Origin of the sequence: Nitrospira moscoviensis (assembly GCF_001273775.1) — a bacterium.
Lineage (GTDB): Bacteria > Nitrospirota > Nitrospiria > Nitrospirales > Nitrospiraceae > Nitrospira_D > Nitrospira_D moscoviensis.
On sequence record NZ_CP011801.1, the window covers coordinates 2,451,022 to 2,508,692 of the forward strand.

45 protein-coding genes and 1 pseudogene (2 of these 46 only partly in view) are annotated in these 57,671 nt (G+C 65.8%); 9 read left to right on the forward strand and 37 right to left on the reverse strand.

Features of this window, described 5'->3' with window-relative positions:
* Positions 1–248, forward strand: partial view of an efflux RND transporter permease subunit gene (locus NITMOv2_RS12105; protein ID WP_053380113.1) — the end only. It extends 2,920 nt beyond the left edge of the window; 248 of the gene's 3,168 nt are visible here — the last part of the coding sequence; its start codon lies off the left edge, out of view; the stop codon is at positions 246–248.
* A gap of 280 nt (positions 249–528) precedes the next feature.
* On the opposite strand, the gene NITMOv2_RS12110 is transcribed toward NITMOv2_RS12105, so the two are convergent.
* The gene (locus NITMOv2_RS12110) at positions 529–771 is read right to left on the reverse strand and encodes a hypothetical protein (RefSeq protein ID WP_053380114.1); all 243 of its coding nucleotides are present in this window, start codon (positions 769–771) and stop codon (positions 529–531) included.
* Between the two features lie 178 nt (positions 772–949).
* On the opposite strand from NITMOv2_RS12110, the gene NITMOv2_RS12115 reads away from it, so the two are divergent.
* The 4 genes from NITMOv2_RS12115 (at position 950) to NITMOv2_RS12130 (ending at position 5,874) form a co-directional block, all read left to right on the forward strand.
* A complete protein-coding gene (locus NITMOv2_RS12115; protein WP_053380115.1) occupies positions 950–1,699 on the forward strand; it encodes a response regulator in 750 nt (249 codons plus the stop codon).
* A gap of 255 nt (positions 1,700–1,954) precedes the next feature.
* Positions 1,955–2,653: a response regulator transcription factor gene (locus tag NITMOv2_RS12120; protein WP_053380116.1), complete on the forward strand. Its 699-nt coding sequence runs from the start codon at positions 1,955–1,957 to the stop codon at positions 2,651–2,653.
* Positions 2,654–2,937: 284 nt separating this feature from the next.
* Positions 2,938–4,263: a hypothetical protein gene (locus NITMOv2_RS12125; protein ID WP_145976306.1), complete on the forward strand. Its 1,326-nt coding sequence runs from the start codon at positions 2,938–2,940 to the stop codon at positions 4,261–4,263.
* Positions 4,264–4,473: 210 nt separating this feature from the next.
* Complete coding sequence (locus NITMOv2_RS12130; RefSeq protein WP_053380118.1) at positions 4,474–5,874, forward strand: hypothetical protein; 1,401 nt, start codon at positions 4,474–4,476, stop codon at positions 5,872–5,874.
* A gap of 105 nt (positions 5,875–5,979) precedes the next feature.
* Here the strand turns inward: NITMOv2_RS12130 and NITMOv2_RS12135 are convergent, their stop codons facing one another.
* From NITMOv2_RS12135 to nusG, 31 genes and pseudogenes are all read right to left on the reverse strand, one after another.
* On the reverse strand, positions 5,980–7,215 hold the full coding sequence (locus NITMOv2_RS12135) for a glycosyltransferase family 2 protein (protein WP_053380119.1): 1,236 nt from the start codon (positions 7,213–7,215) through the stop codon (positions 5,980–5,982).
* 40 nt (positions 7,216–7,255) lie between these two features.
* Positions 7,256–8,506, reverse strand: coding sequence for an SGNH/GDSL hydrolase family protein (locus NITMOv2_RS12140; RefSeq protein WP_053380120.1), 1,251 nt, complete (start codon positions 8,504–8,506; stop codon positions 7,256–7,258).
* Between the two features lie 24 nt (positions 8,507–8,530).
* Positions 8,531–8,683, reverse strand: coding sequence for a DUF5989 family protein (locus tag NITMOv2_RS23935; RefSeq protein WP_187299192.1), 153 nt, complete (start codon positions 8,681–8,683; stop codon positions 8,531–8,533).
* A gap of 20 nt (positions 8,684–8,703) precedes the next feature.
* A complete protein-coding gene (locus tag NITMOv2_RS12145) occupies positions 8,704–9,102 on the reverse strand; it encodes an SxtJ family membrane protein (RefSeq protein ID WP_053380121.1) in 399 nt (132 codons plus the stop codon).
* 18 nt (positions 9,103–9,120) lie between these two features.
* Entirely contained in the window at positions 9,121–10,962 is a 1,842-nt protein-coding gene (locus tag NITMOv2_RS12150) for a carbamoyltransferase family protein (RefSeq protein ID WP_053380122.1), read from the reverse strand.
* 81 nt (positions 10,963–11,043) lie between these two features.
* Entirely contained in the window at positions 11,044–12,720 is a 1,677-nt protein-coding gene (locus NITMOv2_RS12155) for a right-handed parallel beta-helix repeat-containing protein (protein ID WP_053380123.1), read from the reverse strand.
* 116 nt (positions 12,721–12,836) lie between these two features.
* On the reverse strand, positions 12,837–13,649 hold the full coding sequence (locus NITMOv2_RS12160) for a class I SAM-dependent methyltransferase (protein WP_053380124.1): 813 nt from the start codon (positions 13,647–13,649) through the stop codon (positions 12,837–12,839).
* Between the two features lie 10 nt (positions 13,650–13,659).
* Positions 13,660–14,973, reverse strand: a complete 1,314-nt coding sequence (locus NITMOv2_RS12165; RefSeq protein ID WP_053382074.1) for a nucleotide sugar dehydrogenase — start codon at positions 14,971–14,973, stop codon at positions 13,660–13,662.
* A gap of 159 nt (positions 14,974–15,132) precedes the next feature.
* Positions 15,133–16,398: a glycosyltransferase gene (locus NITMOv2_RS12170; protein WP_053380125.1), complete on the reverse strand. Its 1,266-nt coding sequence runs from the start codon at positions 16,396–16,398 to the stop codon at positions 15,133–15,135.
* A 37-nt stretch (positions 16,399–16,435) separates the two neighbouring features.
* Positions 16,436–18,580, reverse strand: a complete 2,145-nt coding sequence (locus tag NITMOv2_RS12175) for an alginate lyase family protein (RefSeq protein ID WP_053380126.1) — start codon at positions 18,578–18,580, stop codon at positions 16,436–16,438.
* 16 nt (positions 18,581–18,596) lie between these two features.
* Positions 18,597–19,229: a hypothetical protein gene (locus tag NITMOv2_RS12180; RefSeq protein WP_053380127.1), complete on the reverse strand. Its 633-nt coding sequence runs from the start codon at positions 19,227–19,229 to the stop codon at positions 18,597–18,599.
* Positions 19,226–21,133 carry an asparagine synthase (glutamine-hydrolyzing) gene (gene asnB / locus NITMOv2_RS12185; RefSeq protein WP_053380128.1) on the reverse strand — a complete coding sequence of 636 codons (1,908 nt, stop codon included), beginning with the start codon at positions 21,131–21,133 and terminating at the stop codon, positions 19,226–19,228. The genes NITMOv2_RS12180 and asnB (NITMOv2_RS12185) overlap by 4 nt, the downstream gene beginning before the upstream one ends.
* Before the next feature lies 1 nt (position 21,134).
* Positions 21,135–23,309 carry a heparinase II/III family protein gene (locus tag NITMOv2_RS12190; RefSeq protein WP_083447971.1) on the reverse strand — a complete coding sequence of 725 codons (2,175 nt, stop codon included), beginning with the start codon at positions 23,307–23,309 and terminating at the stop codon, positions 21,135–21,137.
* Positions 23,310–23,338: 29 nt separating this feature from the next.
* Positions 23,339–24,439 carry a glycosyltransferase family 4 protein gene (locus NITMOv2_RS12195; protein ID WP_053380130.1) on the reverse strand — a complete coding sequence of 367 codons (1,101 nt, stop codon included), beginning with the start codon at positions 24,437–24,439 and terminating at the stop codon, positions 23,339–23,341.
* Positions 24,436–26,427, reverse strand: coding sequence for an asparagine synthase (glutamine-hydrolyzing) (asnB, locus tag NITMOv2_RS12200; protein WP_053380131.1), 1,992 nt, complete (start codon positions 26,425–26,427; stop codon positions 24,436–24,438). Before asnB (NITMOv2_RS12200) ends, NITMOv2_RS12195 begins: the two co-directional genes overlap by 4 nt.
* Before the next feature lie 36 nt (positions 26,428–26,463).
* Positions 26,464–27,927: a lipopolysaccharide biosynthesis protein gene (locus tag NITMOv2_RS12205; RefSeq protein WP_187299193.1), complete on the reverse strand. Its 1,464-nt coding sequence runs from the start codon at positions 27,925–27,927 to the stop codon at positions 26,464–26,466.
* Positions 27,920–28,900 (reverse strand): polysaccharide deacetylase family protein, encoded by a 981-nt coding sequence (locus tag NITMOv2_RS12210; protein ID WP_420799898.1) that lies wholly within the window; start codon positions 28,898–28,900, stop codon positions 27,920–27,922. The genes NITMOv2_RS12205 and NITMOv2_RS12210 overlap by 8 nt, the downstream gene beginning before the upstream one ends.
* Before the next feature lie 37 nt (positions 28,901–28,937).
* A pseudogene (locus NITMOv2_RS25035) lies at positions 28,938–29,159 on the reverse strand (hypothetical protein); the annotation flags it as partial.
* A 69-nt stretch (positions 29,160–29,228) separates the two neighbouring features.
* Positions 29,229–30,869 carry a GNAT family N-acetyltransferase gene (locus NITMOv2_RS22765; RefSeq protein WP_083447972.1) on the reverse strand — a complete coding sequence of 547 codons (1,641 nt, stop codon included), beginning with the start codon at positions 30,867–30,869 and terminating at the stop codon, positions 29,229–29,231.
* A 63-nt stretch (positions 30,870–30,932) separates the two neighbouring features.
* Positions 30,933–32,318 carry an MBL fold metallo-hydrolase gene (locus NITMOv2_RS12220; RefSeq protein ID WP_053380134.1) on the reverse strand — a complete coding sequence of 462 codons (1,386 nt, stop codon included), beginning with the start codon at positions 32,316–32,318 and terminating at the stop codon, positions 30,933–30,935.
* A gap of 191 nt (positions 32,319–32,509) precedes the next feature.
* Positions 32,510–33,283, reverse strand: coding sequence for an FkbM family methyltransferase (locus NITMOv2_RS12225; RefSeq protein WP_053380135.1), 774 nt, complete (start codon positions 33,281–33,283; stop codon positions 32,510–32,512).
* Between the two features lie 9 nt (positions 33,284–33,292).
* On the reverse strand, positions 33,293–34,507 hold the full coding sequence (locus NITMOv2_RS12230) for a GNAT family N-acetyltransferase (protein ID WP_053380136.1): 1,215 nt from the start codon (positions 34,505–34,507) through the stop codon (positions 33,293–33,295).
* A 118-nt stretch (positions 34,508–34,625) separates the two neighbouring features.
* Positions 34,626–35,768, reverse strand: a complete 1,143-nt coding sequence (locus NITMOv2_RS12235) for a GNAT family N-acetyltransferase (protein ID WP_053380137.1) — start codon at positions 35,766–35,768, stop codon at positions 34,626–34,628.
* Positions 35,769–35,835: 67 nt separating this feature from the next.
* Positions 35,836–37,077: a glycosyltransferase gene (locus NITMOv2_RS12240; RefSeq protein WP_053380138.1), complete on the reverse strand. Its 1,242-nt coding sequence runs from the start codon at positions 37,075–37,077 to the stop codon at positions 35,836–35,838.
* Positions 37,074–38,450 carry an O-antigen ligase family protein gene (locus NITMOv2_RS12245; protein WP_053380139.1) on the reverse strand — a complete coding sequence of 459 codons (1,377 nt, stop codon included), beginning with the start codon at positions 38,448–38,450 and terminating at the stop codon, positions 37,074–37,076. The genes NITMOv2_RS12240 and NITMOv2_RS12245 overlap by 4 nt, the downstream gene beginning before the upstream one ends.
* Positions 38,440–39,819 carry an exopolysaccharide biosynthesis polyprenyl glycosylphosphotransferase gene (locus tag NITMOv2_RS12250; RefSeq protein ID WP_053380140.1) on the reverse strand — a complete coding sequence of 460 codons (1,380 nt, stop codon included), beginning with the start codon at positions 39,817–39,819 and terminating at the stop codon, positions 38,440–38,442. Before NITMOv2_RS12250 ends, NITMOv2_RS12245 begins: the two co-directional genes overlap by 11 nt.
* Positions 39,820–40,301: 482 nt before the next feature.
* Positions 40,302–41,111: a CpsD/CapB family tyrosine-protein kinase gene (locus NITMOv2_RS12255; protein WP_053380141.1), complete on the reverse strand. Its 810-nt coding sequence runs from the start codon at positions 41,109–41,111 to the stop codon at positions 40,302–40,304.
* Positions 41,112–41,155: 44 nt separating this feature from the next.
* The gene (locus tag NITMOv2_RS12260) at positions 41,156–42,760 is read right to left on the reverse strand and encodes a GumC family protein (RefSeq protein WP_053380142.1); all 1,605 of its coding nucleotides are present in this window, start codon (positions 42,758–42,760) and stop codon (positions 41,156–41,158) included.
* 158 nt (positions 42,761–42,918) lie between these two features.
* The gene (locus NITMOv2_RS12265; RefSeq protein WP_053380143.1) at positions 42,919–43,563 is read right to left on the reverse strand and encodes a polysaccharide biosynthesis/export family protein; all 645 of its coding nucleotides are present in this window, start codon (positions 43,561–43,563) and stop codon (positions 42,919–42,921) included.
* A 23-nt stretch (positions 43,564–43,586) separates the two neighbouring features.
* Positions 43,587–44,822: a porin family protein gene (locus NITMOv2_RS12270; protein ID WP_053380144.1), complete on the reverse strand. Its 1,236-nt coding sequence runs from the start codon at positions 44,820–44,822 to the stop codon at positions 43,587–43,589.
* Positions 44,823–44,877: 55 nt separating this feature from the next.
* On the reverse strand, positions 44,878–45,453 hold the full coding sequence (nusG, locus tag NITMOv2_RS12275; protein ID WP_053380145.1) for a transcription termination/antitermination protein NusG: 576 nt from the start codon (positions 45,451–45,453) through the stop codon (positions 44,878–44,880).
* Between the two features lie 345 nt (positions 45,454–45,798).
* Between nusG and NITMOv2_RS12280 the strand changes: the two genes are divergently transcribed.
* Entirely contained in the window at positions 45,799–46,917 is a 1,119-nt protein-coding gene (locus tag NITMOv2_RS12280; protein ID WP_083447974.1) for a glycosyltransferase family 4 protein, read from the forward strand.
* A 101-nt stretch (positions 46,918–47,018) separates the two neighbouring features.
* On the opposite strand, the gene gap is transcribed toward NITMOv2_RS12280, so the two are convergent.
* From gap to NITMOv2_RS12305, 5 genes are all read right to left on the reverse strand, one after another.
* A complete protein-coding gene (gene gap / locus NITMOv2_RS12285) occupies positions 47,019–48,044 on the reverse strand; it encodes a type I glyceraldehyde-3-phosphate dehydrogenase (protein ID WP_053380146.1) in 1,026 nt (341 codons plus the stop codon).
* Between the two features lie 122 nt (positions 48,045–48,166).
* Complete coding sequence (gene tal / locus NITMOv2_RS12290; RefSeq protein ID WP_053380147.1) at positions 48,167–49,294, reverse strand: transaldolase; 1,128 nt, start codon at positions 49,292–49,294, stop codon at positions 48,167–48,169.
* A 175-nt stretch (positions 49,295–49,469) separates the two neighbouring features.
* Positions 49,470–52,157, reverse strand: coding sequence for a DNA ligase D (gene ligD / locus NITMOv2_RS12295; RefSeq protein ID WP_053380148.1), 2,688 nt, complete (start codon positions 52,155–52,157; stop codon positions 49,470–49,472).
* Positions 52,158–52,254: 97 nt separating this feature from the next.
* Positions 52,255–52,959, reverse strand: coding sequence for a Slp family lipoprotein (locus tag NITMOv2_RS12300; protein ID WP_053380149.1), 705 nt, complete (start codon positions 52,957–52,959; stop codon positions 52,255–52,257).
* A gap of 139 nt (positions 52,960–53,098) precedes the next feature.
* Positions 53,099–54,031 carry a glucosamine inositolphosphorylceramide transferase family protein gene (locus NITMOv2_RS12305; RefSeq protein WP_053380150.1) on the reverse strand — a complete coding sequence of 311 codons (933 nt, stop codon included), beginning with the start codon at positions 54,029–54,031 and terminating at the stop codon, positions 53,099–53,101.
* A 232-nt stretch (positions 54,032–54,263) separates the two neighbouring features.
* Here NITMOv2_RS12305 and NITMOv2_RS12310 point away from each other — a divergent pair, with 232 nt between their 5' ends.
* The 3 genes from NITMOv2_RS12310 to NITMOv2_RS12320 all read left to right on the forward strand — a co-directional run.
* The gene (locus NITMOv2_RS12310) at positions 54,264–55,730 is read left to right on the forward strand and encodes a UbiA family prenyltransferase (protein WP_053380151.1); all 1,467 of its coding nucleotides are present in this window, start codon (positions 54,264–54,266) and stop codon (positions 55,728–55,730) included.
* A gap of 157 nt (positions 55,731–55,887) precedes the next feature.
* Positions 55,888–57,351 carry a DUF2723 domain-containing protein gene (locus tag NITMOv2_RS12315; protein WP_145976309.1) on the forward strand — a complete coding sequence of 488 codons (1,464 nt, stop codon included), beginning with the start codon at positions 55,888–55,890 and terminating at the stop codon, positions 57,349–57,351.
* Between the two features lie 32 nt (positions 57,352–57,383).
* A protein-coding gene (locus NITMOv2_RS12320) for a hypothetical protein (RefSeq protein WP_053380153.1) crosses the window boundary here: on the forward strand, positions 57,384–57,671 show its 5' end (the start). It continues 1,035 nt past the right edge of the window; 288 of the gene's 1,323 nt are visible here — the first part of the coding sequence; it begins with the start codon at positions 57,384–57,386; the stop codon falls past the right edge of the window.

Sequence of the window (57,671 nt, forward strand, 5' to 3'; positions counted from 1 at the left end):
TCATGACGGCGCTCGTCGGCATGCTCGGCCTGTTTCCTCTGGCGCTGTCGCACGGCATCGGCTCGGAAGTGCAGCGTCCGCTGGCCGTGGTCGTGATCGGCGGGCTCGTGAGCTCCACGCTGCTCACCCTGGTCGTCCTGCCTACGCTGTACGGCTGGTTCGCCGGCGCCCGCCCGTCCGCGGCAGCCCACCCCGCCTCGGTACCCGAACTCCGCCCGGCCGAAGCCGGCGCTCAGCCCGTTCATTGATCGTCGTCATCCCCCAACACATCGCGGAGATCAACCCGGCGGAGGACCGCACGCGCTTCGCACGCGCGCGGAAGCTGTCAATTAAATCAATTAACAATGACACGGCGGATGGAAGAAGCGATCAGTCTCGGCAAGTCATGTGAAAATACCCGCAGGCTGTTCAAAAAGACCGTCCGGCAAGGCCGCATCGAGCGAAAGGCCGAGGCGTACGCGGTTGGTACGTTGAGGCTTGAGCGACGCGAGAACGCCGCTGGCGGCTTTTATCAACAGCCTGAGCCTGTTAGGCCGCCGAGCGGGCTGGGGCAACTTGCGGCAGGTGCCAGGCCTGCGCCTGTTCGACGTAACACGACGGGCAGTAGGTATGGCTCAGGCTGAGGGCGCCTTCCGACAGATGATGCCGGTCGAGGTAGTCCTGGAGCGGAGTCCAGGCGCCCGGCGAGCCGGCATCCTCGTCCGGCACTTGGTGACACAGACAACACACCGGAAGAATGGACGGCGGGGCCATGGCGTCGGACTTCTGCATAGCGCCACTCTAGCCCCGTCCCCCGCCCGATCGTACTGGGCGATCCCCTAGTTTTTCGCGCACAGGGAAATCGCGCGCCGCGGCCAGGGGTTCTCCTAGTAACTCCCGCCGCGCCTTCCGCTTACGGTGGACCCTGAAGCGCCTCCGTCATCATGTCGACCAAGTAAGGAGTTACATCGTGACCCATGACACCCTGACACGCGCGGCAACGGGAGTTGGAGCGGCGGTGGCCCGCAGGCCGGAGCGGCCCGCCCGGCCTGACATCACATCGGACCTCAAGAACGACCCGCCCCCCCTCTCCTACCGGATCCTCCTGGCCGATGATCACAACCTGCTGCGGCAGGGCGTGAAGGCGCTGTTGGAGGCGAGCGGCCTCACCATCGCCGGGGAAGCGGCCGACGGCCGGGAGGCGATCCGCCTCGCGCAGCAGACGCAGCCGGACTTCGCGCTGCTCGACGTGATGATGCCGCTGCTCAACGGATTGGACGTCGTCCGGGAAATCCGCCGGGTCTCGCCGCAGACCAAATCGCTGCTGCTCACGATGCACACGGACGACGCCTTCGTGATGGAGTCGCTGCGCGCCGGCGTCAAGGGGTATCTGCTGAAAACGCAGCTGGTGGAAGACGTGATCCGCGCGATCCGCGAAGTGGCCAAAGGCTCCTTCTATTTGAGCCCGGGCATTTCGCAGACCGTCATTCAGGCCTATCTGGCGAAGACGGATCTGCCTCCGGATCCGCTCACGACGCGCGAGCGGGAAGTCCTCCAGCTCGTGGCCGAAGGGATGACGACGAAGAAAGTCGCCGGCCTCCTCGGCGTGAGCGTGAAGACCGCCGAGTCCCACCGCAACCGCATTATGGACAAGCTGAACTTGCACGACACCGCCAGCCTCGTGCGGTATTCCATCCGCCGCCGCCTCATCGAGCCGTGACGAAGAGTTGAGACGCGAAGAAAATCACAATAGCCGCAGGCTGTTCACAATGGCCGGTCAGCAAGGCCGCAGGCGATGCGCGAACCGCAGGCGTACCATTCTCACCCTCCCGCCCCAAGCTGCAGAGCAGCTTCTTCCCCGGAGGGGTACGTTGAGGATTCGGGCGAGCCGAGAACGCAGTCGGTGAAAGGCGCGTCCCGGCGCGCCGGGGTGGGCGGGTGAGATGAGAGCCATTTTCAACAGCCTGGTGAAGATATGGCGAAGATTTTGATCGTCGAGGACATGGAAAGCGTCGTCACGCTGCTGCGGACGATCCTGGAGCGGGAAGGGTTCGACGTGGTGAGCGTGCAGGACGGGCTGGAAGCGCTGGAGGCCGTCCGGCGGGAGAAGCCGGACTTGATGTTGCTGGATCTGATTCTGCCGGGGCTGGACGGGCTGGAGGTGTTACGCCGCGTGCGGAACGATCCGCCGACGGCGGATCTCCCGGTCATCATTCTCAGCGGCAAGGAAGAAGAGCGCGACAAGGTCATCGGGCTCGAGATCGGCGCCGACGATTACATCACCAAGCCGTTCCAGGCCAACGAGCTGATCGCGCGCGTCAAGAGCCGTTTGCGGCGGTCGGCGACGGCCGAGCCGGCCCGCGTGCTCCGGGTCGGCAATCTCGAAATGCAACTGGACCGCTACACCGTCACCTTGGCGGGCAAGCCGATTCACCTGACGTCGAAAGAATTCAATCTACTGCGGGCGCTCATCATGACGAACGGCCGCGTGCTCAGCCGGGACGCGCTGTTCGAATCGGTGTGGGGCCACCACAAGGACGCGGATCTGCAATCCCGCACGATCGACGTGCACATCCGCAGCCTGCGCAACAAGCTGGGGCCCGAAGGGCGCCGCATCTACACCGTGCGCAACGTCGGCTACCGCCTCGATCCCGGCTCTCCTCAGCCGACGTAACACCCCCCGGCCTCTCATCCCCACTCCCCTGTCTGCTCCTGATTCTCTTGCCGCAGTGATTTACGTCTCTTGCCGATTCTCTTGTTCCGAAAGATGAACGGAACACCGTCTGGTTTTACATACTTTTTACACATCTTTTCCCGGTCCGCGACATGCCGCTTACGGCCGGTTCTCTCTCCGTGAGAATCGGCATGCTAGGGTCCTCCCTGGACAACGGTTGAACAGGCCCCGGAGGGGCACCGGTGATCCCCTGTTCAGCGCGACATCACCACGGGAGGATCACAATGCCAGTACGTGCTCTCTTGTTTTTTACGTTGCTGTGGATCTTGGGGCAAGCCGCCGGCGCCTCGGCCGACGCGCCGGGCGGATGGGTCGAGAAAGACGGCTCGGGAGTCCGGACAAAACTGTCGGCGGACCAGATTCAGACCTTCGTGCCGCCCACGCGCGGGCGGTTCACCTTTCCGGCGCCCTACGGCACGCAGGCCGTCCGCATCACCGACACGACCGATTGCGTCGGCGGAGACGACTGCCTGTTCCCGGTCGGCTATTCCTACTGGCGCAACAGCAACAACCACGTCGGCAGCAACGACATGTATCTCTTCTTCAGCTTCGACCGGCGCAAAGGCGGCGCCGGCCCCACGCTGTTCCGCTATGACAAATCGCAGGACACCGTCGTGAAAGTCGGCCCGCTTTTCGAGCCGACCAGCCCCTTCAGCTGGAGTACGGGCGAGGGGTGGTACTTCGCCGCCACCCATCCGCATAAACTGTACGTCAACGACGGCCCGCGCATGCTGCGTTACGACATCCAGACCCGGCAGTTCGAAACCGTCTTCGACGTCACGTCCGTCTGGGGCAACGACAAGTACATCTGGCAGATGCACTCCAGCAACAACGACCTGGTGCACTCCGCCACGCTCCGCGTGCAGAGCACGGGCGAGATGCTGGGCTGCGTCGTCTACCATGAAGCGCAGCAGCGGCTCTCGTTCTACCCCAAGGTCGGCGAGTTCGACGAATGTTCGGTGGACAAAAGCGGGGCCTGGTTGGTCAGCCTCGAAAACATCGACGGCCAGTACGATCTCGATATGCGCGTGTTCGATCTGGCCCGCGAATGGGAGATCGGCCGCGTCCTGGACCAGGACGGAGCGGTCGGTCATTACGATCTCGGGTACGGCTATATCGTGGGAAGCGACAACTGGAGCGCGCTGCCCAACGCCTCATTGGTCTGGCTGCTCGGACAGACCGTGACCAAAGGGCCGGTCGTGCACTACAACATCAATTGGAACATCGACGCGATGAATCACCGTTCGCACGCGAATGCTCGGGCGGATCTTCCGATGGAACGGCAGTTCGCCTGCGGCAGCAACGTCGAAAACGTTTCGGGGGTCCAAAACGAGATCACCTGCGTCAAACTCGACGGCTCCGACCGACAGTTGATCGTGGCGCCGGTCATGGGCAGCCTCGACACACCCGGCGGCCAGACGGAGTTCAACAAACGGCCGAAGGGCAATCTGGACATTGCCGGCGAATATTTCATCTGGACGACGAATCTGTCGGGCCATCGCCTGGAAGCCTTTCTCGTGAAAGTCCCCTCCCATCTCCTGTTCCAGTAAGCCTCGGCACCCTGCCGGGCGGCCGGAGAAGCCCTTCTCCGGCCGTCTGGCCCCTCACTTTTTACCGGTTTTTAACACAGGTTTTGCCGGGTCGTCACACACCGATGAACCGGCCTTCACCCATTCATCCGAAGCCGATGCTACGGTCTGTCCGTCACCTCGATGCGGGCCCCGCCCGCCGAGAACCAGGGTTTCAACCGGAGGACCGTTATGCCATTGGCGAAGAACTGCTCGCCGTTCCTGCGTGCCGGCTTGCTCGTGTCGCTGATCCTCTTATCGACGGCCGCATCCGTCGTCGCGCAGAGCACCGGTCAATTCCCCGGCGGCTGGGTGGAAAAGGCCGGCACGGCCGTCCGCAGCCGCTACTCCGCGGCGCAGATTCAATCCTTCGTGCCGCCGGCGCGCGGCGCCTTCACCTTCCCCGCTCCGTACAACACGAGAGCCGTCCGGATCACCGATGCGTCCGACTGCGGGGGCGCCGATTGCGTCTCCTACGTCGGCTATTCCTATTACCGCAACAGCAACGCGCATGAAGGCAGCAACGAGATGCTGATCTTCCTCGGCCTGAAGATCAATTACGGCGGGTCCGGCCCGACCTTGTTCAAGTACAACAAGACGACCGACGCCGTCACGAAGGTCGGCCCGCTCTTCCCGCCCGGCAGCAAGTTCAACAACTATTACGGCGGCGGATGGTACTTCAGCGGCAGCAAGCCGACGAAGCTGTACATCGACGACGGCCCCCGCATGCTGCGCTACGACGTGCTCACCAAACAATTCGAGACGGTGTACGACATCTCGCAGCAGTTCGGCCCCAACCGCAACATCTGGCAGATGCATTCGAGCAACGACGACACGGTGCACAGCGCGACGCTGCAGGTGACCGACACCGGCGAGTACCTGGGCTGCCTCATCTATTTTGAAACGACCAAGCAGTTCCGCTTCTATCAGAAGGTCGGCAATTTCGACGAGTGCAACCTCGACCGCAGCGGGCGCTGGGTGATCAATCTGGAAGAGCTGAACACGCCGGGCGACTTGGCCATGCGCATCTTCGACAACCAGACGGGGAAGGAAACGCGGATCAACGGGCCGGCCGGCACGCTCGGCCATCTGGACATGGGCTACGGCTACGCCATCGGTGCCGACGGCTATCACCCGATGCCGAACGCCACGATCCTCTGGAACTTCGACCCCTCGGTCGCACAGGGCCCCGTGCTGCACTACAACTATAATTGGAACGTGGTCGCGGCCAACCATCCCTCGCACACCAACGCCAGGCCGAACGTGCCCCTGTCCCAGCAGTTTGCCTGCGGCAGCAACGTCGACACCAATTACGCGGTGCAGAACGAGATCACCTGCTTCCGCATCGACGCCTCGCATGACGCCCTGGTCGTCGCGCCGGTCATGACGGATCTCAACGCTCCCGGCGGCGGCGGCTCCTATGACAAGTACCCCAAAGGCAACCTCGACATCACCGGCAGGTATTTCATCTGGACCACCAACCTCGGCGGCAATCGGTTGGACGCGTTTCTCGTGAAAGTGCCGTCCCACCACTTGGTCCAGCAGAGCGACCGCAGTCCTCCCGCCGCGCCGGCCAATCTGCGGATCAGCTAACAGGCTGTTGAAAAAGGCGCCTGTTTCACCCACCCGCCCCAGCGCGCCGGGACGCGCTTGTCACCGGGCGGCGTTCTCGCGGCACGCTGCGCCGGCGGATCCGTCTCACGCCGCCCGATCCGCCTGTTGATCGGCGATCGCATCTTCGCGCACGCGCCGTTCGGCCGCCCAGGCGAGCTCCGCCGTGCGCGGCGTGGTTTGCCAGGCGGGGCCGGCCTGCCCGCGGAGACATCGCAGAAACCCCCAGGCCAGCGCCGCATTCAACACGACGAAGTAGCGGGCGGCGGCCGCCAGGCGCCCGATGCCGGGAAGCCGCCGCAGGCGGGGCGCGAGGGCGGCCAGTCCGTACCCGGCGAGCTGCGCCGCGAACAGGCCGCGGCCCCAGAGACGATCCAGCAGAAAGAGATTCGACGTCGCAGCCGCCGCGAGCAGGCCCGGCCCCATCCAGCGCAAGACTTTGTGCGACCAATAGCTCACGGCGAGCATGCCGTGGCGGGGCAGCAGCAGGCGCCATGTATGGCGGACGGCCAGCAGATCGCCGGCGCCGATGCGCACCCGCCGCCGAAACTCGTCGTGCACCGTTTCGGGCACGAGCTCCCAGGCGTGGGCCGAAGGCCGGAAGACGACCGCGCCGCCGCCGTGCAGGCGCATCAGCATCGGAATCAGAAAATCGTCGACGATCGTGCCGGGCGGCAGCGGACGGTAGCGCGCCCGGCGGATCGCGTAAATCGGCCCGTTGGCGCCCAACAACGTCCCGAACCGCGATTCCAGCTCTTTCAGCCGGCTTTCGTAGCGCCAATACGCTCTGTCGGGGTTCACCGTCCCGGTTGTCTTTCGCAGCTCCAAGCGGCCGACGACGGCGCAGGCGGTCGGATCCCGGTGGAGGCCGCGCACCAACTCTTTGACCGCGCTCGGGTGAAAAAACGTATTGGCGTCGGTGAAGACCGCGATCTCGCCGCCGGCGCGGCTGACCAGATCGTTCAGGACCATGGCTTTTCCCCGCCGGCCGGTGAACTCGTACAACGTGATCCGCGGCGTGCGGAACCGCCGGACGATGGCGCAGGTGCGGTCCGACGAGCCGTCCGAACCGATGACAATGGACAGCCGCTCGGGCGGATACTCCAGCTCCAAGAGATTCACGAGCCGCCGGCCGATCACCGCTTCTTCATTGTAGGCGGAGAGGATGATGCTCACCGTCGGCCACGGCGCGGGATCTCCGGCCGCTTCGGGCCGTGCGCCGCGGACACGGGCGAGCAGGGCCAGGAGGACCGGATAGCCGAGATAGGTATACAGCAGAAGGGCCAGCGAGAGGACCAACACGAGGGCCGCAAACGTGTCCACAAGACCACCTTTCCCTTGAACGAATGAACGGAGTGGAATTTCAACGGCGCAGCCGAATCCGGCGGGCCGCAGGCGGGTGCGCAAATCTTGATGCAGCCAGCATATCGGAGCGGAAGGAGTGGTGGGACTTATCGTTGGAAGCCAGTTGTTGGGCCTTCTGTACGGCCGGCACCAGCCGCTGATCGACGAGATAGCGCTGCAACGCCTCGGCCACGACCCGATGCCCGCGCGGTGTGAAATGCTCGTAGTCCCAGGCGATGTACAAGTCCCGATGCTGCGCGTAGGCGCGCCGCAACGCCGGCAGGAGATCCAGCACCCGCAGGCCTGCGCGGGCGGCGATCGTTTCGATCCGTTCCTGCATGTGCCGGGCCGGCTCCTCCGCTTGCTGGACCTGCAACGGCATCGGCAACAACAGGAGCACCGGCACGAACCCCTCGCGGCCGAGCGCGGCGAATTCTTCAAGGCTCGCCCGCACATCCTCGTAGGCCCGCTCCAAATAGGGGTTGCTCTCTCCTTTATAGATGACGTTCCGATGGGCCCAGTCGAATGTCGGCCATAGACTGTTGGAGAGGCTGGCCCAGCGCTCGCGGAGAAACGACAGGGCGCGGCTGCGCTTGAACAGGCGCATATATTGTTGGGCGGCATCCTGCGCCACGACGGTATGGACGTCCGCGAGCGGGGCGATGACCTCGGGCTTCGGATACAAATCGTTCCAATAGAAGGCCAGCGTGACCACGTCCGGTCGCACCGCGGACGCCGTCTCTTTCAGGACGTCGACTTCCTGCCACGTGCTGTAGCAGGTCACGGCGGCGTTGATGACGCGCAACGGAGCGATGGACCGGCCCAACAGCGCTTCGAGCTGCCGGGCATAGGTCTCCTCCGCCGCCACACCCAGTCCCACCGTCACGGAATCGCCCAGCGCCAGGATGCGGAACTCCGCTCCCTTCTCGGCCGGCACCTCCCGCTCGTCGCGAAATCCCAGCGCATTGGTGACGAACGGTTTGTCGATGGTGAAGGCCTGTTGGTTGGGCCGATGGTAGTAGGTGCGCCGCGCGTTGGGCTCGATCAACATTTGCGGATACCGATAATGATGGCCGGGCGGGAGGAACCAGGCGGCCACCAACTCGGCCACGGCGAACAGCACCAGCAGTTCCACGACGACGATCAGGCCCAACCACCACCCCGAAAACGACCGTGTCCGCCCCGTCTTCCGCGGCACGGCCTCGTTCGCATCGGATCGCTCCGGAACGAGCGCATGCGGCTGCAGGGCTTTATGATGAGCCTCGCTCATGGGCCTCCTCCCCTTTCCAGTGCATCAGAACAGGGTATAGATGAACGGCGCCACCGCCGACCCCTGCGTCAGCACGATGAGCCCGCCGAGCATCAACAGCACGGTCAAGATCGGCAACAGCCAGAATTTCTTCCGCTCCCGCATAAACGCCCACAGTTCGCCCACAAACTCATTCATGGCGGTCCTCCCCCTTTCGTCTAGAACTGATGCCACAGATGCGTCGCCGGCCGTCGTTCCCGGATCACCCGATAACTTTCGGCGTCGGACGCGATCCTCACGCGCATGAAATCCTTTCCGAAGAGCCGCGCCGCAAGTCCCATCGGAGTGAGAATGCCGTAAAAGAACAGCGTGAGAATGATGCGCGTGTTGATCCAGCCCAACGCATGCCCCAGCGCCATCCAACCCCGGTGAACCGGCGCAAGCGCCCGCGGCGCTATCCCGGCGGCCAGGATGAGGACGCCGGCGGCGGCCAGCGCCCACAGCCGCGGCGCCGCTCCGTGCCAGAGCATCGGCCACAGTCCGATTCCGGCGAGCACCGCGCCGACGGTCATGCCGAAGCGGCGGAATTCCCGAACGTTCGCTGCTTCTCTTGTCATCGGACACCTCCCCGTCAATCAATCCAGCTCGAATTCCCGCTGCCAATCCGTGTCCTGCTCCAACGGCTTCTGGTCCCGCTTGTCGAGCACACAATTTTCCAGCACGAGCATGTCCATCTCGGTCCGCATGAAACAGCGGTAGGCGTCCTCCGGCGAGCCCACGATCGGCTCGCCGCGCACGTTGAAGGAGGTGTTGACCAGCACGGCGCATCCCGTCAGCGCCTCGAATGTCTCAAGCAGACGGTAATATCGTTCATTGGTCTCCCGATGGACCGTTTGCACCCGCGCCGAATAGTCCAGGTGCGTGACCGCCGGAATGTCGGAGCGGGGCACGTTCAGCAGGTCGATGCCCCACAACCCTTTCTGCTGGTCGGTCATCGGGTGGCGCCGGCTTTCTTTCACCGGGGCGACGATCAGCATGTAGGGGCTGTCGCTGTCGAGGTTGAAATAGTCGGAGACCCGCTCCCGGAGCACCGACGGCGCGAAGGGGCGGAACGATTCGCGGTATTTGATCTTCAGGTTCATCACCGACTGCATCTTCGGGCTTCTCGGATCGCCGAGGATACTGCGCCCGCCGAGCGCGCGGGGGCCGAATTCCATGCGCCCCTGGAACCAGCCGACGACTTTTTCCGCCGCCAAGGCGCCCGCCACTTCCTCGAACAGACGTTCGTCCGGTACGCGCCGGTAGCGGGCGCCCGCCGCCTGCAGCCGCCGCTCGATCTCGTCGTTGCTGAACGACGGTCCCAGAAAACTTCCCGACATGCCGTCGCGGCCCTCCGTTTTGCGCGGCTGCCCTTCCAGCTGATGCCAGACCGACAAGGCCGCGCCCAGCGCGCCGCCGGCGTCCCCGGCCGCCGGCTGGATCCAGATTCCCTTGAAGGGTCCCTCGCGCAGCACGCGTCCGTTGCCCACGCAATTCAACGCCACGCCGCCGGCCAGACAGAGGTACTGCGCGCCCGTTTCCCGAGCCACGGTCCGGGCCAGCCGCAGCATCGTCTCCTCCGTCACCTCCTGGATCGAGCGGGCCAGATCCATTTCCCGTTGCGTGAGCGGGGACTCGGGGGTTCTCGGCGGGCCGCCGAAGAGGTCGTCGAATCGGCGGCTGGTCATGCGCAGGCCGGTGCAATAATCGAAAAAGTCCATGTTCACGCGGAACGTGCCGTCCGGCTTGAGGTCGAACAGATGCTCGTAAATCGCCTTGACGTATTTCGGCTCGCCGTACGGCGCCAACCCCATCACTTTGTATTCACCGGAGTTCACCTTGAACCCCGTGTAGTAGGTGAAGGCCGAATACAGCAGCCCGAGCGAGTGCGGGAAGGGAATGTCCCAGAGCGGCGTCAGCCGGTTGCCCTCGCCGAGCCAGGCGGAGCTGGTCGTCCATTCGCCGACGCCGTCCAGGCACAGCACGGCCGCCGATTCATAGGGCGAGGGGAAGAAGGCCGACGCGGCGTGGGATTCATGGTGCTCGGAAAACAGCAACGGCGGCAGCTGCCCGGCGGACACGCCGCCATCGACCGACAGGAACTCGCTCCACAGCAGCCGCTTGAGATACAGCTTTTCTTTGAGCCACACCGGCATGGCCGCCAGGAACGAGGACACCCCTTTCGGCGCGAACGAGAGATAGGTCTCGAGCAGCCGCTCGAACTTCAGCAGCGGCTTGTCGTAGAAGACGATGTACCGCACGTCGGCGAGGCCGATGCGCCCTTCGCGCAGACAATACCGGACGGCGTGCGACGGAAATCCCGGGTCGTGCTTCTTTCTCGTGAAGCGTTCTTCCTGTGCGGCGGCGACGATCCGGCCATCGCGCACGAGGCAGGCCGCGCTGTCGTGATAGTAGGCGGAGAGACCGAGAATGTTCATGGCAGCATCCTTTCGCGTGAAATGTCGCGGCGGCAGTGGACCAACGTTCGAGGTTCGAGGTTTGCGGATGACGCCGGACCCTCACCGTTCCGTCGAGGGCCGGCTCTGCGCTTCAGCGACCGGTGTCTGGCACATGCCCGCCAGCGACCGCAGGGGACCCAGGGCTTGGCAGAGAGCGGAGATGTCCACGCCGGCCTGCTCCCCTTCTCCGACTCCGCCGTCCTGCTTCGACGCCGCCGGCCGGTAATTCCCGGCCTTGGCGTTCGTGGAGAGCAGATCGCCGGCGGAGTCCACGAACCGGTTCCCGGACGGATACAGCAGAGAATCCCCGCCGGCAAAGATGTTTCCGGTGACCACCGCGCCGGGAAAGTACGCCTCGAGCGCCCGTATGCCCGTGCCGGCATCCCGGCCGAAAATCCCCCACTCGTTGTGCGGCATGACGTTGCGCCTGAACACGAACGCGGTGTGCGGCGGTCCTTCCGAATGGATCACGGACCCGGTCTGCATGCCGGTGTTGTCTTCGATGACGACGTCCGACGTCCCCCAGAGCACCTGGAAGAGAATGCCCCGGCCACCCCACCGTGTGCCGCCGATATCCTCCCAGAGGTTGTTCTTGACGAGGATACGCTTGGTCTGCACAGTCCGATCGGGAGGATGGTTGTCGTCGTGCCCGATGAGGTTGAGGCCGCTGCCGCTGTGCCGGACGATATTGTTGGTGAACCGGACGTCCTCGATCGCCGACCAGGGCGCGGTCCCGTCCTGGTTCCGCACCGTGAACAAGACGGCGAAGCCGTTTTGCGCGTGCTCCCAGTTGTGCTCCAGCACGTTGCCGTCGATCACCACCCGCCGGGCGTTCTTCAGCTCGAACAGATTCTTCACCGCCCAGGAGCTCCCGTCGTAGCCCGGTTCCCCGTGCTTCCAGGACAGCGGCTTGGTCATGTGATTGTGCCGGATCTCGATGTCCGAGGGGACGAGATCGCGGATGGAGGGATCGCCGCCGCCGAAATTGATCGGTTCCGCCGCCGCTTCGAGACGGTTGTTCACGATCTTGAAGGGACCGGACCCGGCCCAACCCATGATCGCCTGCGAATCCGCTCCCACTTCCTTGAAATCGGACAGGTGCGAATCGATGACGGCGAGGTGCCGGCCGTTCAGGGCGACGCCGCGGCGGGATCCTTTCTTCGGATCGCCGTGCAGATAGCAGCGGTCGACCACGATGTGATGCGGCAGTTCCTCGAGCGATCGCTCCTTGTTCTGGCCGAACCACAGCAACGAATAGATGTAGGCGCCTTCTTCGGGCCGCACTTCGAGGCCGATGAACCGGTAATGATGGGCACCCTTGTCGGCCGTCACCACGCCGTGACTTTTCCGCGAGATCAATGTGGGCATGAGGGAGGCCTGGGACGGAGAGACTCTCGTGCCGGGAGGGGGCAGCTTGTCGAGCGCGTCGGTCTGAATCGTGATCCATCCGGTTCCGGACTTTTTGTTGGACAACGTAAAGGGGCCTCGATAAACGGCGCCGGCGGCGAGCGTGATCACGTCGCCCGGCCGCGCCTCGTCGAGCGCGTCCTGAAGATCGCCGCCCGCCGGGACGTGGATGGTCCGCCCCGCGGACGACGGCATCGCCGTATCGACCCATTCGCGCGGGGGCTCGGGGAGCGCCGCTTCACGGACCGGTCCCGCCGCCGCCCCGATGCCGCACCCAAGCCCCGCCCACAGGGCGACGGCGGAGAGGGCTCCGTACAATAGGCACTTCATCAGTCCTTCCTCTTCGTGATAGGTAGTGCCGAGTTGCGAGTGCCGAGCGCCGAGCGCCGAGTTTGGGTTCGGTCGAGTCAACTCGGCACTCGGCACTCGCAACTCAGCACTTCCCGTCATCGCGGCGGCTGCACGCCGGCGTAGACGACGAACGGCGCCGTCCAGCGCCATTCCTTGACAGGCAGGCCAGTCCGGCTCCAGGCTGCGCCGGAGAGACTCATCAACCGGCAGAGCTTCCGATGCAACACCTGTTTCAGCCGGGAGCGCTCGCCGATCGTGTTGGACATGAAGCCGTCGAAAAATCCTACATACGCCGCCAGCACGGTGCGATATCCCGCCGCTTCATGGACCTGTTGCAACAACGCCGGGGTGTAGATCACGTGAGCCTGCAGGACGCGCAGACTGGCCCAGCGCTGCATGATCCAATTGATCCCCTGCAGGTTCGGCACCATCGAAAGGAGACGGCCGCCTGGTTTGAGAAATCGCCCGAGCGCTCTGAGTTTGTCGGACACGTCGTCCAAATGCTCGATCACTCCCATGGAATAGACCAGGTCGAACCGTCCCCATAAATCTTCGTTTTGAGCCGGATCGAAGCCGTCCCGGCAATAGATGTTCCCTTGAACGCCGGCGCCGATGAGATTGGCCTCCGCCAGCCGCGCCGCGTAGGGCTCGTTGTCGATCCCGGACACCCGGCATCCCTCCGTTCGCGCCAGATACGGCAGCCACATGGACTGCCCGCACCCGATCTCGAGCACCGCCGATCCGCGCGTCACCCCTCCGTACTCGCGGAACACGCGCATGATGCGTTGATCCCGGAGAAAGCGCCCGTTGGGCAGAGCCGGCGCCCGGCGCAGCCGGGCTTCCGCCTGCGCATCGTAAAACCCGGCGCCCTCTTTCCACAGCCATTCGCTCGGTCCCGGACGGTCCATGTCGTTCTCCTCACCACGCGATGCCGTGATAGCCGTCGGGCCGGGCGGCGCCGTCGAGCGCGCGCGCCAGGTCGATGACCGTGCGTCCCCGATCCAGCTTCGACAAGCCTTCGCGATATTCGTCGTCCCGCTTCGTCACCACAACGACCTCCGAGTCGTTCAGCACATCCTCCAGCCGGCGGCGCATGAGGGATGAAATGTGCGGGATCTCGCGCTCGATATAGTCCTTGTTGGCCCCGAACAGGCGGGCCAATTCCACTTCGCGGTCGAAAATCGAGAGCGACAGCCCCTTGCCGATCAACGCCTCGATCAGCGTCACCATCGGACTCTCGCGCAAGTCGTCCGTGCCGGCTTTGAAGCTGAGCCCCAGCACGCCGATCCGTTTTTTGCCGGTCCGCAGGACCATCTCGACCGCCCGCTCGATATGCTGCCGGTTGCTCGCCAGGATGGCGTTCAACACCGGCACCTCCACATCGGCGGCTTTGGCTTTGTACGTGATCGCCCGCAGGTCTTTCGGCAGGCAGGAGCCGCCGAACGCAAAGCCCGGCCGCAGGTAGTAGGGAGAGAGATTGAGCTTCGTGTCCTGACAAAAGACCTCCATGACGCGATGGCTGTCGATGCCGAACGCCTTGCACAGGACGCCGACTTCGTTGGCGAAGGCGACTTTCAGGCCGTGGAAACAATTGCAGACGTATTTCACCATCTCAGCTTCCTTGATCCCCACCGTGATCAGCGGCGCGCTCACGCGCGCGTAGAGCCGGCCGATCGTGTCCCCGACCTCGGCGCTGTCCGCGCCGATGAGCGTGAACGGCGGATGGTGAAAATCGTGGATCGAGGTGCCCTCGCGGAGAAATTCCGGGTTGATCGCGATGCCGAAGTCCCGCCCGGCCCTCTTGCCCGAAAAGACCTCCAGCGCCGGCACCACCGTCTCCTCGATGGTACCCGGCAGCATCGTGCTGCGGATCGCGACCACATGGAACCGCGCCTTGGCTTCGAGCGCCAGGCCGATCTGTTTGCACGCGCCTTTCACGGAGGTCAGGTCCAGGCTGCCGTTGGGGCGCCCGGGGGTCCCGACGCAGACGAGCGACAGATCGCTCTCGCGCACCGCCTCGTCCGGATCGACGGTCGCCCGCAGCCGCTGTTCCTTGACGGCCCGTCCGATGAGATCGTCCATGCCCGGCTCCACCACCGGCGAGCGGCCGGCGTTGATGATGCCGACTTTGACGGGATTCGTATCGACGCCGATCACCTCGTGGCCATGATCGGCAAAACAGGCCGAGGACACGCAACCGACGTAGCCCAAGCCGAACACGCTGAGTCTCATACGGCCTCCTAACAGCAGAATGTTGAAAAAGGCCGCCCGCTGCGTTCTCGTCTCGCGCGAGTCCTCAACGTACCCCAGAGGGTACGCCTCCGGCTCGCGCATCGCCTGCGGCCTTGCCGGCGGCCTTTTTGAACATCCTGCAGGCTATTCCGATTCCAATCATGCGGCGGAGCGGACGGGCGGGACGGACACAGGCTCGGACCGCGGCGCGGCAGTGCGGGCATCGGTCACGGTGCGTGCGCAGATCTCGGCGAAGCGGCCGGCGGCCCGCTCCCAGCCGAACTCCCGCCGCACCTTGGCGGCCGCCCGCTGCCCCAACCGGCGGGCCAGGCCGTCATCACGCAGGAGGCGGATCACGGCGCGGGCAAACTCGCGGGGATCGTCGGCGACGAGAACGTCCTCTCCGTGCGCGACCGGCAATCCCTCCACCCCGACGGAGGTGGACACTACCGGTTTTTCCATCGCCATCGCTTCGAACACTTTGAGCCGCGTGCCGCCGCCGATCCGAATGGGCACCACGTAGACGGCCGCCTCCTCTATATAAGGACGGACGTCGTCCACGCGGCCGGTGACGATGACGTGCGGATCGCGGCGGCTCAAGTCCACCAGCCGCGGGAACGGCTTGCGCCCGACGACCGCCAGCGAGACGTCCGGAATCTCGCGGCGCACCAGCGGCAGAATCTCCTGCGTGAAATGGCGGACGGCGTCGTCGTTCGGGAGCCAGTCCATGGACCCGGTGAACACCAGGCGATGGGGCCGCAGGGGGGCGCCGGTCGGGCGGAAATAGTCCGTGTCCACGCCGGTCGGCACGTCATCCACGCGCGGCGGGCCGTACAGCCGCTCCATGAGGGCGCGGTCTTCGGCCGACACGGCGACCACGCAGTCGAAGCGCCGGCAGGCGGCCCGCTCGAACGCGTCCATGCGCCGCCGCTGCAGCTCGACGTAGCGGCGCGCGACAGGATTGGTCTGCGCCTCGACATGCCGTTGCCAGATCAACGCCTCCACGTTGTGCTGGAACAGCACCGACGGACAGGGCAGGCGCGGCGGCAGGTTCACCGCGGGGAACAGAAAGTCGCACACGAGGAGATCGTGCCCCCCGCCCGCCAGTTGCTCGCTCACCGCGCGGCGATACACGGACGACCGGTACTTCTGGACGGCATATGGGAGCGGCGACAGCAGATTCTTCGCCAGGTCGCCGTAAAATCCGGCGGTGAATTTTTCCGGCATGGCATGGGGGACGGTCAGTGCTTCATGGCAGTACTCCGTCGCCTGCGCCTTCGCGTCCCCGCCGGCCGTGCCGTCCTCCATCGCCAGGTAGGTAATATGGCAGGATCGTTTCAACAGCCGGAGCATTTGATACGAGCGGATCTTCCCGCCCTTGTCGATCGGGTGCAGCAGATCGCTTTTCAACCACAGAATGCGCATGCGCGAGTTGCGTGGGTGGAACGGACCAAGGCGTGAATTATCCGAGCGGGGCGGCACGGGGTGCGATGCCGAACGAGAGGTCGGCCATCAGCTCTTCCCAGTCAGGCGATTCGACAGCCGGCACCAAGAGAGTGACAAGCGTGAGCGGTCCTGTATTCTCCACCTGCGCGGACAAGACCGGCGCTGCCTCCTTGTGTCCATAACAACGGGACACCCATCCGGACTGGACCGCCGGCGCAACCGGCTCACAACCCCGCTCGTCCGTCAGGCGCCGGACCGCGACGAACAACCGGCGGCCGGTCACGTGCAGGACGTGGGCGGCGTCCTCCGACGGCGCGACGGAGCAGCCCGGAGCGAGATGCAGCCGCAGCTCATAGTGATGGGAGCCGGTGGATTCCAATCGATCCGTGACGATGAGAGCGGACCCGCCCCACCGGCCGGGCCGGCGCGATAGGACGAACGCTCGCGTGTGCCGGACGGGCGACGGCAATCGCAGATACCCGTCGTGGGTTCCGGCGACGATCATCGCATCCGATTGCATCCGGCACTCGGTGACGCAGGCGGAGGCGACGCGCGTCCAGGAGAAGGGCCCGCCGGGAATCGATTGCGGCAGTCCGTCCACCAGCACGGTGTTGTGGCCGGCCGTGGTACGAAAGGCCTCCCGCGCGGCTGCGTCTCCGGTGTAGGTGTAGGTGCCGGGATCGACGAGCCATGTGATGCCGCCGGCGCAGAATTCGAACGAGAGCGCGTCGGCATGGGCGTGCCCCCCGCGCAGCGCGCCATGGACGCCCGCGTCGAGCCACAGATACGTCGCGTCCGGCTCCCATCCGTCGCGCAGCACGACGCAGCCGGCGGCCTCGAACAGTTTCGCGCCGGGCGGCGGCGGCCGGTCCGGCAGCCGATCGAACACCGTCAAGACCTCCGCGCCCGCCGTCCAGGACAGATCCGCCGAAGCCCGGCCGGCGATCGCCTTCCAGTCGGGCCTCCCATAGAGGGCCGCACCCAGCGCCAGCGTGTCGCGGAAATCGTCGGCCTCCCGCTCGCCGAGCGCCAGCAGCCGTCCGCCGTCGTCGTCGCCGTAGAGGGTCGCCTTGCCGTCCGGCCTGGTGATCCACATGAGATGGTCCAACATCGCGCACAGGATGCGATCGATCCACGGCGGCAGCGCGATGCGGGCTGTCTGCGCCCGGAGCTTGAGGTGGAGATACACATCGATCGTGTAGCGATGATAATAGGAGGCCTGCTCGAAATAGACGCCGTCCGAGCGGACCTGCTTGGGCAACTGATCCAGGAGAATGCAGAGACCGGCCCGGCGCCATTCCTCCGCCTCCCCCAGCTCCGGCAGCGTCGTGCCGAGATAGAACAGGCCCAGTGCCTCCCCGGTCAGGTGCGTGTTGGGGCTGTAGTAATGCGAGAGGTAGGCGCGGACATATGCGCCGTGCTGCGCCAGATTTTTCACGATCCGCCACACCAGCGCCGGCGCGAGACGCTCGGAGCCGGCGAAAAGGTGCAGCGCCCAGAGCCAGGCGATGGAGCGGAAGGCCACCTCCAGGCTGCTGGCCCAGTTGATCCCGCGGCGCGGCGGGTTGGCTTCCATCCACGAGACGATCTGATCGGCGAAGGCGCCGGCGTACCGTTCATCGCCGGTCAGCCAATAGGCCTGTCCCAACGTGACGAAGTGGCGGTGCCGGTTGAGCTCCCAGACGATCTTCTTATCCCCGGCGAGGCGGCCGTCCAAAAAGGGAATCCGGCTCCCATGGTCGAGCGCCGTCCGTTTTCCGGAGATCGGCTCCAGACGCCAATCGATCGGATCGCCGAACGACAGGTCGCGCCGGCCCAGCAGATCGAACCGGCCCTTGATCGCCCGCTCGGCGCGATCCACCAGCGCCGCCCGTTCGTCGCCGAACCGGCCGTTCATCAGCCGGACCGCCGCCGCGCGGTCGGCCAAGCCCGGCATGAAGGGCTGCGACCGCAGTCGTGATATGACTTGGCGGACGACGGCCTCCGGACGCAGCCCCCGCCATGCCGGCGCCAGCCTCCGCCGGAACGCCGCGTCGGTCCATTCCCCCTGATCCAGCGAAAAGAAGCGCTCGGCCTGTTTGCGGCAAGCCTGTGCCGTGCGCACGGCCGCCTCATCGGCGCCCATGCGCCGCACTTTCCGCCACGTCTCGCCCAGCCTCACGGCGTCCCTCCGGCCGTCATCGGAAGGCCTCGTTCAAATTGACGATCGCTTCAGTCAAACTCTCTTCGAGCGACGAGCGCAACAACGGCTGCACTTCGAAGTCGCTGGCATACACGTCCCACCCCTTCGGGCCGGGATCGGGCGTCCGCACCACCATGTCGTGATAGAGCACCTCGCCGGTTTCGACCTGGACGACCTTGCTCGACACCACCACCGGCGGCATCGTCCCGTGCATTCTCGCCAGCAGCCGATCCCGCCAGCTCGGGCCGTCGATCTGAAAAAAGACGATGCTGTCGGCGCCGAGCAGGCGCCCGAGTCGCGCGGCGCTGTCGTCCGAGAAGCGGCCCGACAACTGCAGCCGCTGCTCCGCCGCCACCGTGGTGAGGTGCCGGCGATCCAGCACCCGCACCCAGGGCCGCTGCCGCTTGAGCTGGACCACGGCCTGTTCCAGCCGGTCGTAGCCGTAGGCGACGTCCCGCTCCTGCGCGGCGGGATAGAACACGGCGACGCGACGCACATGCTCGGGGATCGGAGGACCGGGCCGGGCGGCGACGGCGTGAACGGGCGGCGGCGCGTCGGTGCGGCAGCCGGGCAGCGCCGGCCCTGCCAGCACGCCGAGGATCACCAGGACGGGGATGATGCGTCTCATGCCTGAATCTCCGCCGGCGCTTCTCCGTCGATCGCCATCCGCTGCCAGAGCTCCAGATTGATCAAGAGCCACAGGCGGTCGGCGTGCGACCGCACGCCGGTGCGGTGCTCCTCCGCGATTCGCCGCACCACGGCCGGCTGAAACAGATTCCGGTCGAGCGCGCGCGGGCTCAAGACATAGTCCTCCACGGCCGACCGGTAGGGCCCGCGCAGCCAGCGGCCGAACGGAACCGGAAAGCCCATTTTCGGCCTGGTCAAAATGCGCTCGGGCAGCAACGGCCGCAGGGCGTCGCGGAGGACCGCTTTCGTCCGCCATCCGCGCAACCGCATCGCGCCCGGCATCCGCATCCCCTGTTCCACGACCACGTGGTCCAGATAGGGCACGCGGCTTTCCAGCGAGGCCGCCATGCTCATCTGATCCTGCTTCATCAGCAGCTCGACCAGATGCGTGTGCATATCCACGTAACTCATCCGCTCGCGCAGATCGCCGCGATGCTCCTGCCAATAGCACAATCCGTCCGCATGGGGATCCCGCGCGGTCAACACGCCTTTGTCCACGATGAGATCGCGCTGCAGCGCGTCCGGAAAGACCGAGAAGTTGTCGAAGAAGATGCCCCGCGGGCCCGGGTCGTAGGCCAGGAAACTGCGCGACGCGTAGCGTTCGAGGCGCGGGGGCAGGGCGCCGAGTGACGCCGCCGCCCGGCGCCGGATCGGGGCCGGCACCCCGCGCCAATACCAGCGGCCGATGCGGTCGTTGAGCACCGTCACCCGATAGCGATAGTCGTAGCCCAGATACAGCTCGTCGGCTCCCTCGCCGGTGAGCACCACCTTCACGTGCCGCTGCGCGAGGCGCGAGACGAAGTAGAGCGGCACGCTGGAATGGAAGGCGATCGGCTCGTCCTCATGCCAGATCAGCCTGGGCAGCGCCTGCATGAACTGCTCGGGAGAGACGAGGATTTCATGATGCTCGGCGCCGACGGCCTCGGCCACCTGCCGGGCATAAGGCAACTCGTTGGCTTCCCGCTCGGTGAAGCCGACCGAAAACGATTGGAGCGGCGGCGTCACCAGCGGCGCCATCAGCGCGGCCAGCCCGCTGGAATCGAGCCCGCCGGACAAAAAGACGCCCAGCGGCACGTCGCTCATCAGATGGCTGCGCACGGCGCCGCGGATCTCTTCGCGCAGCGCCTCCGCCTGTTCCTCCCGGCTCCGCGCCGGTTCCGCGAGCGTCTCGGTGGGCGGCTGCCAGTAGCGCCGCTCGCGGAAACCCGCCGCGGCGGACCATTCGAGCGTCCGCGCCGGCAGCACTTTCCGGATGCCGCGATAAAACGTCTCTTCCCCGGCCACGTATCGATGGGCGAGGAACTCGGGCAGGATCGCTTCGTTGAACTCCGCCCGCAGCCCGCCCGCCAGGAGGCCCTTGATCTCGGACGCGAACAGCAGCTCATGATCGGTGCGCGCGTAGTAAAGCGGCTTGATGCCCAACCGATCGCGGGCCAGGAGCAGGGTCCCGCGGCGGCTGTCCCACAAGGCGAAGGCGAACATGCCCTGCAGGCGCTCGACGCAGCGCGCGCCCAGCTCTTCGTACAAATGCACGATCGTTTCGGTGTCGCTCTGCGTGCGATAGCGATGGCCCAGCCGGATCAGGTCGGGGCGGAGCGCCGCGTGGTTGTAGATCTCGCCGTTGAAGACGATCCAGACGCTCCCGTCCTCGTTCGCCATCGGTTGATGTCCGCCGGCCACGTCCACGATGGCCAGGCGGCGGTGCGCGAGCCCGATCCGGCCGTCGGCCCAGACGCCGGCTCCGTCGGGGCCGCGATGGCGCTGCACGTCGTTCATCCGCCGCAGGCGCGCCTCGTCCACGCGCGCCCGGGCGTCCAGGTGGATGATGCCGGCAATGGCGCACATCTTACGCCGCCTCCACCGTGATGGAGTGATCCGAATAGAGGATGGTGGCGGGAGGATCGTCGATCGTCAGGCCCGACAATCGTCCCCGATCGTCGGCGAACGGCGTCACGCTCGGGGGCGCCGCCCGCTCGTCGCGCAGCGGAAAGAGAATCGTCACGAGTCGCATGGGCGCCTCCCCCTCCGCGCTGTAGCACAACGTGCGGACCGGCTGCCGCTGCTCGGCCCGGCCGGCCGTCTCATGGACTCCGTCCTGAATCGTGCCCCGCAGCGCCAGGTCGGCGAAGGGCTTGATCGCCAATCCCGGCCCGTTGGCGGTCCACACCGTGGCCCAGAGCGACGCGTCGAGCTGCGCGCGCTGCGCCGCCAACTGAAACACCAGGTCCACGCGATGCCGGCCGGCCCCCTGCACGTCGTCGATCAGCACCCAGTAGGCCCGCTTCACGAACACCACGCGCCGCCGGTGGACGACCGGCTGCGGAAGACCCCGGGATCCCTCGTCGTCGGCGTCGGCCAGCTCGAACCGATCGTTGCGACACCATTGCCGCAGCACCGCGCGGGGCCGGCCCGCCCGCCGAGCCGGCTGATCGGACGGCCGGGCGCCGGATGCCAGGCCGTCGATCAAGACCGTGCTGCGCTGGCTGGTCATGCGGATGAAGGCCTGCCATTCACGGTGTCCGGCGGGGCCCGACAGGGCGGCGTCGATCACGACCGGTTCGCCGAACGTGGCGCATTGAATGCCGAGAGGATCCTCCCCTCCGGCGTCCGCCCGATCCCCGAACGAACCGAACACCAGCTGATGCGACTCCCGCTCCCAGCCGCTGCGCATCGGCACGCAGCCGCCCGGCGCGGGCTCTTCGAATACCGCGGAGTCCGGCGGCGCGGGCGCCAGCCGGTCGAACGCCTCCGCTCCGGCCGTCCCCAGAAACCACACGACCTCGGACGAGAGGCCGCCCGCGGCCCAGGCGTATTGAGGAACGGCGAGAACGGCGGCGGCCACGGCGAACAGGCCGCGCCAGTCGGCGCCATGGCGGGGCAGCAGGGGCAGCATCCATTCTCCATCGGCCTCCGCCTCGCCGACCTGCATCATCAGGCCGTCCGGACGCCGGAGAGGAAGCGCCGCGTGCAGTAACCCGCGGACCCGTTCCCGCACGAGCGGGGACACCGGGACGGCATTCCGGTCCGCCAACACCAGCATGTGCAGCGCGGCTTCCGCCATCCGGCGGTGATGCGACGTCGAGGTCGCGCCGAAGCGGCCTTCGGGCGACAGATCGGCAAGGATGTGCCGCTCCAGAAGCGCCTGACCTTTGCGGCGCCAGTACGCCGCGCGGCGCAATTCGGGAAAGAGGCAGCCGACGTAGAACAGCGCCGACGCTTCGACCGTCAACGGCCAGTTGGGCGTCCCGCCGTACGAGGGATACCGCTCGATGTGCTGGGCGTGCAGCCGCATCTCGTCGAGCATCAGCGTCACCAGATCGGCGGTCAGCACGGGCGCCGGCCAGAACAGCACCAGGGCCCAGCACCAGGCCACCAACCGGTACGCCACCTCCCGGCTGCTCGCCCAATTGATCCCCAGGCCGGCGGGATTGACTCTGATCCAATCCCGGATCGTGTCTTCGAATCGCTCGGCATACCGCCGCTCGCCGGTCAACCGATAGGCCTCGCCCAGTAGGACGAGCCATTGGTGCCGGTTCAACGCCCAAATGAGGCGGCTGTCTCCGCACAGCGTGACGTCGAACGGGTTGATGCGGCTCCAATGCAGCAGCGGCACCCGCCGCCGCGCCACGGGATCCAGATGCCAATCCACCGGGTCCCCGAACGTCAGCCCGCGATAGCCCAGGAGATCGAAGCGCCCCTCGCACAGCGCGTCGGCCTCCGCGAGAATCCGTTGCCGTTCTTCCGGGCACCGCTCCAGGAGGCGCGCCGGCAGGGCCTCGTCCGACAAACCGGCGAACAATCGGCCGGGGAGCCGCTCGGACAGATGCCGGCGCAGCGTCGCGGCCGCGCCCCAGGAGTCGTCCATCCGGAGGAAATGCTGCATGTCCGCCGCCACCGATCCTCTCCGCCACTCTCGGAAGGGATTCCACGCATCCGCTCCGCGCCGCCGCGGCACGGCCGATCGCTCCCACCACGTGTAGAGGGCTCGCCGCCCACGGTCCAACCACCCCGCGGGACCCATCGCTCAACGCTCCCTGCTCGGTGCGTGTTCTACGCCGCCCGGCGCATCCCCGGTTTCCGCTGCAACTCCTCGTACGCGCGGGCCCACTCCGCCCGCACGCTCGACCAGTCGTATCGGTCCAGCGCCTGGTGCGCGCGCTGCGCCATCAGGAGCGCGCGCTCCGGCTGTTCGAGCAGCGCCGTCGCGGCCTTCGCCATGGCGGCCGGATCCCCGGCGGGCACCAGCGCGCCGTAGGCGCCGTCCCCCATCATATGGGGAATGTCGCCGACGCCGGTCGTCACGATCGGCAGACCGGACGCCATCGCCTCGAGGAGCGAGAGCGGCTGATTGTCGACGTACGAGGCGTTCAAAAAGATGTCCGCACTGTCGTAGAGCGCCGGCATCCCTTCGGGCTCGACGCGGCCGAGAAAGCGAACGCCGGTCAAATCCAGAGCCCGGGCAAGCTGGCGCAGCTCGCCCTCCTGGCTGCCGCCGCCGGCCACCGTCAAGACGGCGTCGGGAAACGCCGTCTTGAGCAGCGCATACGCGATCAGCGCCTGTTCGACGCCGTAATGCGGCTCCAGGTTGCGGGTGGAGAGACAGTGCGGGCGCAGCGGCGTGCGCGGGCGGTACCGGAAGCGCGATGTGTCGACCATGTTGGGAATCACCTCCGTGCGATAGCCATAGCGGGCGAAGACGTCCTGCAAATACTTCGACGGCACCACGATGCGGTCCGCCATGCGCAGCCAGGGATGGACCAAGGAGCCCCAACGTGCGAGATGGTCCGCCGCCTCGCCGCTGTGATAATTGAGCAGCACCGGTTTGCCGAATCGCCGGGCCATCAGCAGAGCGGGCAGCGGCGCCAGCAGGAACGACCAGTAGGAGGCCGAATAGACATGCACGATGTCCGCGTGCCGGAGCCGGGCCAGGCTGGGCACGTAGAGGCATTCGTTCGCCAGGGTGCGGACGAAGCGGAATCGTTTCAGCCAACGGACGGCCTCCGGGAGCGGCGGATCGATCGGCACGAACCGGACGTCGTACCCCTCGCCGCGGAGATGGTCGGCCAACACCTGCGCCTGGACGGCTTGCCCGCCGAGAATGCCCAGCGTAGGCGCCACCATCGCAATCGTCGGCCGCCCCTGCCCGGTCATGATGCCCGCTTGCGTCTCGCCGCCGGTTGCGCCGTCCGAACAGTCGGCCTCTTCCTCTCCGCCGGCCGGCGGCCGCCGCCGGCCGGCACGACCGCCAGGGGGAAGGCGTCCACCTTCCGATCCGCCCGCGCCGGCGCGTCGAGAAACGTCCGGCACCAGAGCTCCAGCGACATGAGTGTCCAGAGATGGAAATCCAGCGGCCGGCCCGCTTCGTGGCGGGCCAGCAGACGCTCGATCGCAGCGGGCTCGAACAGTCCGCGCCGCCGGAAGGCCTCGGACCGCAGCAGCTCCCGGACCAGCGGGCGGAGCGCCCCGCGGAACCAGCGCCCGAGCGGCACGCCGAACCCCTGTTTGGGCCGATCGAGCACCGTATCGGGCAACCAACCGCGCAGCGCCTGGACGAAGATGTACTTGGTGCGTCCCCGGTGCAGCTTCCACTCGGCCGGAATCGTGGCGGCGAATTCGACGAAGGGATGGTCGAGCAAGGGCACCCGCGACTCCAGCGAATGGGCCATGCTCATGCGGTCCACCTTCGTCAGGATGTCGAGCGGGAGATAATGTCCGAGATCGAGATCCTGGAGCCGGGACAGCCAATGGTCCGTGGAGGTCGCCAGCCGCTCCAGCCTTCGCCGCGCAAAGGCGCTGGGGCCGATCTGCGCGCGGGCGTCCGCGGTCAGCAAGCCGGCCTGCTGGTCCTCCGTGAACAGCGTGGAGGCGTCGAGGTAGCGCTCGTGGTCCGGCAGCGAGAAGTGGCGCAGCGAGTTCTTCCCCCTCATGCCGTCCGGCCAGCGGCGGCCCAAGGAGCCGAGCAGCCGGCGCAGGGCCGCCGGAAACAATCGGGTAATCCGCTCGCGCGATTCGACCACGTACTTGTCGTACCCCGCGAACAATTCGTCGCCGCCGTCGCCCGACAGGACGACCTTGACGTGCTGCGCCGCCAGCTTCGAGACCATGTACGTCGGCAAGGCCGACGGATCGCCGAAGGGCTCGTCGAGATCCCAGGCCAGGCGGTCCAGGATGTCCATCGCGTCCGGCTCGAGCACCAGCTCGTGATGGTCGGTGCCGAACCGGCGGGCCACCAGGCGGGCATAGGGCAGCTCGTCGTACTCCTGCTCCCGCCAGCCGATGGAAAAGGTTTGAATGCGCCCCGTCGTCGTGCCCGCCATCGCGGCCACCACCGCGCTCGAATCGACGCCGCCGCTCAGGAAGGCGCCGACCGGCACGTCGCTGACCTGATGGTAGCGGACCGCCTCCTTCAGCCGCGACCGGAGCTCTTCTGCGGTGTCGGTTTCAGACCGCGCACGGTTCGGCGCGAACCGCAGCGTCCAATACCGCTCGACGGCCGGCTCCCCGCCCTGCTCCAGCGTCAGGCGATGCGCGGGCTCCAGCTTGCGGATGCCCTCGACGATGCTGCGCTCGGGCGGCGAGGTGCCGTAAGCCAGATAATGGGAGAGGGACGGCCAGTCCAGCCGGCGCGCCACCGCGGGCACTTGCAGAATCGCTTTCAGCTCCGAAGCGAAGAGCAGGCGGCCGCCGGCGATCCCATAGTACAGCGGCTTGATGCCGAGCCGGTCCCGCGCCAGCAGCACCCGCCGGCGCCGCTCGTCCCACAGCGCGAAGCCGAACATCCCGCGCAATTCGTTCACGCAGGCGTCGCCGCGGTCCTCGTAGAGATGGACGATGACTTCCGTGTCCGTGGCGCTGGCAAAGCGGTGGCCGCGCCGTTCCAACTCGCTGCGCAGCTCGCGATAGTTGTAGATCTCGCCGTTGAGGACGACCCAGACCGTGCCGTCTTCGTTGCAGACCGGCTGATGGCCCGTCTCCAGATCGATGATGCTGAGCCGGCGCATGGCCACCCCGCAGCCGGGGCCGAGATACATGCCCTCGTCGTCCGGCCCTCGCTGCACCATCGCCGCGCACATCGCCCGCAACTCGTCCGCATAGATCGGCTGCTCACCGAGACTCACGATGCCGGCAATACCACACATCACTCACCTCTCGTCTCGCGCGGCTTTCGTAACATCTTACGAAGGCAGCAGAACCCGGGCGCGGCCAAGACGATCCCAGAGCCACGCCCGCTCGTCTTCACGCAGAAGGCTGAACAGCAGGGCGAGCGCTACATAAGTCCCTGCATAGAGAGCACCTACGATGACAAGCCGGACCGGCGCGGCGGCGTGCAGCCCGTAGCTCACCGCCAGCGCCGGCAGAGCCGCCGCGGCCGCGACCGCGCCGGCTGTTGCGAGCTGCCGCCACGGCAGCACCTGGGTCCACCCGATCCGCCAGACTTTCGCCATCGCGGCCAGCCCCACCGCTTTGCCGACCGCCAACGCCCCCACCGTCACGAGAATCGCGCCCGCGAGGCCGAACACAGCCACGAATCCGTACATGAGGGCCGCGACGAAGGCCAGCCGGATCACGTTCAGCGCCAGCAATGTCGTGGTTTTGGCGTACACGCGCAGCAGACCGTCGATCGGGACGGCCGAAAAGACGATCGCGGACACGCCCACCATGAAGATCGGCACGCTGGCCTTGTACGCCTCGGTAAACAGAAAGACGATCACGTCGTGCGAGAGCAGCAGCAGCGCGCCTACGAGGGGGAAAAAGACCAGCGCGAGCTTCCGCACGGACTCATGCCAGATGCGGACGATGTGTTGCTCGCGCCCGCCGTGCAGCTCCTTCGCCATCCCGACCATCATCACGTTGCACACGGACGTGGACACGACGTCCACCAGCGGAATTTGCAGACAGCCGACGGAATACACGGCGAAGGTGGCGACGTCGAAGAGGCCGGACACGGCATACTGATGCAGGTTTTCCTGGGCGGCGTGGACCACGACATACAGCCCGAAGGGCATCGCGTAGGCCAGCTGCGCCTTCAGACTGGCGGCGTCGGGGCGTAACGCCGCGCCGAATTCCCGGACGTAGTACCAGAGCGCGACGCCGAGCCGGATCACGCCGAACGCCAGCGCGCCGTAGATCAGCGACGGCAAGGCCGGCGCGAGCGCCACCGGCAGGAGCAGCAGGCCGGCGCGCAGGACGTCGGACCCGGCGTACGACGCGGCGGCCAGGGCGAACTGGCTGCGCGCCGTCATGACGGTTTCGAGCGACACTGCGGACTGGATCAGGAAGAGGTACAAGGCCAGCGGCAGCAGGAGCGGCGCCAGCGCGGGATTGCTCATCCACCGGGCGATCGGTTCCGCGGCGGCCGCCAGCACCAACCCGGCCGCGGCGCCGGCGATCGCCAGGAACAGCAACGCATTCATCATGTAGTGTCCCGCGTCGCGGCCGCCGCGCGGGAGAAAATACAGGAGCGACTCGGACATGCCGATCTGCGTGATGCCCAACAACGTGGCGTGCAGGAGGAACCATTGTTTGTACGTGCCGAACGTCTCGACGTCGAAGAGCCGGACCAGGATCAGCGGGATGGCGAAGGTCGCCGCAAATCCCGCCACGCGGCCCGCGATGATGCTCAGCGCCGGCCTAAACATGCGGGGCACGCGCGCCGGTGGAAGCCATCGCGTCGGTCCGGACGCCGCTGGCCGCCGGAGCGGGCCTTCCGGCGGGCGCGGCGCGGCGGCCATGCCGGCACCGCGGGAGGCGGTCGAACACTCCGGAGGCGTGGCAACTCATCAGATCGGGCGAAAAACGCCCGCTTCCGTCCAGGCCGGATCGCTCCCACAACAATGTGCGCGGAACCGTCAGCAGCGGACGGCCGGCGTCGCGATGCCGGCAGGTCGTGTACGCGAACCGGTAGCCTGCCTGATCGACCGCAGTCACGGCATCCGCGTCGAAGCGCCCGTCCGGATAGGCGAAATGCGCGACCGGCTTCCCGAGCTTCTGTCGCAGCGCCTCGGCCGACTTCACGAGTTGGTCCTTCACGGACGGGGACTCCTCCAAGGTCAGCAGCGCATGGGTCGCGGTATGGGAACCGATCGTCATGCCGGCGCGGTCCAATTCCGAGACCATCTCCCACGTCATGGCGTGCAGCTCCGGATACCGCTCGTCCTCCACCGGCTTCACGCGCTCCAACGCCTGAATGACGCGCCGCAGCGTGCCCTGGTCGCAGGTGGTGTAGAGGTGCCGCATCACGGCGAACGGATCGCGCGGCGACCCGGGCGGCTGCTGTGCGAGATGGACGTCGTAGTTCTCGAGCACGCGCATGAATTCCGGCCCCGAGTGGCGGAGCGCCGGCAACACTGTCACGAGCAGCAGGTACAGCTTGTCGTAGATCTGCAGCTGAGGGCGGCCGAGCAGATCCGTGACGACGAAGGCGGCGGCCGGGATGCCTTTGCGCCGGAGCAGCGGCCAGGCGTGGTGATAGACGCCGGCATACCCGTCGTCGAAGGTCACCGCCGCAGCCGGTTGGGCCCACGGCGCGCCGCGCTCCAACTGCGCGCCCAGCTCATCCAGCGTCACGAAGCGATAGCGCCGGCCGATCCAGTCCAGTTGCCGTTCCAGCATGCCCACGCTGATCAGATTCGCCGGGATCGCCCGCCCCTCATGCGCCCGCACATCCTCCACCACGGAGTGGTAGCCCAGAACCAACGGCTGCGTTCTCGCCGCGACACCCGCCAGGACGGCGTTGACGCCGCTCCGGGAGAGCGCGAGGGCCAGGCCGGTTTTCACGATCGTTTTCAACATGTGGCCTGTCTGGTCTGTCTGGTCTGTTTGGTCTGTTTGGTCTGTTTGGTCTATCTGGTCTATCTCGTCTGTCTGGTCGCATCTCGAACCAGATAGACCAGATAGACCTCCGCACCAGATAGACCTCCGCACCAGATAGACCAGAGTTCTACGCCGCCTTTCGCCGCAGGGCGATCAGGCGTTGCAGCATCCATTCGGGAAGCGCGCGGCGCGCGAGTCGTTTGGCCGCGGCCTCCCCGCGGAGCGCGCCCAGGCACAAAAGGCCCCCTATGGAAGGAGGAAACAGTTCGATCTTCGCGAGCTCTCTGGTGCGGTCGGTCCAGAGAAACTTGTAGGACTCGGTGCCGTGCAACAGATCGTATTCCTCGACGCCTTCCGCCAGAGCCTGCCGGATCGCCAATCCCATCGTGACCAATCCGGCGCTCTGCTGCCGGAAGGCCGGATCGAATCCGGATTGGTAAAAATAAACCGTGCGGCCTCGCCGCAACCCGTACAAGGCCCCGATCGGCCGGCCGTTCAAACGGAGGAGACTCAGCCGCAGCCATCCGCGCTCCAGCGCCGTGCGGCTGAAGGCGTCATGGAACGCCAGCTCCTCGAGCGACTGCATCGCCTCCGAGCCGCCCCGTTCGTCCCAGCGGCGGTTATGCAGCGCCAGCAAGGCCGCCATCGCGTCGCGCCGCTGATCTTCCTTTTCCACCGTCTCGAAGACCAACGTGCCCAGCTTGTGCAGATTCTTGAGCCGGCGCTGGAAGTTGTACCGATGGCTCGGCCCGAGGGACGCCAGATAGGAGTCCCACGTATGGCCTTTGAGCGGAATGTAGGGACAGGTTTCGATCGTCCGGCGCCTGACGGTCCATCCGGCCTGTTCGAGCTCGGCGATGAACGTCTCCGCGGCGGGACGGTCCCGGCGAATGTGGCTGAGGGTCACGACGGCGTCCTGCCGCTGCAGATATTCCGCCAGGCCTCGCGACACTTCGGCTTCGTGGCCGCGGCGGATGATGACATCGAGATAGTCGGACCCGACGACGCCGGTTCCCAGACATTCCATGGAAGAGTGCGGCACCAGATTCCCGAACCGTCTGGTCCGGACGAACATCGGCGCAAGCCCGAGCAGCCGGCTGTGGCGGCGGAGGGTGATCAGCGCCAGCGTCTTGTCCGCGCCGAAGTGCTCCCACCAGGTCATCAGCCAGTCCGGCGTGAGGAACAGACCGTCGGCGGCGCTGTCGGCGAGCAGCTCCCGCCACTCCTCCGTCACATGAGGAACGCGGCCCGGCTCTTCGATCCTGGTCACCAGGAGATTGTCCGTCGTGCGATGCGACAGCGCCTCGGCCTCTTCGGGAGGTTGGAGACAGCTGTACTCGCGGATATCGATGTCCGTCCGCACCACCCGCGCCGGCATCCCGGCCACGACGGTCCGCGGCGGCACATCGTGCAGCACCACCGCGTTCGCCGCGATCACCGCTTCCGCGCCGACCGAGATCGGGCCGAGCAGCTTGGCCCCGGCCCCGATGACGGCGCGGTCCTCGATCACCGGCACGCCCCACCGCCGGGATCGCCCCCCGATCGTCACCTGGTGGCCGATGCTCACGAAGCGCCCGATCTTGCAGCGCTCGTGCAGCACGATCCCCATCCCCCCGTACGCCAGGTCCGCGCCTTCCCCGATGTCCGCAGACATCGGAATGGCCGCATTGAACAGGAGATAGATCGCCTGATACGCCAGCTGGGGGATCACCGGAATCCCGCGCAGGTAACACCACCGGCCGAACCGATAAATGGTGAGGGCGTTCATATCCGGAAGTGACGAGTGATGAGTGACGAGTTTGTGAATACCGTCGGCACTGAAGACCGAAAGTCAGGCGGCTTTTTCTCCCACGGCGTCGGGAGCCGGCGCCGGCGCGCCGGCGTTCAGCCTGTTCGACGCCTTGGTCAACCGATCGGTAAAGATGCGCACCACGTTGAAATTCAGCGCCAATGCGGGGCTGAAGGAATACCCGATGTTGTTCAGATTTTCGAGGGCGAAGGTCTTGGTGAAGGTGCCGAACCCGCCTCGTTTCAACTCTTCGAAGTTTCCGTTCACCGCCAGCGTGTCGAACCCGTAGGGGAACTTCAATATGAAGGCGAGCGACTCGGAATGCAGCGCGATCTCCGGCTCGAGGGCGGACGGGCCGAACGTTCGGCGCGGCACATCGGCGCAGACCACGTCGCCGGTATCGATCAGCTTGATGACGACCGGCTTGAACGCCAGCCCGAACGCGCGGCACAGCCGGATCAGCCACCACGAGTTCCGTTTCTTCAAGCGCTCGCAATAGAGCCGAAACAACTTGGACAGCTCGTTTACCGGGATCGATTCCGCGTACCGGATATAGCTCTTCCTGGCCTGGAAGGCGCCCTCCCAAAACGCCACGGACGCCTCGCGCTGTTTCGGACGCGGGTCGCCGAGGTCGAGCGACTCCATGGGTTTGAGGAGCACGCAGGTGAACTCCGCGCCGGCTTCGCGGCAGAACTCCAGAACCCGGCGAGGGGTGTTCACGGCGTCGTTCAGATAGCTGTTCAACACGTTGGCGAAGTACACGAAGCTCGCGAACGGCACGACCGCCGCGGCTTCCAGCGCGCGGGCCTGCCTGACGAGACCGGCCAATTTGTCGTCCGCCGCAGAGCGCCGCCACTGCACATTGTCGCGCCCGCCTTTCCACGCCGCATAACTGAACTGCGTGAGCAGGAGATCGCACGGCCCGTAGGTCTTCCTGAAGGCGGCGAGCCGCGCGTCGGAGTGCAGCGGGCAATCGTTCAAGTTGAAGACGCGCTTGCCGCCGACATGCGCCAGCAGCGCCGAGTCGTAGAATTCGTCTTTCACGATGCGCACGGTGAAGCCGTCTTCCAGGGCGAACGGCACCCCCGTCGGCAGCTCGATGCACTCCAGCCCGCTTTTCTTCATAAAGCCGAGCACCCGTTTGTCCTTGGTGTGTTGGAACAGGACCGCGATCTTTCTGTCGAGCAGGATCGGCCGGTACTTTCTGAAAAAGCCGATGGAAAAATGGTCCGGGTGCTCGTGCGAGATCCAGATGAAATCGGTGCGGTCGAGCACGCGTTCGATCTCCTCCGGTCTGTTCTCGTACAGCAGCCGCCATCCCCGGTGAAACGCCTCGCCTTCGTACCAGGGATCCGTCAAGATCGATCGGCGCTCGCCCGTGATCAACACGGACGCATGATTGATGAACGTCAGCGAGTTCGGACGCATATCATCCCCATCATCCCCACGATCGGACTACCAGATTGCCGACAACGCGTTTGACGACAGAAGAACCCGCAGGATGTTCAAAAAGGCCAGCTATCTCACCCGCCCAACCCTCGAGCCGCCGAGACGGCTCGCTTCCCGGTGCGGGACGTCGCAAGGAGACTCGCAACCGAGAACGCCGCTGGCGGGCTTTTTCAACATCCTGCCATCTCGCGGACGAACCGCTCGGCGGACGACCGGCGGCTGCAACGAAAGTCGGCCGGCACGAACGGCGCGGCTCCCCGGCAGTCCGTATTCAGACAGCGGATGCGCGCCCAGAACTCCGGGCGGATGGCCATGATGGTCCGCAGCTCGTGTCCTTCCGAATCGATCTTCAGCACGTCGATCCGCCCGTGCCGCGCGAGCACGGCCTCCAAGACATCGTTGATGTGGACGACCCGGCACTCGACACGCCGGGCCGCCGGCAGATCCAAGGACGAATAGACGCCCGACTCTTCCAATCCGAGCTCGGCCGTCCCCGAAAAATCGCTCACCGCCAGCCGGTGCGGAACCACTCTCGGCCCGTATTGCCGGAGATTCGCCACCAGCCGCTCGTAGGACATCGGCGAGGGCTCATAGCAATAGACGACGGAGCCATGGTTGCGGGTCAGCCAATAGAGGGCGCTGAGCCCGATGTTCGCGCCGATGTCGACGACCACGTCCGCGTCTTCCGGCGTGTAGTAGTCTTCCCGGCAGAAGATGAGATTGAGCGTGGAGAGGTCCGCGGCGGAGTAGAGCCGCGCCTCGCAGCGGCCGGTCGGCGTGCGGACCTCCACCGTCCGCGGATAGCGTCCCAGAGAGAGCACTTCTTCCACGATCGCGCGCACGGGCCGCGGGTGGATCCGCATGAAACGGGACACCGCTTTGTAATTGTTGACGTCCCGAAGCCGATTCATCAGCACCGAGAGGTTCCGCCTGCCGATCTTCATGACCGTCGCTTACCTGCCGTGCACCGTGAGGCCTATGCGGCCGCCGGCGGCCTTGGCGGCCCGATAGACCGGATGGCGCTTGAGCCGCGGCACGATCGAAAACTTGAGCCGGTGCAGCCACCGGGCACGGGGCCGGTCGGGGAACACGAACAGCCAATCGTGGCTGCGGGTGTGCTGCGCCCACTCCAGCTTCCAGCGCTCGGCGTCGCCGAGGAAATCGATCTCCGCGAGGTCCTGCTTCCAGGCGCGGCGCAGCATCAGCTCGCACAACACCAGCGAGGGCGCGAACTGCCCGTACCGCGGATCGTAGCCGGATTTCAGGATGTAGAGCTTGCGGCGGAGGACCAGCGCCAATTGCACGGCGATGCGCTTGCCGCCGACCGTCAAGAAGTGGAGCTCGAGCCACCCCTGCTCCGCCGCCCGCTTCAGCAACCCGCGATAGAACCGATGCCGATCGGACCGGCTGAGAATGGCCGTGCCCTCCTCGCCCTTCCAGACGGCGGCTTCCAGGTGAAAGGCTTCATTCAGCAGCGTGTCCAGGTCGTCGCCGCCGGTCACGATTTCATGCCGGACGTCGCCGATCCGATTCAATCCCTTCACCCGTCCTTTCAAATTGGACAGGTGCTTCTTCGATAAGCTTCTGTGGTACGCCTCCCAGGATCGGTTGACGGGCACATACGGGCCGTCGGAGCAATGCCACACGCCGAACAGGAACCGGTCCTCGAACGCGCACAACGGCAGATACTCTTTGACCTTGGCGCCGTCCGGCAATTGCCGCAGCTCCAGCACGTCCCAGTCCGCAGCCCGCGCGGCCAGATAGCGCCAGATCGTCCGGCACGCTTCTCTCGGTTCCTGCGTGAGGATGAAATCGAACCGTTCGGTGTAGACGTTGGCGATGCCGCGCAGGCGGCGCAACGGCCATCCGTACATCCGGCCTTGGTCGGCCATCAACGGCGCGATGGCGATGGGCTCCCCACCCCGCTTCACCACGATGATATGCAACGCCGCGCCCGGCTCGAACGACTCCCACCAGGTGCGCACCCATTCATGGCGGATGAACGGATGGTCGAGTCCGGCCTCGTCGGCGAGGCGATTCCAGACGGGCCCCAGCCGCAGGAACCCCTCGTAGTCCCGGACCACTTCCACCCGCATCTCCTCCTGCGCCGACACAAGCGGCACACCCTTGTCTTCCGCCGCCCCCAGCACGATCGTCGCCGTATCCATGACACGTCCCCTCCTGCACAGGGGTCTGGCCCCCTTCTGCGCGTTCAGGGGTCTGGCCCCCTTCTGCGCGTTTCGCGCGGGGCCTGACCCCGTCTTCGACCCCGTCTTTGACTCTCAACTATTCCTCGTACATCGTAATCCCCAGCTTCGACGCCGATCCCCGCAGCCGCTCATAGAACCCGGTGCGGCGGAGGCGCGGCAGCAGCTGAAACTTCATGGCGTGCAGCAACCGGGGGACCGGGCGCCGGGGAAACAGGAAGAGATACACGTGGGGCCGGAGGCCGTTCGACCAGCTGAGCTTCCACCGTTCGGCCTGCCCGAGAAAATCCACTTCGGCGTGGCGCTCGTTCCACGCTTCGCGCAGCATTTTGTAGCAGAGCAGGTGCGAGGGCGAGAATCGCGCGTACTCCGGATCGTAGCCGGACTTCAGCATGTAGAGGCGGTGGTGGAAGAGCAAGGCGATGCGGACCGCGATGCGCCGGCCGGCGGTCGTCAGGAAATACAGGCGCAGCCATCCTTCCTTCGCCGCCGTCCGCAGCAGGCTCTCGTAGAACGCTTTGCTGTCCGCCCGGCTGTCGATCGCCGTCCCGTGGGCGCCCTTCCAGGCGGAGGATTCGAGCCGCAGCGCGTCCGCCAGATCCCGGCCGAGATCGGCGTCCGTTCGAACGATCTCCATGCCGGCCGGGCCCTCCTCTTCCAAGGCGGCCAGGCGCTTCCGCATGTCGGCGCGATGCACCTTCTTCAGGCCCTTGAAGTACTCGTCCCACTCGCCGCGCACCGCCACGTAGGGCGACTCGCTGGACGCCCAGCGCCCGACGGCGCATCCGTCGGGCGCCGCCACGCCGGACAGCGCGTCCAGCGTCCGGCTTTCCAGCGGCAGCTGGCGCAGCTCCAGCACGTCCCACCGGTCGGCGTGCCGTTTGAGATGGCCCCACAAGGCTTCCGCCGCGGCCTGCGGCCGGTCGCCCAGCAGCAACTCGAAGCGCTCGGTGTAGACATTCCCCATGCCGTGCAGGCGGCGGATCGGACAGCCGTACATCTTCCCGCGGTCCAGCACGAGCGGCGCCAGCGCCGCGAGCGACCGGCCGTCCTTCACGGCAAGTAGGTACGGCGTGCCGGCCGGCGGGAAGCTGTTCCACCAGGCGCTGATCCATTCGTGCGTCACGAAGGGATGATGGATGCCGGACCGGTCCAGCAGCTCGCTCCACATCGGCCGCAATTCGTCGAACCGCCGGCGTTCGGTGATGAGTTCCACGTCCATACGTTCCCATGACCCGCCTCACGATCGATTCCGCCCCGGACCTCTCGTGGACTCCGCGCCACCCGCCCTATCGATTCGGACGCGGCCGCCCGGCCCGCGCCTGCTCCAGCAGCTCTTCGTACAACCGTTGCATCTTTCGGATCATGCGCTCGTTCGTAAAATGATCCAGCACGCGCCGCCGGCCCGCGCGCCCCATGGACTGCGCGAGGACCGGTGCATCGAGCACCCGGCCGATCGCCTGCGCCAGCGCGGCGGGATGCTTGGGAGGCACCAGGAGGCCCGTCACGCCGTCCACGACGACTTCGGGATTGCCGCCCACGTTCGTCGCGACCACCGGCACCGCCGCCGCCATCGATTCCAGCAGCGCATTCGACAATCCTTCTTCGAGAGACGGCAGCACCGAGACGGTCAAGGCCGAGAGCAAGTCCGGGATGTCCGTGCGAAATCCCGTGAACATCAGCCGGTCGTTCAATCCCAGGCGGCAGCTGAGCCGCTGCAGATCTTCGCGATAGGGCCGATCGATATTCGTGTCGCCGACCAGCAGGAAGCGGGCGTCCGGAGTGCGATCCAAGACGGCCCGCGCCGCCTGCACGAAATACTCGAGTCCCTTCGCCCGGGAGATGCGCGCCACGACGCCGACCAGCGGCGCGTCGGCCGGCACGCCCAGCGCGTGGCGCACGGCGCGCCGCTCCTCCGCGGTCTTGAGGGGATGACAGACGATGCCGTTGTGCAGCACGACGATACGGTCGGGCCGATAGCCTTCCGCGATCAGCCCGGCTTTGATCGCCTCGGCATTGACCACCACGCGGTCGGCCAGGCGACAGGCGAGCTTGTTGGTCCGGCGCTGCCTGGGCGTGAGTTGCCCCCCGGTGTCGCGGATCGCGGCCAAGACCACCGGCACCCGAGCCAAGCGCGCCGCCGGCACGGCAAAGACGTTCGCGTAAAAGTTATAGGCGTGCAGGATGTCGATGCGCTGCCGCTTCAGATCGGCCGACAATCGGAGGACTTGCCGGAGCGTGCGCAGCCCATAGAGACTGTCGACCGGATAGAGCGTGACCGGCACCCCCACCGACTCCACCGCCACCTGGTCGCGGTGGTGTCCGAAACAGCCCAGTTGCACCGCGAACCCGGAGGGATCCAAGCCCCCCGTCACGTTCAACACCTGTCGCTCGGTGCCGCCGATCGCCAGAAACGCGGTGAACTGGAACAGGCGGATCGGGTCTGCGCGCCGGCCGGCCCTCGCCGGCGAGCCGGCGGACAGGGAAGCCGGAGAGCGGGTGTCGGCGACAATCGCTCCCGGCGCCCTCATGCCGGCACCTCCGCGTTCGCCCGGCCCCGGGCGATCTTCCAGGAGGCCAGCGCCAACCCCGCCATATAATAGAAGTACGGATGATAGCTCACCGGATGGAACATCGCCGCCACCGCATAGGCGATCAGGCTGATCTCCAGCCCTTCGGCCAGCAGCCGCGTGCGCCCCCATCCCAGCTCGGCGTACCGGCGCTGCGCGGCGCGCGACAGCGTCAGGCACGAATACAGCAACAGGAGAAACAGCGCGAGGCCCGGCAGCCCGAGGTCCACCGCATGCTCCAAATACACGTTGTGCACGGGAGCCCAGCCCGTCCCGCGCGCCTCCCTCATCGCCAGCGTATTCATCCCGATGCCGGCGCCGACCACGGGATTCGCCGCCACGATCTTGGCGGCGATGACCATATCGCTCCACCGTTCCTGCGATGATCCGGTCCGGTCGGCATCGACACTCGCGATGGTGCTGAGGCGCTCGAAGTACGATGCGGGAACCAGCGGGAGGGCCAGCAGGAGCGCGGCGACCAGTCCGAGCAGCCACGACCGCTCCGGGCGTCCCCGCAGCTTCCACAGGTACAGAAGAACGATGACGCCCAGCGTGAGGGCGCCAGCCCTTGAGTAGGTGAGCCCCACCGTGCTCACTTCGATCCCGATGGCCGCCAGCAGCAGATGTCGCTTGAGGCCGGGGCGCTCCCCGAGGAACAGCGCGACCGTCAGCGGCACGAGCAGGTTGATCATGAGGGCGAGGTCGTTGGGATTCCTGGTCAGCGACGCCATGTTGCCCAGGACCCGCTCTTGGGCGCTCGACTGAAATACCTCGCCCGTCGCATAGTTGTAGACGGCGAACAGACCGAGCCCGAGCGCCATCGCGGTCAGCAGCCATGCCGCCTGCCGCAGGCGCTCCTTGGTGCCGATCACCCCGCTCAGCAGCCAAAAAATCACGACCGCCTTGAGATAGGCATCCGTCACGACCGCGACGCTGCCGCCGGGCCAGATCGACAGGGGAACGGTCGCGGCGGCCCACAGGATCAGCGCCACGATCAATTTCATCGGCCGCGTCCACTCGACGAGCCGCCGGCCGCGCGACCAGCTGTCGAATGCGTAGGCCGCGATGCCGGCGCCGGCCGTGACGAGCGCGGGGCGGAACGGCGCCAGCGCGGGAACATAGTTCTGCGGCGAGAAGAGCATCACGCCCGTCAATCCCATCAGCGCCCAGAAGGGCACCGGCGACGACGGCGATGCACCCGCGGCGGCGGCCCGCTCGCCCGCCGGCGGGCCGTGCCGGTCCGGCCGCCACCATTCGTCGGCACGGGTCTCCGGCGTCCGCACATCGGATCGCTCCCGCAGCCACGAGACGGCGGCTGGGACGTCAGGCGGCATCGATGCGCTCCTCCAGCAGCGGCTCGGCGGACACCGCGGCTCCCTCCAACTTCGAGTCGCTCCCCAGCAGCACGACCTTCACCGTCAGCAGCACGATGTCCAAATCGAACAGGAGCGAGCGGTGCTTGATGTAGTAAAGGTCGTACCGCATTTTGTCGGTCTCTTCCTTCAGGCTGTTGGCGTAGCCGTAGCGCACCTGCGCCCACCCGGTGATGCCCGGCCGGACCATCGAGCGAAAGGCGTAAAACGGAATATGCTCGGTAAAGAGCGCGTAGTTGGTCGCGGGATGCGGGCGCGGTCCGACCAGATTCATGTGACCGGCCACCACGTTGAACAGCTGCGGCAATTCGTCGAGGCGGAATTTCCGCAGCCAGCGTCCCACGCGGGTGATGCGGTCGCCGTTATCCCGCACCCACTCCGACCGCCGTTCCCCGGCGGGATGCATCGTGCGGAACTTCATCAGCGGGAAGACCCGTCCGTCTTTGCCGATGCGGCCGTGCACGAACAGCACGGGCCCGCGGCTGTCCAGTTTGATGAGGATCGCGAGCACGAGCAGCAGCGGAGCCGTAAGCGCCAAACCCAGCCCGGCCGCCACGAAGCTGATCGCCCGAGCCGCCCGGTCGTACGAGGTCGACCGGCCGAATTCCTCGGAGAAAATGACCTGGCTGGGATGCAGCGATTCGATGGCGACCTTGCCGGTCAACCGTTCATAGACCGGGATGCCGTCTTCCACCACGACGCCCTGCCGCTTGGCATCCAGCAGCGCCGCCACCGGCACCAGGCCGCGCCGCTCCCGCAGCGCCACGACGATCCGATGCGGGCGGGCATCCGCGGCCGGCCGCGGATGCGCCGCCGCGTCCGGCCCTCTCCGCAGAAAACGGCCCTGCTCGTAGGCGACGATGCGGCAATCCCGCCGGGCCCGCAGCTCGGCGAGCACCGCCTTCGCCAGCGGACTTTTCCCCAGCACGGCCACCCGCTCGACGAACGGCGGGCGCCGGGCCATGCGATGCCACGCCGCCCGGCCGAGGATCACGAGGGCGCTCGTCAGGGCGAGCGCCGCGACAACCCGGAGCCAGCTCGCCGCGCCGGCCGGCAGGAACAGCGCCGCCAGCACGATGAGCGGGACCGCCGCGAGCACGGCCGCCCGCGCCAGGCGCAGCAGACAAGCCGACCGGCTTTCCGCACTGCGCCGGTCGTACAGGCCCGCGTACGCCAGCGCGGCGATGCAGCAGCCGGCAAACAGAAGGACGGCCGTCGGCACCTGTAATCCGCCCGGCAGGCTCCCGCCGATCGGCTCGATCGGGGGAAGCAGCAGAGCAAAGACGGCACAACAGAACGCCGACTCAACACAAACCAACAACAATGCCATGGAGCCTTGGAAATGTGGGCGCGATCTAATCGGTGTTGATGAACTTAGACCGTTGTAACACTATCCGTGCCCCTCGGATTTCCCGCCCCATAAACAATGCCAGCTAAACACACTGTGCACGAAGAGAACGCCGCTGTTCTCACCCGCCCACCCCCGAGCCGCCGAGACGGCTCGTTCCCCGGTGGGGTACGTCGCAGGGAGGCACGAACCCGAGAACGAAGCTGGCGGTCATTTCGAAACTTACACGGGCTGTTCAGAAAGGCCGTCCAGCAAGGCCGCAGGGAGGCGCACGGCGTCACGAATAAGTGACGCCACGTTTGTGCGCGCCGGCGAGATGGTGAGCCGGCAGTGTCCCGCGACTGAGACGTGTCGTTCTCACCCGCCCACCCCCGAGCCACCGAGACGGCTCGTTCCCCGCCGCGGTACGTCGCAAGGAGACGCGCGACTGAGAACGCCGCTGGCGGCCTTTATCAACAGCCCGGCTAGCCGGATTCGGGGGTCATGTAGTACGCGCCATAGTTATACGACGACAGCAGTCGGTCATCGCCGTTGTAGACCAGCCCGAGCAGCTTGGAGGGCCCCAGGGAGTTCAAGGCTTCCGCCACTTCCTGGCGCGATGTTTTGTTGGCGTAGACCACCATGAGGAACCCGTCGACGTTCCGCCCCAAGATGAGGCAGTCGGGCGCCAGCATCAGCGGCGGCGTATCCAGAAAGATCCATTCGTAGTCGCGCCGGGCTTCGTTCAGCAGCTCGGCGAAGCGGGCGGACTTGATGATCTCGTGCGGCAAGCCCTGCGCGCGGCCCGCCGTGGCGATGGACAGATTCCATGCGGGATGCCGGCGCACGACGTCTTTGAGGCGGAGGCCGGCGTTGAGCGCCGCATCGCGAAGGCCGACGATATTGTCCCGCAACCCCAACTGGGCGGCGATCGACGGCTTGCGGAAATCGACGTCCATGAGGAGGACCCGCGCCGACGGCGACTGGCTCACCGCCCCCGCCAGGTTGATCGCCGTCAGGGTTTTCCCGTCGCCCATCGTCGGACTGGTCATCGCGACGACCTGGAGCAAGCCGGTCTGCCGCCGCTGCTCCAACATCAATCCCAGCGTGCGATATTGCTCCGCCTCGAACGTGGCCGGCGTGAGCAGGCTCACCAGATGCTCGTCCGGCTTGGCGCGCCCCAACATCTTTTCGAGAACCGGCGCGTCTCCGCGGCTATCTCCCCGCTGATAGGCGGAGGACGAGCCCGACTCCGGTGGCGGCACGGCACGTAACGCAGGATTCACGTCTTTCATGACGGGTCATCGTTCCTTTCGGGCTTTCGCAAACCATGATGGCGTCACCGGGGAGCCGACGGGGCGGGCTTTTCGCTCAACATCCACACGAGCTGCTCGTTTTCCGCGCCGAGATACTGGAAGGCGCCCACGATCGCCGCGAGGCTGACGAGAGAGACCGCCGCCCGCAGTCCGGCCCAGACCGCTTTCTTGCGCCGCTCCGCTTTCGTCTCGATCAAAGGGATCCGCACCAGAATCGGCACCTTGGTGAAGGCCCGCAGCTCGTCGACGTCGTGGAAGGACCGGTCGCGGTACTCCGCCAGCATGACGCCTCCCGCCGCGATGGCGAGCGACAACGCCAGCCCGATGAGGTACAGCCGCGTCCGGTTGGGCGCGGCCGGGCTCGCGGACGGCATGGCCGGGTCGATGATCCGCATCTCCGCGTCATGGCGCGCCCGCTCCATGCTTTCCGCCAACAGGGCGTCTTCGTAGCGTTGCAGCAGCGACAGATACAGATCCCGCGTCATCTTGAAATCCCGCTCCAACTGTTGAAACTCCTGGGCATGCTGCGGAGATCGTTCCACCCGCCGCTGGTACGCGATCAGCTCCTGCCGGAGCCGCTGCTCCTCCACCTTGAGATTCTTCAAGTCGCGGTCCGACTCGCGCAGCGCCTGCCGGATGTCGTCCGGGCTGGCGAGCAGCGCCGCCGCCTGCGCCGGATCCAGCTTGGCGTCCGCGGCCATCTCGGCCAGCGCTTTCTCGATCGCGGCGATTTCCCCTTGCAGGCGCTGCACGTCGGGGTGCTTGTGGCTGGCGCGGGTCCGCAAGGCGGTCAATTCCGTCCGCAGCTTTTCCAACTGGTACGCCAGCGATTCCGGATGCGGGGCGGCGCCCGCGCCGCCCGCGGTGATGTCGAAGAGTTGCTTGCTCAACCGCTCCCTCCGCTCGATCAGCCGCATTTGATGCTCGCTGTTCAGAGCGAGATCCTGGTTGAGCCGCGACAAGGTGCTGAGATTGACGTGGATCTGATCCGGCAATTCGCCCATGTGGCGCTGCTGGAACTGGGCGATGCGGCGCTCCTGCTCGTCGTGCCGCGCCTTGATCTCGTCCAATTGCTTTTTCAGCAGCAGGGTGGTGTCCGAGGCCTGGCGCGTCCGCATCTTGACGTTTTCCTCGACGTACTCACCGGCCAGCGTATTGGCCACGCGCGCCACCGTCTCGGGATCGCGCCCGCGATAGCTCACTTTGAAGCCGAACGTCCCGTCGCGGCCGAAGACCTGACGCTGCAATTCTTTCAATTCCAACGTGATGTCCTTGCGCATCCGTTCGACGACCGATTCTTCGTCCGCGCGCTTCCGGAGATCCGGGTACAAATTGAAGCGCTCGATCAACTCCTTGAGGTGCGACCGGTTCAGGATCTTTTCCCGAATCATGTGCAGGCGCGCGTCCGCTTCCCCGGTGACGGATGACTTCACGTAGCCTTCCGGGATCTGCTGCTGCTCGACCAACACCGTCGCGGTGGAGCTGTAGAGATTCGGCAGAGTGGACACCAGGCTGAGAAAGGCCGCGCAGGGCGCGGCGAACAGGACCAGCGCCAGCCACTTGCGCCGGTCCCAGATCGCCGCCGCTTGCGCCAATCCCGCCCGGCTGTCGGGTCCCTCTTCCTGCATCACAGGCTCCTGGTCGACAACGGTCTATCTGGTCTATTTGGTCTGTCTGGTCTATTTGGTCTGTTCGGTCTGTTTGGTCTATCTGGTTTGTCTGGTTTGTTTCGTTTGTTCGGTTTTCGCACCAGATAGACCAGACAGACCACGCACCAGACAGACCATCAGGGGACGACGATGATGTCGCCGGGTTGCAAGAAGAAATTCTCCAGCCCGCCGTTTGTGGAAATCACTTTGTTGTAATTGAACGGAATCTGCCGCATGGACTTGCCCTCGGGGCGCAGGACCACGATGCGGTTCCGCCCGGCGAACTCGCCGAAGCCTTCGGCCATCGCGAGAATGTCCAGCACCGTGGCGCGGCCCTTCAGCTCGTGCCGCCCCGTCTTTTTCACTTCGCCGATGACGGACACTTTGAAGCTGTGCACCTCGCGGACGATGACGGAAACTTCCGGCGACGGAATATATTCGGCCAGCTTTTTGATGAGCACGCTGCGCAGCTGCGCGGGCGTCAATCCCGCCGCCTGCACGTCGTTGACCAGCGGCAGCGAAATTTTGCCGTCCGGCCGCACGGGCACCGTCCGGCTGATGGCGGAGTTGTTCCAGACGGAAATATCGAGCACGTCCTCCGCTCCGATCCGGTAATCCCCGATCTCCGCGCTCTGCGTCCCGGCATGATCGCCGTCGTAGGACGGGGACGAGCTCGACGATCCGGCCGCGCTCGATGATGAACTCGAAGACGACTCGGCGGCCAGGGCGGGTGCGGCCCCTACACACCCGATCGCCAGAAACAGCAAGACGTAACCTTTCATTGGACTCCTCCCCTGTAAATCGTTTACTGCCAGCGTGACGGATATGTGAACTCAAGGCGCAGCCAATACACATTCCGGTTGACGACGAAGAGATTGGCCGCCTCGCCGAACGTGCCTTCCTGATAGCTGAAATATGCGGACCCTTTCGCCGTCACATACTTGTTGAACTGATAGGCGGCTTCCAGAGTTCCGGCGTAGGTCGTCACGTCGAACGTCGCGTTCTTGCTCCACGACACGAGGGGCGACACGGTCACCAGGAGATGCTTCACCGGCTCGTACGTCAGGCCCAACAAGAGCGTCTCCGTCCGCGTGCCGCCGACGGTGCCGATGATCGTCGTGACGGCGCTGATGTAAGTCAGGTTCACTTCCCCGTTCGGAATGCGCCGCCGCAACCCCACCAAGGCCTCCGGCCGGTCGTCCAACTCGCCGTTCGAGAGGCGCGGGCCGACCCGCATGTCCAGGCGCGTGTCGGCCGAAAACTCGTGACTCCAGGACGCCATAAGAGCATGGGACTCGAAGTTGCTGGCGTTGGCGCCGAGAAACCCGAAGAACCCCGTGAAGTCTCCGCTGAAGGTGAAATAGCGCCCCACATAGGCCGGTCCGATGGTGTCGTGCGCGCCGATGCGATGATCCGCGCGGAGATTGAAAATGTGCGCGTTCGTCTCGACGGAACCGGCGAAAATATCCTTCGAGTACGCATATTGGCCGTTCAGCGTCGTTCGGGGATCGAGCCGGTATTCCGCGCCGGGATTGACGAAATACCGTTCGGACCGGAAGCGCGCCGCCTGGAACGCTGTCAGCACATTCAGTTCGAACGGCGTGTTGGTCTGGGCGTAGCCGACCTGGTTCGTCACGATCGTGCTGGTCGAGGGGCGCCACCGCATGTCCACCGTGCCGAACTGGCGCTGCTGAGCCGCATTGAGCTCCGTGAACTTGTTGTACACTTCCGAGTCGAACCGATAGTTGCCCACGACCGTGAACGGCGCGGATTGATAACTGGCCTGCAACCCCGGGGATACGCGGAGAAACACGTCGTCCTGCCGCCGGCCGCTCGTCGAGAAGAAGACGTTGTCGTCGTACACCACGCCCGTGGCGATCCACGGCATGATGTAAAGGTCTTCCGGTACCTGCTCGCCCGCCGCCACCGCCGGGTCGATCGGAGACCGAGGGATGCCCTGCGTGAGCTGCGCCGAAGCTACGGTCGGCGCCAGCACGAGCACACACAGCCACGCCCTGACGATGCCCCACTCGTCCCGCATCCGCGGACCCCACCCTGTTCTTATCGAGCGAACGGACAACGCGCCCCCGTCTCCGTCAGGCCGCCGTGGCAAGCGAGCAATCCACTTCGACGGCCACGCTCCGCTGGAACAACTGCACCGACAGCACCAGCAACCCCTTGCCGGCGTTCCGGCCGACCAGAATGCCCTCCACGTCCGCCAAGGGTCCCCGCGTGATGCGCACCCGTTGCCCCGCGGCGAGATAGGGATGCGGCAACGCCGGCAGATTCGACTGCACGACCGCCCGGATCGCGTCGATTTCCTGATTCGGCACCGGGGTCAATCGTCCCGCGCCGTTCCCCAGCACACAGACCAACCCTCGCGCTCCCAACAGCTCGGCATACCGAGCCTCGCTCAGCTCGTCACGGACGAACAGGTACCCGGGAAACATGGGCTTCAGGATCCGATGCTTCACGCCGGCCCGCCGGGACCAGATTTCAAGCTTCGGCAAAAAGACCTCGAATCCTCTGACCGCCAACTGATCGTGGACGAGTTGCTCGCAATGGCTGTGCGTCCACAGGGCATACCAGGGTGGCGGCCCCTGGAGATGCCGGATCTTCCCAGTGTGTCGGCATTGCGCAAAAAAGGCTTCGCCCCCTTCGGTTTTGGCCATGTTCCCAATCCCGATCCCATTGCTCGTCGGCTGCCCCGCTTTACAGGAGAAACGCGTCCGTCGGAGGAGCGACTCTGTGCGATCCAGGGTCACAGTAGCGGATCGTGGCGGAGAGGACTATCGGTGATCCTGCCGAAATTGGGACCGGAAAACACCCGAGGGATGGTCGAGGCTTTTCCGGAGGCGGCGCCAAGGGCCGCCGGCCGGAAGCCTGGGAGCGCGACTGCAGCCCCCCAGGGCGCGCCCCAGTTCGATCCGCACCTTCTTCTCGTCATAGTGGGCGGGAGGCCGAAGACCCAGCAACCAGGGGTCTTCTTACCCACCACCAAGGAAAGGACTGTCGGCATGAAGATCGCACAGGTATCGCCTCTTTGGGAAAGCGTCCCTCCGAAGCTGTACGGCGGAACGGAGCGGATCGTCTCCTATTTGACCGAGGAATTGGTCCGACGGGGGCACGATGTCACCCTCTTCGCCAGCGGCGATTCGGTCACGGCGGCCCGCCTCCGGAAAGTGTGTCCGGAGGCCCTCCGGCTGAAAAAGGGACCGGTAAACCGGGACGCGCCCTTCGTCCTCATGATGGAGCAAGTGTTCGGCGCGGAGGCCGCACAGTTCGACATCATCCATTCTCATGTGGATTTCATGGGTTTTCCGATGAGCCGGCGCTGTCAGACGCCCGTACTCACCACGCTGCACGGCCGGCTGGATCTGCCGGAAATCGGCCCCGTGTTCGACGAATACCTCGATCTGCCCGTCGTCTCGATTTCCAACGCGCAACGAGCGCCTTTGCCACAGGCCAATTGGATCGGCACCGTCTATCACGGCCTGCCGGATCTCTACACCTTTCACCCGGGCCCCGGCTCCTACTTGGCGTTCCTCGGCCGCATTTCCCCGGAAAAGCGGCCGGACCATGCGATCGAAGTGGCCAAACGGGTCGGCATGCCGCTGCGCATCGCGGCCAAGGTGGATCCCGTCGACCGGGACTATTTCGAGGCGGAGATCGAGCGGCTGCTCGAACATCCGCTGATCGAGTATGTCGGGGAAATCACCGATGCGGAGAAATGCGACTTCCTCGGCGACGCCGCGGCGGTCGTCTGTCCCTACGATTGGCCGGAACCGTTCGGAATCGTGTTGATTGAAGCGCTGGCCTGCGGCACGCCGGTGCTCGCCTATCGGCGGGGCTCGATCCCCGAGCTGATCGAGGACGGCGTCACCGGCGTCATTTGCGACAATCTCTCCGAGATGGTCCGCGCGGTGGAGCGGGTGCCTTCCATCGACCGGTGGCGCTGCCGCCAGTCGTTTGAAACGCGCTTCGCGGTGCAGCGCATGGCGGAGGACTATCTGGCCCTGTACGAACGGCTGACGGCGGCGGTGCCGCTCCGGCCGTACGCGCCGGCCCATGCCCGCAACCATCACGTGTGGACGCCGGACGCGCGCGTCTTTGTGCCGGAGACGGATGCGGCATGAACGACAAGCGTTGAGCGGGACAGCGTTGAGCATTGAGACAGGGCATCTCAACGCTCAATGCTCTCTTGCTCAACGCTGAGGCGGTTCTCGATGCGGGCGCGCTAACGCGACGCCAGCGCCGGCTCGACCGGGACGATCAGCGCCATGCTGGTCGCTTGCCGCACCATCTGGCTGGCGTAGCCCCATTCGTTGTCGTACCAGCTCATCACCTTGACGAGTGTGCCGTCCACGACCTGCGTCATTTCCCGATCGATGATCGAGGCGCGCGAATCCTGCACGATGTCGCTGGACACGACGGGATCTTCCGCGACCCCGACGACGCCGGCATAGCGGTCGCTGCGGGCTTCTTCGAGAAACATCGCATTCACCGCCTCCACCGTCGTCGGCCGTTCCGTCAGCATGACGACATCCGAGATGGAACAGACCGGCACCGGCACGCGCACGCCCGTCCCATCGAACTTCCCCTTCAGCTCCGGCAGCGCGCGCGTCGTGGCGATCGCCGCGCCGGTGGTGGACGGCACGATGTTCGCGGCGCCGGCCCGGCCGCGCCGCATCTTCTTGTTGGCCCCGTCCACGATCGACTGGCTCGACGTGTAGGCGTGGATCGTGTTCATCACCGCTTTCAGTACACCCAACCGCCGGCCGACGATTTCCACCACCGGCGTGATGCAGTTCGTCGTGCAACTGGCGCACGAGAGAATGGGGCCGTCTTTCTCATGATAGGCGTTCACGCCGTAGACCACCGTCGGAATGTCTTCGTCTTTCGCCGGGGCGGACAGGATCACCCGTTTGGCGCCCGCTTGCAGATGCTTGGCGAGATCCTGGCGCCGGTTGAACCGGCCGGTGCATTCGAAGACCAGATCGACCTCCAGCTCACCCCAGGGCAGGCGCGCCGGATCGCGCTCGGCCGAAACGGGATATCGCCGGTCTCCCATGATCAGCCGGGGCCCCTCGGCTTTCACGTGGTTGGGATACCGGCCGTAGACCGTGTCGTAATTCAGCAGGTAGGCGAGATTGTCCGTCGGCGTGAGATCGTTGATGCCGACCAGATGGAGCTCCGGCGTACTGGCGAGAATCTTAAACGTGGCGCGCCCGATCCGGCCGAGTCCATTGATGGCGACGTTCATGGAACCTCCGGGAAGCGTCTGTTGGTCTGTCTCGTCTGTCTGGTCTGTTTGGTCTGTCTCGTCGTGGGCTTGTTTCCGTCGCACTAGATAGACCAGATAGACCTCGCACCAGATAGACCGTTCTACGCCGCTTTGCGGCCTCGGTAGTCTTCGCACTTCGCATGCAACGCCTTCATCGCGGCGTCGTAGGCGTCCATGAATTTTTGCACGCCTTCGTGTTCGAGCTGCCAGGCGACGGAGTCCGGTGCAATGCCGATCTCCGTGAGCGCGCGCATGGTGGCGGACGCCTGTTCGACCCCTTCTTCGATCGCGCCGGCCCGCACCTCCCCGTGATCGGCGAATGCGGCGATCGTCTGCTCGGGCATCGTGTTCACCGTCTCGCGCCCGACGAGCGGCTCGACGTAATACACGTCGCGGTACGCGGGATTCTTCGTGCCGGTGCTGGCCCACAACAACCGCTGGGGGCGGGCGCCTTTGCTCGCCAGCCATTCCCACCGCTCGCTCGCCGTGGTGCGCTTGAACGCCCGGTAGGCCAGCTTGGCGCTGGCGATCGCCGCCTGTCCCCGCAGCGCGGACACCCGGGCTTCATCCCCGGCCGCGCGCCGCTGCGCCAGGAGTTGATCCACCAGCACGTCGATGCGGCTCAAGAAAAAGCTCGCCACGGAGGCCACACGGTCGATCGGCTGCTTCTCGGTCACCCGGCGTTCAAGAGCGGTGAGATAGGCCTCGCTCACCGACTGGTAGGCGGTCACGGAAAAAAGCAGCGTGATATTGATCGACACGCCTTCGTACAGCATCTGTTCGATGGCGGCGACGCCGCGGTTGGTGCCCGGGATCTTGATATACAAGTTGGGCCGGCCGACCGCCGCGACATAGCGGCGGGTCTCGGCCATCGTGCCGGCGGGGTCATAGGCGAGGTGCGGCGACACTTCCAAACTGACGAAGCCGTCGACGCCGCCGCTGTCGCGATGCACGTCGCGCAGCAGATCACAGGCGCGCTGCACGTCGTCGACCAGGAGGTGATCGTAGATCTCGTTCGTGCGCTTGCCCCGCTCGACGAGCGCCCGGATGTCCTCGTCGTACTCGTCGCTTGTGAGCGCCTGCCCGAAGGTCGTCGGATTGGCGGTGATCCCGCGCAACCCTTCCTCCTTGATCCGGCGAGCCAGCTCGCCGGACACGATCATGCGGCGCGTCAAATTATCGAGCCAGTAGCTTTGCCCGCACTCCAATAGAGCGGCAAGACGATTCATGGGAGACCTCGGAACTTCTATGCTCTCGTGCTCCACGCCGCCTGTATACTGGGACGATCCCTCGATTCAGGAACGAGCCGGAAAGAGCCGAGCACCGAGTAACAACTCTGCTCAATCTCGGCCCTCGGCCCTTTCTCGCTTCTTCGATCTCGGCCCTCGAAACTTTCTTGCTTCTTTATGGCGCCAGCCGTCGCTTCATCCGCTCGGTGATCCGGCGCGTCGCGTCTCGGTACCCTTCCCAGGGATCCGCCCGCAGGCTCTTCAGACGACCCGGCACGTTGGTAACCGTGAAGGAGTCGGACTTGAGTTCCGGCGACAGTTCGTCCCAGGCCAGCGGCACGGACACCGGCGCGCCCGGCTTCGCCCTCGTCGAATAGGCGGCGATCGCCGTGGCGCCGCGCGCGTTGCGCAAATAGTCGATGAAGATTTTGCCCTTCCGCGCGCGTTTCGCCATGTTCGCCGTGAAACGCTGCGGGATTGTCCGCGCCATGTGGTCGGCGACGGACTTCGCAAAGGCCTTCGCCTCGTCCCACGCACACGTCCGTTCGATCGGCGTCACGAGATGCAGGCCCTTCCCGCCGGTCGTCTTTACAAAACTCACCAGTCCCAATTCGTCCAGCAGCGTCCTCGTGAGCTGCGCCGCTTCGATCACCTGCTCCCAGGGGACGGATGGATCGGGGTCCAAATCGAACGTGAGCCGATCGGGCTGTTCCAACCGATCGCGCGTGGCTCCCCAGGTGTGCAGCTCCAAGACACCCATCTGGACCAAGCCGAGCACGGCCTCCAGCGAATCCGCGATCATGTAGGTGCCGATTCCGTCATCCTCCTCGATCTCGATGCGCTGGATGGCTTTCGGCACGGTCTCGTTGATGTGCTTCTGGTAGAAACAGTCCTGATAGCCCTCCGGACACCGGACCAACGTCAGCGGCCGTCCGCGCAAGTGCGGCACGATCCACTCGGCGACGGCTTCGTAATAGCGGGCCAGTCCTTCCTTGGTGAGCCCCATATCCGGATACAGCACCCGATCGGGATGGCTCAGCCTCACAGTCGTCCCCTGCTCCCTTCGATTACCCCGCGTACCCCCGTTATCCCCCTTACCCCCTTTACCCCCATTACTACCCCGCGTACCCCCATTACTATCCCCTTGCTCCTCCTGCGGCCATTCCCGCCCGATGGCGCGCGCCGGCTTGTCTTGCCGCAGGCCTTGGAAACTCGGCTGGCGCAAGATCCCCTCCTGCGTCCACTCGGCAAACCGCACCTCGGCCACCAGCTGCGGCCGTACATAATGGACGCCGCGCGCCTCCGAACCGGAGGGCGGATTGACGAACGGCGGCCGCCGCTGTGTCAGACGGGTCAGCCGGGCGCTGAGCTCGCGCAACGACGTCTCCGAGAATCCCGTGCCGACCTTGCCCGCGTAGCGCAGTTCGTCTCCGTCATAATAGCCGACCAGCAACGCGCCGAATCCATGGCGCGATCCCGATGGATCGGTATAACCGCCGATGACGAATTCCTGCCGCCGCTCGCATTTGATCTTGAGCCAACTGGACCCGCGCCCGGACCGATAGGAGGCGTCGGCGCGTTTGGCGATCACGCCCTCGAGGCCGCTGCGGCAGGCTTCCACGAACACCTCCCGTCCCCGATCGACGAGGTGATCGCTGTACCGCAGCGTGGCCCCGTCGCGGCCGTCGGGGAGCAACGCGGCGAGCAGGCGCTTGCGCTCGGCCAGCGGCGCGCCGCGGAGGTCATACCCGTTGAGATACATGAGATCGAACAGGCAATAGACGATGGGACGGGGCGCCTCGAGATCGAAGGCGTTTTGCAGGGCTTGGAAATCCGGCTTCCCGCCGGCGTCCAGCACGACGACCTCACCGTCGAGCCACGCCTCGTCCAGGCCGAGCGCCGCCAGCGCCTCGGCCTGCGGACGCAGGCGGCTCGTCCAATCGTTGCGGTTTCGGCTGTAGAGCCGGGCCGTTCCCCGCTCCACCCGGCTGACGATGCGATAGCCGTCATACTTGATTTCGTGCAGCCAACCTTCGCCCGCCGGCATGCCGTTCACGAGACTCGCCAACTGCGGCGCGATCCAGTCCGGACAGGCGCGCTTCACCGCGCCGGGCACAGAAGCCGGGTGAAGCGTGATGCGTGATGCGTGATGCGTGGCGAACGGCAAGTGCCGGGTGCCCCGCCCGGAGGGCGGAGCGCTGAGCGCTGGCGGCGGCTGACGGCTGAGAGCTGAAGACCGGTTCGACTGCCAGACCCGGGCCCGCGCGCCCTTCACCTGCTCGATGCCGCGCCCGCTGGCCACGCTGTCCGGCAGCGTCTCGACGATCTCGCCCGCCGGTCCGGACTTCGCGTCCGCATCCCGCTCCTTGATGAGCAGCCAGTTGTCTTCGTCTTCGCCGCCCCGGCGGTGCATGCGCACCAGCGTCCAGCCGCCGTGCAATTTTTCGCCGCGCAGCCGGAACTTCAGCACGCCCCTCCGATAGCCCTCCCGCGGGTCGCTCAGCGGTTCCCAGGTCCCGCGGTCCCACACGAGCACCGTCCCGGCCCCGTACTGCTTCGGCGGGATGACGCCTTCGAACTCGGCATACTCGAGCGGATGGTCCTCGACATGCACCGCCAGGCGCTTTTGCGCCGGATCGAGGCTCGGCCCTTTGGGCACGGCCCAGCTTTTCAGCGTCCCGTCGAGCTCCAACCGGAAGTCGTAGTGCAGCCGCGAGGCGGCATGTTTCTGCACGACGAACAGCGGCCGGCCGGCCGGCGCAGCGACGGCTTGCCGGGCAAGACGGCCGCTCGGCTCCGGCGTCCGCTGAAAGTCCCGCTTGCGCCGATACCGATCCAGATCGTTCGTCGCCGGGCGCGGCATTGACTTCTCCTCCCGCCCTGTCAGAAAGCTGACTGCTGAAGGCTGATCGCGGACGGTCGTGCCGTGCCCGCGTTCATCACCCGCCGCCGATCACTCGTCACTTCTTGAATTGCGGAGGCACCGAGGACGGCGGCGGAGCGGGAGCCGGGGTCCTCACGCCCCCGAACGGAGGCACGATAAACGGCCCATAATACGAGTACGGATACAACCCGTACGGGCCCCAAAAGGGCATGCCGAAACCGTAATACCAGGGCGGCCAGGGCCCGTAGCCATAATAAGGATAGGCGGGATAGGGACCGTATCCGCCGTACGACCGGTGCTCGACCGTCCGCACGTCGTTCCAATCCACCAAATGCGCGATCTCGATCACGGGATACCGATACTCCTCATCGTCCAGCTGTCTCGTCGTCGCGCCCTTCACCTCGCCGACGACGGTGAGCGGCGCGCCCTTGTCGATCACCGCCGGATCGAGAAACTCACCCGATTTGATCGCGAGGAACCGGCCTTCCGATCGGCTGCGCCGATCCGACGGCGACAAGCCGGACTCGGTGGGAAGCTGCAGGACTTCGATTTCCGTGTGGTCCTTCACGCGTCGCGACTTCATCGCGAGGCCGCTCAGCATGACGGTTCGACCGATATACTGATCAGGCGCCGAACGCAGCTGAGCAAACGCCACCGATTCATCCACCCGCTCCTGGATATGAGGCGGGATGATCTGATCGAGCAGGTTCTGCCCGGTCTGGTGCGCCGATCGGGCGCAGCCGGCTCCCCACGGTGCAAGCGCGAGGAGAGCGACGGCCACACAGCCTCGGCAGAGGATCGGTAGCGATGCGTGCATACGAGTCCGCTGGTTTGTTTGGTTTGTTTGGTTTGTCGGGTTTGTTTGGTTCGGTTGGTTCCAACCAGATAAACCAAATAAACCGACTAACCAGACAAACCGTTCACATCACCACATACGGATTCACGCCCCAGCATCCGTCGATCACCTCCGTCTCAGCCACCCGCCCGTAGGTGTGCATGCCGTACAGGCGGGAGTGCCAGGTCGGCTCGAAGGTGGCCCGTCGCCGCTGCTCGAAGCGGTCGCGGTCAAGACGGACGATTTCATCGAACGAAAACGAGTAGCCGTATCGGGGATGGCCGCATTGCGTCGGTCGAATCACCCGGCCGTCCTCGCGGAAAATCGGTCCCGCGCCGCGCCCCTCGCCGTGGCCGCCGACGGGGCTCTTCGGATGCAGCCGCCAGACGCCCGTCAACGAATCGGACCAGAAGAGATGCGTCACGCAGCGGGCCGGACCCCGTTCCGGAATCGTCGAAAAAAAATACCACGTGCCTTCATGGTACCACGGCGTCGTGTCGTACGCGGCGTGGGGAAACAGGCGGTGCTCGCGCGTCCACTCGAACGGGAACCGCCGTGCGCGGTACAGCCACACCGCACGGTCGGCCGCCGTCTCCGGCACCATGTAGATCTCCCGGTCGTGGCAAAACAGGAGCGGGTACGACACGTGATGGTCGGTCGTCAGCGCAGGCGCAAACGGGGCGACCTGTCCGTCGACGTCGACCTCCGCCGCTACAATACGGCGTGCTTCGTTCCGCTCGTACTCATAATCCTCCGCCAAGAGCCAGGTCGTGCCTGCATGCTGCAGCAGCATCGGATCGGCGTAAAAATGTCCGCGCGGCGCCTCGATCCACCGGAAGTCGGGAAGAGCGGCGGGGCCCTGCTTCAGCAACGACGCACGGGAGCGGCGCAGGCCCACACGCCAGTGGGGGAACGATCGGCGAAACGGACGGAGAATCGTCTTCGAGAGAAACTTCTTCGCGATCTTGACGGGCCGGCGCTGGGTCCAGGCAGGCGCCGGCTTTTCCACATCCTTCACCCTGTCTCCTTCGTGCCTCAAGCGTAGCAACGGGGGTCACCGGCTGAACCTAGCATTTTCACTAGCGGACTTCGCCGGTCTCGCCGACCTCGCACTTCGCACTTCGAACCTCGAACTTCGAACCTCCTCCCTCCCGCAAGCGCCGTTGCTTAGGGGATCGACCGCTTGAAGCCGGGGAATCGCCTAGACCCCCCGTCTTTCACGTTCAATTCATAGTGTGGATCAGATACTCATGCATGTCGTCGGCTCTCAGGCGCTGAAATATCCGCCACCGGTCTGCCCGCTGGTGGTCGATCTCGACGGAACCTTGATCCGAACGGATACGTTGCACGAAGGCCTGTGCGGGCTGTTCCGGACGAATCCCGCCAGTCTGTGTCTGCTTCCGTATTGGTTATGGCGGGGCAAGGCGCGTCTCAAGCAGCAGCTGGCGGCGCGCACCACCGTCGATCCGCGGATCCTGCCGTTCAACCGCGACTTCCTGGCATGGCTCCATCAGCAACGAGCGCACGGCCGCACGCTCATCCTGTGCACGGCATCCGACCAGGCGGTGGCCACGGCGATCGCCGAGCATCTGGGCGTGTTCGACGAGGTGATGGCGAGCGACGGCACGGTCAACCTCGCCGGGCCGCACAAGGCCGAAGCGCTCGTGCAGCGGTTCGGGCCGGCGGGATTCGACTACGCGGGCAACTCGCGGGCCGACCTGTCGGTCTGGCAATGGGCGCGCCGCGCGATCGTGGTCGGCTCCGCGACGGCGATGGCCAAGCATGCGGCCTTGTCCGGCAAGGTCGAGCGGGTCTTTCCGTCTCCCGCGTGGGACTTCACGACGTGGCGGCGGGTGCTGCGCCTGCACCAGTGGCTCAAGAATCTGCTGCTCGGGGTGCCCGCGGTGGCCGCGCACCAGATCGCAGACCCGGGCACCTGGCTGGCCATCGTCCTTGCGTTCATCTCCTTCAGCTTGTGCGCGTCGGCGGTCTATGTCACGAACGATCTGTTGGATCTCGACAGCGATCGGAAACATCCGCACAAAGTGAACCGGCCCTTCGCGTCCGGCCTCGTGCCGGTCTGGGCGGGCTTCGCGCTGGCGCCCCTCCTGCTCCTCGGCAGCGTCGCGGTGGCGCGCCACGTGGGCGGCGCCTTCCTCCCGTGGCTGGCGGTGTATGCCGCGATGACGGCGGCCTACTCCTGGGGCCTCAAGCGGCTCATCCTGATCGATTGCCTGATCCTCGCGATGCTCTATACCCTGCGCATCGTCGCCGGCGCGGCCGTGACCGGCATCGAGCTCTCGTTCTGGCTCCTGGCCTTTTCCGGATTTGTGTTCCTCTCGCTGGCCTTCGCCAAACGGTACGCGGAGCTGCGCATTCTGTCGCACCAGGGGGAGGAGCAGGCCCACGGCCGCGGCTACCGCGTCTCCGACGCGCCGCTGGTCCAGATGTTGGGCGTCACCTCCGGCTATGCGGCGGTGGTGGTGTTCGCGCTGTATCTCAACAGCGAGGCCGTGCTGCGCTTGTATCGCGCGCCCCAGTTCCTCTGGGCCGCCGTGCCGATCATGGTGTTCTGGATCAGTTGGATGTGGATGCAAGCCCATCGGGGCCACCTGCGCGAAGACGCCGTCGTCTTCGCCGTGACCGATCGCGCCAGCCTGCTGGCCGGCGCCGCCTTGGCTTGCGTGGTCACCCTCGCGACGGTCAGCTGGCCTTAACAGGATGTTGAAAAAGTCCGCCAGCTTTGTTCTCGGCTTGCAAGAATCCTCAACGTACCCCAGAGGGTACGCCTGCGGTTCTTGCATCGCCTGCGGCCGCGCTGGACGGCCTTTTTGAACATCCTGCTACAACGTGTTCTGACCCGGGAGTGATATCGTGCGCCTGTCTTCAAGCGACGCAGCAGACCATACGGTGAACGCCGTCTCGGTAGACGGGGCGACGTCTTTCCGGGCGACCGCCGTGGTCGGATTCTTTCTCTTGGCCGCCGTCGCCTTGAGCTTCGGAGCGTCGAGCGGTCCGATTCAATGGATGGACAACGGGGGGCTGATGTTTATCGCGTCGCGGGGCGATTATTTCCCCGATGAGATCTATGCGACTCTTCATCCGCTGTATCAGGCCGTGACGGTATGGCTGTTCAATCTGTTCGGTCCCGCCGCCGTGGCGTATCTCAACAGCCTGTTGCTGGTGCCGATCGCGTACGTCGTGTACCGGCTGGGCCGCGCGCTGGAATTGGACCCGCCGTATGCGGCCATGGCCGCGCTGGGCGTGATCCTTCTGCACAACGTGTTTTGGGTCAGCACGAAGATCGAAGTCTATGCTCTGCACCTCCTCATCGTGCTCGCCGCCTACTGGATCGTCTTCGACGAGGAGGCGGCGCGCCGGCCCTCGCTCATGGTCTTCGCGGTCGGCGCCCTCACCGGGTTGGGCGCGGCGACTCATCAACTGACGTTCATCGTGCTCTTTCCGCTGTATGTCTATGTATTGCCGCGCGCCGGCCGGCGGATCATCTGGGCGGTTCCGGGCTTTCTGCTCGGCGTCTTTCCCATCTATTCCGCGCTGTTCCAGAGCGTCACGGCAGGAGGCGACGTCCTCCGGCTGATCCGCGTGTTTTTGACCGGGTCCGACGGCGCCGCGGTGGCCGGGTGGGAACGCGCGTTGTTTCGATTCGACAAGATGCTCGAAGGGAAGGCCTACGTGATGTTGGTCCTCGTGTCGCTGTGCGGCATCGGCGTGCTCGGCTTGGTCCTGCGCCCCGCCTCGCCGAAACTCCGGGTGCTGTGGTGGGCGGCGACGCTCAACTTATTGTTCGCCGTGAGCTATCGGCTGAACGACCGCTTTACATTTTTCCTGCCGGGGGCGGCCTTGTACACCATGCTCGGCGTGGCCTGGGTCTCCAGGCGGTACGCCGGATACGCCGTCGCGCGCTACGCCGCGCTGGCGGCGATCCTCGCCCATCCGCTGATCATCGTCGGAACATTTCTGGCGGCGAGCAGCGGGGCCGTCACGCTTCCGACGCACTCCGTCGCGCTGCCGTATCGCGACGACATCAAATACTTCCTGGTGCCCTATCTGCCGGATCGATCGGCGGAAGCCTTCGTGCTCGCCTACGAAAAGTACGTCCCGCGAGGATCCGCCGTCATGTCCGATTTCACTCCGATGGCGGCGTTACGCGCGGCGCAGGTGAACGGGCGCTTCTTGGATCGGGCCTTGCTTCAGTGCGACGAGGAGCATGCGACGTGGCCGGACCTCGTCTATCTCGTGCGAACGGACTACTGCGCGCCGTATCTCACGGCCTACACCCTGGAGCCGGCTCCCCTCGGCTGGATCGCCCGGAAGTGAGGCCACCGCGCCGGTCGTCATTGGAGCACGCCATGGATGGTCATCCACCGATTCAGCGCCGTCTCACCGCGCCCCGGATGCGGGCGCTCGCCGGGTTCGCCCTGACGACATGGACCCTGTCCGTAGCGCCTCCGGTCGGCCCCGACGAGCCGACGGAGGGAACGCGGCTCCCCTACTCCGTCTCGGCCGAGACGGTGAAGGCGGATGCCGGCGTCTACCCCGTGCGCTTCATCGATCCCCCGTCCAAGGGCGGGACGATCATCGATCCCGCGTTCGGCATTCCCATCCTACGGCTCACCGATGAATCCGATGGAAGCCAA

Excerpts from the sequence above, each read along its gene's own strand:
- NITMOv2_RS12110 (WP_053380114.1), bottom strand. The coding sequence starts at position 771 with ATGCAGAAGTCCGACGCCATGGCCCCGCCGTCCATTCTTCCGGTGTGT.
- NITMOv2_RS12120 (WP_053380116.1), top strand. The coding sequence starts at position 1,955 with ATGGCGAAGATTTTGATCGTCGAGGACATGGAAAGCGTCGTCACGCTG.
- NITMOv2_RS12125 (WP_145976306.1), top strand. The coding sequence starts at position 2,938 with ATGCCAGTACGTGCTCTCTTGTTTTTTACGTTGCTGTGGATCTTGGGG.
- NITMOv2_RS12130 (WP_053380118.1), top strand. The coding sequence starts at position 4,474 with ATGCCATTGGCGAAGAACTGCTCGCCGTTCCTGCGTGCCGGCTTGCTC.
- NITMOv2_RS12140 (WP_053380120.1), bottom strand. The coding sequence starts at position 8,506 with ATGAGCGAGGCTCATCATAAAGCCCTGCAGCCGCATGCGCTCGTTCCG.
- NITMOv2_RS23935 (WP_187299192.1), bottom strand. The coding sequence starts at position 8,683 with ATGAATGAGTTTGTGGGCGAACTGTGGGCGTTTATGCGGGAGCGGAAG.
- NITMOv2_RS12145 (WP_053380121.1), bottom strand. The coding sequence starts at position 9,102 with ATGACAAGAGAAGCAGCGAACGTTCGGGAATTCCGCCGCTTCGGCATG.
- NITMOv2_RS12150 (WP_053380122.1), bottom strand. The coding sequence starts at position 10,962 with ATGAACATTCTCGGTCTCTCCGCCTACTATCACGACAGCGCGGCCTGC.
- NITMOv2_RS12155 (WP_053380123.1), bottom strand. The coding sequence starts at position 12,720 with ATGAAGTGCCTATTGTACGGAGCCCTCTCCGCCGTCGCCCTGTGGGCG.
- NITMOv2_RS12160 (WP_053380124.1), bottom strand. The coding sequence starts at position 13,649 with ATGGACCGTCCGGGACCGAGCGAATGGCTGTGGAAAGAGGGCGCCGGG.
- NITMOv2_RS12165 (WP_053382074.1), bottom strand. The coding sequence starts at position 14,973 with ATGAGACTCAGCGTGTTCGGCTTGGGCTACGTCGGTTGCGTGTCCTCG.
- NITMOv2_RS12170 (WP_053380125.1), bottom strand. The coding sequence starts at position 16,398 with ATGCGCATTCTGTGGTTGAAAAGCGATCTGCTGCACCCGATCGACAAG.
- NITMOv2_RS12180 (WP_053380127.1), bottom strand. The coding sequence starts at position 19,229 with ATGAGACGCATCATCCCCGTCCTGGTGATCCTCGGCGTGCTGGCAGGG.
- asnB (WP_053380128.1), bottom strand. The coding sequence starts at position 21,133 with ATGTGCGCCATTGCCGGCATCATCCACCTGGACGCCCGGGCGCGCGTG.
- NITMOv2_RS12190 (WP_083447971.1), bottom strand. The coding sequence starts at position 23,309 with ATGGGTCCCGCGGGGTGGTTGGACCGTGGGCGGCGAGCCCTCTACACG.
- NITMOv2_RS12195 (WP_053380130.1), bottom strand. The coding sequence starts at position 24,439 with ATGACCGGGCAGGGGCGGCCGACGATTGCGATGGTGGCGCCTACGCTG.
- asnB (WP_053380131.1), bottom strand. The coding sequence starts at position 26,427 with ATGTGTGGTATTGCCGGCATCGTGAGTCTCGGTGAGCAGCCGATCTAT.
- NITMOv2_RS12205 (WP_187299193.1), bottom strand. The coding sequence starts at position 27,927 with ATGTTTAGGCCGGCGCTGAGCATCATCGCGGGCCGCGTGGCGGGATTT.
- NITMOv2_RS12210 (WP_420799898.1), bottom strand. The coding sequence starts at position 28,900 with ATGCTGGAACGGCAACTGGACTGGATCGGCCGGCGCTATCGCTTCGTG.
- NITMOv2_RS22765 (WP_083447972.1), bottom strand. The coding sequence starts at position 30,869 with ATGAACGCCCTCACCATTTATCGGTTCGGCCGGTGGTGTTACCTGCGC.
- NITMOv2_RS12220 (WP_053380134.1), bottom strand. The coding sequence starts at position 32,318 with ATGCGTCCGAACTCGCTGACGTTCATCAATCATGCGTCCGTGTTGATC.
- NITMOv2_RS12225 (WP_053380135.1), bottom strand. The coding sequence starts at position 33,283 with ATGAAGATCGGCAGGCGGAACCTCTCGGTGCTGATGAATCGGCTTCGG.
- NITMOv2_RS12230 (WP_053380136.1), bottom strand. The coding sequence starts at position 34,507 with ATGGATACGGCGACGATCGTGCTGGGGGCGGCGGAAGACAAGGGTGTG.
- NITMOv2_RS12235 (WP_053380137.1), bottom strand. The coding sequence starts at position 35,768 with ATGGACGTGGAACTCATCACCGAACGCCGGCGGTTCGACGAATTGCGG.
- NITMOv2_RS12240 (WP_053380138.1), bottom strand. The coding sequence starts at position 37,077 with ATGAGGGCGCCGGGAGCGATTGTCGCCGACACCCGCTCTCCGGCTTCC.
- NITMOv2_RS12245 (WP_053380139.1), bottom strand. The coding sequence starts at position 38,450 with ATGCCGCCTGACGTCCCAGCCGCCGTCTCGTGGCTGCGGGAGCGATCC.
- NITMOv2_RS12250 (WP_053380140.1), bottom strand. The coding sequence starts at position 39,819 with ATGGCATTGTTGTTGGTTTGTGTTGAGTCGGCGTTCTGTTGTGCCGTC.
- NITMOv2_RS12255 (WP_053380141.1), bottom strand. The coding sequence starts at position 41,111 with ATGAAAGACGTGAATCCTGCGTTACGTGCCGTGCCGCCACCGGAGTCG.
- NITMOv2_RS12260 (WP_053380142.1), bottom strand. The coding sequence starts at position 42,760 with ATGCAGGAAGAGGGACCCGACAGCCGGGCGGGATTGGCGCAAGCGGCG.
- NITMOv2_RS12265 (WP_053380143.1), bottom strand. The coding sequence starts at position 43,563 with ATGAAAGGTTACGTCTTGCTGTTTCTGGCGATCGGGTGTGTAGGGGCC.
- NITMOv2_RS12270 (WP_053380144.1), bottom strand. The coding sequence starts at position 44,822 with ATGCGGGACGAGTGGGGCATCGTCAGGGCGTGGCTGTGTGTGCTCGTG.
- nusG (WP_053380145.1), bottom strand. The coding sequence starts at position 45,453 with ATGGCCAAAACCGAAGGGGGCGAAGCCTTTTTTGCGCAATGCCGACAC.
- NITMOv2_RS12280 (WP_083447974.1), top strand. The coding sequence starts at position 45,799 with ATGAAGATCGCACAGGTATCGCCTCTTTGGGAAAGCGTCCCTCCGAAG.
- gap (WP_053380146.1), bottom strand. The coding sequence starts at position 48,044 with ATGAACGTCGCCATCAATGGACTCGGCCGGATCGGGCGCGCCACGTTT.
- tal (WP_053380147.1), bottom strand. The coding sequence starts at position 49,294 with ATGAATCGTCTTGCCGCTCTATTGGAGTGCGGGCAAAGCTACTGGCTC.
- ligD (WP_053380148.1), bottom strand. The coding sequence starts at position 52,157 with ATGCCGCGCCCGGCGACGAACGATCTGGATCGGTATCGGCGCAAGCGG.
- NITMOv2_RS12310 (WP_053380151.1), top strand. The coding sequence starts at position 54,264 with ATGCATGTCGTCGGCTCTCAGGCGCTGAAATATCCGCCACCGGTCTGC.